This is a genomic window from Halopseudomonas maritima (genome assembly GCF_021545785.1).
Classification (GTDB): domain Bacteria; phylum Pseudomonadota; class Gammaproteobacteria; order Pseudomonadales; family Pseudomonadaceae; genus Halopseudomonas; species Halopseudomonas maritima.
Map to the genome: position 1 here is coordinate 2229199 of NZ_CP079801.1, position 56705 is coordinate 2285903.

The 56705-nt window shown below is 63.0% G+C and carries 53 protein-coding genes (2 of these 53 only partly in view); 22 read left to right on the top strand and 31 right to left on the bottom strand.

Annotation, left to right across the window (positions count from 1 at the left end; translation table 11 throughout):
- Window positions 1-365: the 5' portion of an efflux RND transporter permease subunit gene (locus tag HV822_RS10260; protein WP_238869895.1), read on the bottom strand. The gene continues 2749 nt to the left of window position 1, outside the view; 365 of the gene's 3114 nt are visible here — the first part of the coding sequence; it begins with the start codon at window positions 363-365; its stop codon lies beyond the left edge, outside the window.
- Window positions 362-1600 carry an efflux RND transporter periplasmic adaptor subunit gene (locus tag HV822_RS10265; RefSeq protein ID WP_238869896.1) on the bottom strand — a complete coding sequence of 413 codons (1239 nt, stop codon included), beginning with the start codon at window positions 1598-1600 and terminating at the stop codon, window positions 362-364. The genes HV822_RS10260 and HV822_RS10265 overlap by 4 nt, the downstream gene beginning before the upstream one ends.
- A 231-nt stretch (window positions 1601-1831) precedes the next feature.
- Here HV822_RS10265 and HV822_RS10270 point away from each other — a divergent pair, with 231 nt between their 5' ends.
- A complete protein-coding gene (locus HV822_RS10270; protein WP_238869897.1) occupies window positions 1832-3538 on the top strand; it encodes a long-chain-fatty-acid--CoA ligase in 1707 nt (568 codons plus the stop codon).
- A gap of 19 nt (window positions 3539-3557) precedes the next feature.
- Here HV822_RS10270 and HV822_RS10275 read toward each other — a convergent pair whose 3' ends face one another.
- On the bottom strand, window positions 3558-5180 hold the full coding sequence (locus HV822_RS10275) for a methyl-accepting chemotaxis protein (RefSeq protein WP_238869898.1): 1623 nt from the start codon (window positions 5178-5180) through the stop codon (window positions 3558-3560).
- A 254-nt stretch (window positions 5181-5434) separates the two neighbouring features.
- Between HV822_RS10275 and HV822_RS10280 the strand changes: the two genes are divergently transcribed.
- Window positions 5435-6406: a calcium/sodium antiporter gene (locus tag HV822_RS10280; protein ID WP_238869899.1), complete on the top strand. Its 972-nt coding sequence runs from the start codon at window positions 5435-5437 to the stop codon at window positions 6404-6406.
- 95 nt (window positions 6407-6501) lie between these two features.
- Window positions 6502-7215 carry a VC0807 family protein gene (locus HV822_RS10285; RefSeq protein WP_238869900.1) on the top strand — a complete coding sequence of 238 codons (714 nt, stop codon included), beginning with the start codon at window positions 6502-6504 and terminating at the stop codon, window positions 7213-7215.
- Between the two features lie 241 nt (window positions 7216-7456).
- On the opposite strand, the gene HV822_RS10290 is transcribed toward HV822_RS10285, so the two are convergent.
- From HV822_RS10290 to HV822_RS10340, 11 genes are all read right to left on the bottom strand, one after another.
- Window positions 7457-8581 carry an aminotransferase class V-fold PLP-dependent enzyme gene (locus HV822_RS10290; RefSeq protein ID WP_238869901.1) on the bottom strand — a complete coding sequence of 375 codons (1125 nt, stop codon included), beginning with the start codon at window positions 8579-8581 and terminating at the stop codon, window positions 7457-7459.
- A 151-nt stretch (window positions 8582-8732) separates the two neighbouring features.
- The gene (locus HV822_RS10295; protein WP_238869902.1) at window positions 8733-9239 is read right to left on the bottom strand and encodes a DUF4334 domain-containing protein; all 507 of its coding nucleotides are present in this window, start codon (window positions 9237-9239) and stop codon (window positions 8733-8735) included.
- Between the two features lie 44 nt (window positions 9240-9283).
- Window positions 9284-9889, bottom strand: coding sequence for a TetR/AcrR family transcriptional regulator (locus HV822_RS10300; protein WP_238869903.1), 606 nt, complete (start codon window positions 9887-9889; stop codon window positions 9284-9286).
- A 172-nt stretch (window positions 9890-10061) separates the two neighbouring features.
- Entirely contained in the window at window positions 10062-10928 is an 867-nt protein-coding gene (locus HV822_RS10305; protein WP_238869904.1) for an ABC transporter permease subunit, read from the bottom strand.
- On the bottom strand, window positions 10925-11824 hold the full coding sequence (locus HV822_RS10310) for an ABC transporter permease subunit (protein WP_238869905.1): 900 nt from the start codon (window positions 11822-11824) through the stop codon (window positions 10925-10927). The genes HV822_RS10305 and HV822_RS10310 overlap by 4 nt, the downstream gene beginning before the upstream one ends.
- Window positions 11821-12957, bottom strand: a complete 1137-nt coding sequence (locus HV822_RS10315; protein WP_238869906.1) for an ABC transporter ATP-binding protein — start codon at window positions 12955-12957, stop codon at window positions 11821-11823. Before HV822_RS10315 ends, HV822_RS10310 begins: the two co-directional genes overlap by 4 nt.
- Before the next feature lie 131 nt (window positions 12958-13088).
- Window positions 13089-14192 carry a polyamine ABC transporter substrate-binding protein gene (locus tag HV822_RS10320; protein WP_238869907.1) on the bottom strand — a complete coding sequence of 368 codons (1104 nt, stop codon included), beginning with the start codon at window positions 14190-14192 and terminating at the stop codon, window positions 13089-13091.
- 102 nt (window positions 14193-14294) lie between these two features.
- Window positions 14295-15389, bottom strand: coding sequence for an extracellular solute-binding protein (locus HV822_RS10325; RefSeq protein WP_396265156.1), 1095 nt, complete (start codon window positions 15387-15389; stop codon window positions 14295-14297).
- Window positions 15390-15500: 111 nt separating this feature from the next.
- Window positions 15501-16865 (bottom strand): aspartate aminotransferase family protein, encoded by a 1365-nt coding sequence (locus HV822_RS10330; RefSeq protein WP_238869909.1) that lies wholly within the window; start codon window positions 16863-16865, stop codon window positions 15501-15503.
- A 59-nt stretch (window positions 16866-16924) separates the two neighbouring features.
- The gene (locus HV822_RS10335; protein ID WP_238869910.1) at window positions 16925-18271 is read right to left on the bottom strand and encodes a glutamine synthetase family protein; all 1347 of its coding nucleotides are present in this window, start codon (window positions 18269-18271) and stop codon (window positions 16925-16927) included.
- 7 nt (window positions 18272-18278) lie between these two features.
- Window positions 18279-19034, bottom strand: coding sequence for a gamma-glutamyl-gamma-aminobutyrate hydrolase family protein (locus HV822_RS10340; protein WP_238873585.1), 756 nt, complete (start codon window positions 19032-19034; stop codon window positions 18279-18281).
- A 285-nt stretch (window positions 19035-19319) separates the two neighbouring features.
- Here HV822_RS10340 and HV822_RS10345 point away from each other — a divergent pair, with 285 nt between their 5' ends.
- The 7 genes from HV822_RS10345 to HV822_RS10375 all read left to right on the top strand — a co-directional run bounded on the left by HV822_RS10345 (window position 19320) and on the right by HV822_RS10375 (window position 27079).
- Window positions 19320-20741 (top strand): glutamine synthetase family protein, encoded by a 1422-nt coding sequence (locus tag HV822_RS10345; protein WP_238869911.1) that lies wholly within the window; start codon window positions 19320-19322, stop codon window positions 20739-20741.
- Between the two features lie 65 nt (window positions 20742-20806).
- Window positions 20807-22069, top strand: coding sequence for an NAD(P)/FAD-dependent oxidoreductase (locus tag HV822_RS10350; RefSeq protein WP_238869912.1), 1263 nt, complete (start codon window positions 20807-20809; stop codon window positions 22067-22069).
- A gap of 10 nt (window positions 22070-22079) precedes the next feature.
- Window positions 22080-22706, top strand: a complete 627-nt coding sequence (locus HV822_RS10355; RefSeq protein ID WP_238869913.1) for a TetR/AcrR family transcriptional regulator — start codon at window positions 22080-22082, stop codon at window positions 22704-22706.
- Between the two features lies 1 nt (window position 22707).
- The gene (locus HV822_RS10360) at window positions 22708-23487 is read left to right on the top strand and encodes a M90 family metallopeptidase (RefSeq protein ID WP_238869914.1); all 780 of its coding nucleotides are present in this window, start codon (window positions 22708-22710) and stop codon (window positions 23485-23487) included.
- Between the two features lie 118 nt (window positions 23488-23605).
- Window positions 23606-24484, top strand: coding sequence for an N-carbamoylputrescine amidase (gene aguB, locus HV822_RS10365; RefSeq protein ID WP_238869915.1), 879 nt, complete (start codon window positions 23606-23608; stop codon window positions 24482-24484).
- Window positions 24485-24488: 4 nt separating this feature from the next.
- Window positions 24489-25586, top strand: a complete 1098-nt coding sequence (gene aguA, locus HV822_RS10370) for an agmatine deiminase (protein ID WP_238869916.1) — start codon at window positions 24489-24491, stop codon at window positions 25584-25586.
- Between the two features lie 143 nt (window positions 25587-25729).
- Window positions 25730-27079 carry a hypothetical protein gene (locus HV822_RS10375; RefSeq protein WP_238869917.1) on the top strand — a complete coding sequence of 450 codons (1350 nt, stop codon included), beginning with the start codon at window positions 25730-25732 and terminating at the stop codon, window positions 27077-27079.
- Between the two features lie 40 nt (window positions 27080-27119).
- On the opposite strand, the gene argH is transcribed toward HV822_RS10375, so the two are convergent.
- Window positions 27120-28511 carry an argininosuccinate lyase gene (argH, locus tag HV822_RS10380; protein WP_238869918.1) on the bottom strand — a complete coding sequence of 464 codons (1392 nt, stop codon included), beginning with the start codon at window positions 28509-28511 and terminating at the stop codon, window positions 27120-27122.
- Window positions 28512-28598: 87 nt separating this feature from the next.
- Here argH and HV822_RS10385 point away from each other — a divergent pair, with 87 nt between their 5' ends.
- The 6 genes from HV822_RS10385 (at window position 28599) to HV822_RS10410 (ending at window position 34583) form a co-directional block, all read left to right on the top strand.
- A complete protein-coding gene (locus HV822_RS10385; RefSeq protein ID WP_238869919.1) occupies window positions 28599-29702 on the top strand; it encodes a sensor histidine kinase in 1104 nt (367 codons plus the stop codon).
- Window positions 29683-30432 (top strand): LytR/AlgR family response regulator transcription factor, encoded by a 750-nt coding sequence (locus tag HV822_RS10390; protein ID WP_238869920.1) that lies wholly within the window; start codon window positions 29683-29685, stop codon window positions 30430-30432. The genes HV822_RS10385 and HV822_RS10390 overlap by 20 nt, the downstream gene beginning before the upstream one ends.
- A 78-nt stretch (window positions 30433-30510) precedes the next feature.
- Window positions 30511-31449 (top strand): hydroxymethylbilane synthase, encoded by a 939-nt coding sequence (gene hemC / locus HV822_RS10395; protein ID WP_238869921.1) that lies wholly within the window; start codon window positions 30511-30513, stop codon window positions 31447-31449.
- On the top strand, window positions 31446-32201 hold the full coding sequence (locus HV822_RS10400) for a uroporphyrinogen-III synthase (protein ID WP_238869922.1): 756 nt from the start codon (window positions 31446-31448) through the stop codon (window positions 32199-32201). Before hemC ends, HV822_RS10400 begins: the two co-directional genes overlap by 4 nt.
- A 14-nt stretch (window positions 32202-32215) precedes the next feature.
- Window positions 32216-33361: a uroporphyrinogen-III C-methyltransferase gene (locus HV822_RS10405; protein ID WP_238869923.1), complete on the top strand. Its 1146-nt coding sequence runs from the start codon at window positions 32216-32218 to the stop codon at window positions 33359-33361.
- Window positions 33354-34583: a heme biosynthesis HemY N-terminal domain-containing protein gene (locus tag HV822_RS10410; RefSeq protein ID WP_238869924.1), complete on the top strand. Its 1230-nt coding sequence runs from the start codon at window positions 33354-33356 to the stop codon at window positions 34581-34583. The genes HV822_RS10405 and HV822_RS10410 overlap by 8 nt, the downstream gene beginning before the upstream one ends.
- Before the next feature lie 9 nt (window positions 34584-34592).
- On the opposite strand, the gene HV822_RS10415 is transcribed toward HV822_RS10410, so the two are convergent.
- The 5 genes from HV822_RS10415 to trxA form a co-directional block, all read right to left on the bottom strand.
- Window positions 34593-35294, bottom strand: a complete 702-nt coding sequence (locus tag HV822_RS10415; RefSeq protein ID WP_238869925.1) for a substrate-binding periplasmic protein — start codon at window positions 35292-35294, stop codon at window positions 34593-34595.
- Between the two features lie 94 nt (window positions 35295-35388).
- The gene (locus HV822_RS10420; RefSeq protein ID WP_238869926.1) at window positions 35389-36360 is read right to left on the bottom strand and encodes a 2Fe-2S iron-sulfur cluster-binding protein; all 972 of its coding nucleotides are present in this window, start codon (window positions 36358-36360) and stop codon (window positions 35389-35391) included.
- Window positions 36361-37827 (bottom strand): 4-hydroxy-3-polyprenylbenzoate decarboxylase, encoded by a 1467-nt coding sequence (ubiD, locus tag HV822_RS10425; protein ID WP_238869927.1) that lies wholly within the window; start codon window positions 37825-37827, stop codon window positions 36361-36363.
- Window positions 37828-37992: 165 nt separating this feature from the next.
- Entirely contained in the window at window positions 37993-39258 is a 1266-nt protein-coding gene (gene rho / locus HV822_RS10430; RefSeq protein WP_083728235.1) for a transcription termination factor Rho, read from the bottom strand.
- 212 nt (window positions 39259-39470) lie between these two features.
- On the bottom strand, window positions 39471-39797 hold the full coding sequence (gene trxA, locus HV822_RS10435; protein ID WP_238869928.1) for a thioredoxin TrxA: 327 nt from the start codon (window positions 39795-39797) through the stop codon (window positions 39471-39473).
- Window positions 39798-40003: 206 nt separating this feature from the next.
- On the opposite strand from trxA, the gene ppx reads away from it, so the two are divergent.
- The gene (ppx, locus tag HV822_RS10440; RefSeq protein WP_238869929.1) at window positions 40004-41509 is read left to right on the top strand and encodes an exopolyphosphatase; all 1506 of its coding nucleotides are present in this window, start codon (window positions 40004-40006) and stop codon (window positions 41507-41509) included.
- Here ppx and ppk1 read toward each other — a convergent pair.
- The 3 genes from ppk1 to HV822_RS10455 all read right to left on the bottom strand — a co-directional run bounded on the left by ppk1 (window position 41488) and on the right by HV822_RS10455 (window position 46008).
- A complete protein-coding gene (gene ppk1 / locus HV822_RS10445) occupies window positions 41488-43701 on the bottom strand; it encodes a polyphosphate kinase 1 (protein WP_396264844.1) in 2214 nt (737 codons plus the stop codon). The genes ppx and ppk1 overlap by 22 nt on opposite strands.
- Window positions 43702-43717: 16 nt before the next feature.
- Window positions 43718-44680, bottom strand: a complete 963-nt coding sequence (gene hemB, locus HV822_RS10450; protein WP_396265158.1) for a porphobilinogen synthase — start codon at window positions 44678-44680, stop codon at window positions 43718-43720.
- Window positions 44681-44775: 95 nt separating this feature from the next.
- A complete protein-coding gene (locus HV822_RS10455) occupies window positions 44776-46008 on the bottom strand; it encodes a GGDEF domain-containing protein (protein ID WP_238869931.1) in 1233 nt (410 codons plus the stop codon).
- 220 nt (window positions 46009-46228) lie between these two features.
- Here HV822_RS10455 and HV822_RS10460 point away from each other — a divergent pair, with 220 nt between their 5' ends.
- Window positions 46229-46777 (top strand): DUF6436 domain-containing protein, encoded by a 549-nt coding sequence (locus HV822_RS10460; RefSeq protein ID WP_238869932.1) that lies wholly within the window; start codon window positions 46229-46231, stop codon window positions 46775-46777.
- Between the two features lie 16 nt (window positions 46778-46793).
- Window positions 46794-48302 (top strand): methyl-accepting chemotaxis protein, encoded by a 1509-nt coding sequence (locus HV822_RS10465; protein ID WP_238869933.1) that lies wholly within the window; start codon window positions 46794-46796, stop codon window positions 48300-48302.
- A gap of 7 nt (window positions 48303-48309) precedes the next feature.
- Here HV822_RS10465 and HV822_RS10470 read toward each other — a convergent pair whose 3' ends face one another.
- Window positions 48310-48759, bottom strand: a complete 450-nt coding sequence (locus tag HV822_RS10470) for a YaiI/YqxD family protein (RefSeq protein ID WP_238869934.1) — start codon at window positions 48757-48759, stop codon at window positions 48310-48312.
- Window positions 48760-48773: 14 nt separating this feature from the next.
- Window positions 48774-50687: an ATP-binding cassette domain-containing protein gene (locus HV822_RS10475; protein ID WP_238869935.1), complete on the bottom strand. Its 1914-nt coding sequence runs from the start codon at window positions 50685-50687 to the stop codon at window positions 48774-48776.
- Between the two features lie 41 nt (window positions 50688-50728).
- Between HV822_RS10475 and HV822_RS10480 the strand changes: the two genes are divergently transcribed.
- Window positions 50729-51187, top strand: coding sequence for a TIGR02444 family protein (locus HV822_RS10480; RefSeq protein ID WP_238869936.1), 459 nt, complete (start codon window positions 50729-50731; stop codon window positions 51185-51187).
- Here HV822_RS10480 and HV822_RS10485 read toward each other — a convergent pair.
- From HV822_RS10485 to HV822_RS10510, 6 genes are all read right to left on the bottom strand, one after another.
- Complete coding sequence (locus HV822_RS10485; protein ID WP_238869937.1) at window positions 51174-51692, bottom strand: hypothetical protein; 519 nt, start codon at window positions 51690-51692, stop codon at window positions 51174-51176. The two genes, HV822_RS10480 and HV822_RS10485, sit on opposite strands and share 14 nt — an antisense overlap.
- Before the next feature lie 25 nt (window positions 51693-51717).
- Window positions 51718-52191 carry a sigma D regulator gene (gene rsd, locus HV822_RS10490; RefSeq protein WP_238869938.1) on the bottom strand — a complete coding sequence of 158 codons (474 nt, stop codon included), beginning with the start codon at window positions 52189-52191 and terminating at the stop codon, window positions 51718-51720.
- A gap of 123 nt (window positions 52192-52314) precedes the next feature.
- Window positions 52315-52824: a disulfide bond formation protein B gene (locus tag HV822_RS10495; RefSeq protein ID WP_238869939.1), complete on the bottom strand. Its 510-nt coding sequence runs from the start codon at window positions 52822-52824 to the stop codon at window positions 52315-52317.
- Window positions 52825-52959: 135 nt separating this feature from the next.
- Window positions 52960-53448, bottom strand: a complete 489-nt coding sequence (secB, locus tag HV822_RS10500) for a protein-export chaperone SecB (RefSeq protein WP_238869940.1) — start codon at window positions 53446-53448, stop codon at window positions 52960-52962.
- A 50-nt stretch (window positions 53449-53498) separates the two neighbouring features.
- Window positions 53499-53756 carry a glutaredoxin 3 gene (gene grxC / locus HV822_RS10505; RefSeq protein WP_238869941.1) on the bottom strand — a complete coding sequence of 86 codons (258 nt, stop codon included), beginning with the start codon at window positions 53754-53756 and terminating at the stop codon, window positions 53499-53501.
- Window position 53757: 1 nt separating this feature from the next.
- Window positions 53758-54180, bottom strand: a complete 423-nt coding sequence (locus HV822_RS10510; RefSeq protein ID WP_238869942.1) for a rhodanese-like domain-containing protein — start codon at window positions 54178-54180, stop codon at window positions 53758-53760.
- A gap of 172 nt (window positions 54181-54352) precedes the next feature.
- Here HV822_RS10510 and gpmI point away from each other — a divergent pair, with 172 nt between their 5' ends.
- A complete protein-coding gene (gene gpmI, locus HV822_RS10515; protein ID WP_238869943.1) occupies window positions 54353-55891 on the top strand; it encodes a 2,3-bisphosphoglycerate-independent phosphoglycerate mutase in 1539 nt (512 codons plus the stop codon).
- Between the two features lie 5 nt (window positions 55892-55896).
- Window positions 55897-56705, top strand: the 5' portion of a protein-coding gene (locus HV822_RS10520) for a murein hydrolase activator EnvC family protein (protein ID WP_238869944.1). It continues 370 nt past the right edge of the window; the window shows 809 of its 1179 coding nt (coding positions 1-809); it begins with the start codon at window positions 55897-55899; its stop codon lies off the right edge, out of view.

Sequence of the window (56705 nt, forward strand, 5' to 3'; positions counted from 1 at the left end):
GCAGGCAGGTTACGGAATTCGTCCACCTGCTGGCGCGCATCGTCCAGCGCGATGATCGGGTCGGTGCCCTCGCGGAATTCCAGGGTGATACTGGAGACGCCCTGGGCCGAGGTGGAGGTCATGCTTTTGAGGTTTTGCAGGCTGCGCAGGCGCTGTTCCAGCGGAATGGTGATGGCCTGCTCCACGTCCTCGGCGGCTGCACCGTTCCAGATCACCCGCACGGTCACAAAGTCGAGAGCAAAGGTCGGAAAGAACTGGATGTTCATGCGCGACAGACCCAGCACGCCGCCCATCAGCATGACCAGCATCAGCAGGTTGGCGGCAACCTTGTGGCGAACAAAAAAGCCCAGCGGCCCACTGTTCATTGCGCCGGCTCCGGCTCAGTGCTGTCGACCTTGAGGCCGGAGATGGCATTGGGCAGGTGCGTTATCACGATGGGCATGCCGCTTTGCAGCTGGCTGGAGCGCACCAGCACTCGGCGTTGCCCGCTGGCGTCGCGGGTTTCACCAACCTGCTCTACGGCAATAGCCTGCAGCCGGCCGTCGTTCAGGGTGTACACCGTGTTGTTGCCATAGAGCGCGCTGTAGGGCAGGGCGACGCTGTCGTCGCGGCTTGGCCGCGCGACGCTGATGGCCATGAGGTTGCCCAGGCGCAGGTCGACACGGGGGTTCTCGACCCGGAACAGCGCCTCGATACCGCTGGCGTCGGCCTGCCCGGCGATGCGCGTCAGGGTCAGCTCAAGGGGTGGCTGCACATCCAGGCTGCGGGCTTCGAGCTGCTGGCCTTCGTTCAGCGCGTTGATAAAGTCCTGGCTGTGAATCTGCGGTACCAGCGCGCGCAGCTCCATGCCGTCCAGCGGATAGAAGTCCAGCAGCGACGCATTGGCGCCTACCTGGTCGCCGACCGCTACCTGAACACTGCCGACTACGCCATCAAAGGGGGCGACAAAGCGGCTGCGCTCGGCGTCGCGCAGGGTGCTGTCGAGTGCCGCTTCGGCGCGCTCCACGCGTGCCTGCTGGGCGGCCAGGCGGGAGGGGTGAACGGTCAGGCTGCGCTTGCGGTTGGCGACGGTCAGCGCGGCGCGGTCGAGCACGTCCTGGGCATTGTCCAGCTCCACCGCAGGCACCATCTGTCGCTCGACCAGCTGCTGCATGCGCTCCAGCGCCTTGCGCGCGTTCTCTTCCAGGCGCTGTTCCATGCGCAGCGCCTGCTGGTCGGCGTCGTTGGCCAGCTTTTCACTCTCCAGCTGCGCCTTGGCATCGGCCAGCTCGGCGCGTGCCTGGGCGATCCGCGGTTGAATGTCGGCGTCATCCAGGGCAATCAGCAGCTCGCCCTGTTTGACGCTGGCGCCGTCGTTCGCCGGCAGGGCGGCAATGCGCCCGGCCAGCGGGGCGACCACGGTGAAGCGGCGTGGCGATTCGAGCTGGCCGTACAGCGTCAGCCGAGGCTGGAAGGCATCCGGACTGATGGTCTCGGTGGCGACACGCCAGGCACGCTCCTGTGAGCCAACCGGCTCGGGCTGGTCGCGGGTAACACGCAGGATAATGAAGATGACAATCCCGACCAGAACGATCACTGCGGGCGTAAGACGTTTGCGCATGGCTGGTTCTCAGTTTCCGAGCCTGTATGGGTTGGCTTGCCTGTATAGCCTGTGCTGCGAACAGCCGCAATAGCTGCCTGTGCCTGAGCGCTGACTCTGGGGCAGGTTTGTCTCTATGGTGAACCATATACGCAATGGATAGGCGTTTTCCTTCGCGCGCTTTCCGGCTACCGTCAGCGGACAACAACAATTCGTCCCGGAGAGCGCCGGGGCGCGGTTTGGAGGCGTGCTGTGACTACTCAACGGCGTTGGCTGAAGTCGTACCCAGAGGACATCAACTGGGAGCTGGACCACACTGCCGAGGCGGTGCCGGCTCTGCTGGACGCAGCGGTGGCGGAGTTTCCGGATAACCCGGCCATCGACTTTTTCGGTAACAAAATGCGTTATCGCGAGCTGGGCGAGAAAGTTGCCCAGTTTGCCCGCGGCCTGCAGCAGATTGGCGTAGGCCCCGGTGTGCACGTGGGGTTGTACCTGCCCAACTGCCCGCATTACTTCATTGCGTTTCTCGGTGTGTTGCGCGCCGGCGGTGTGGTGGTCAACTACTCGCCGCTGGATGCCGAACGCACCCTGGAGCACAAGATCGAGGACAGCCAGACCGACGTCATGGTCACCCTCGGCCTTGAAGCCTTCTATCCGCGCATGGTCAGTCTGATGGCGCGCACGCGCCTGCGTCACCTGGTCATCGGCGAGCTGACCGAGTTTTGTCAGCAGCCCAGTGATGAGCAGCGTCAGCTGCTGGGGCCGCAGGCCCAGGTCAACTGGGGGGCGGACTGCAGCCGCTTTGCTGAGCTGCTGGACAACGATGGCGACTATCAGCGTCACCCGCTCGATAACCCGGCGGACGCGCTGGCAGTGCTGCAATACACCGGCGGCACCACCGGCGTGCCCAAGGGTGCGATTCTGACCCACGGCAATATCACAGCGTCCTGCGCGCAGCTGCGGGAGGTGCTCAATTCGGCCATCGTGCCGGGCCAGGAGCGCGTGCTGGCGGTGCTGCCGCCGTTCCATATCTATGCGTTGATGGTCAACATGATTTTCGGTCTGCGCGCCGCTGCCGAGCTGTACCTGCATCCGCGCTTTGATGTGCCGACGGTGCTGCGCGAGATCAGCCAGAGCCGGATTACCACCTTCCCGGGCGTGCCGACCATGTTCATCGGTCTGCTGGCCCATCCGCAGACCGCCGAACACGACCTGACCTCGCTGAAAATGTGTAACTCCGGCGGTGCCCCGTTGCCGGTGGAGGTCCAGCAGCAATACATGGCGCGCTCTGGCTGTGCGTTGCGTGAAGGCTGGGGCATGACCGAGACCACCACCAGCGGCACCTTTAACCCGCGTGATGCCGCGCCTCGTCCGGGCTCCTGCGGTATCCCCGTACCCGGCGCGGAGATCCGCATTCTGCCGCTGGATGGCAGCGAAACCGAGCTGCCGGCCGGTGAACGTGGCGAGGTGTGCATCAAGGGGCCCAATATCACGGCGGGCTACTGGAAGCGGCCTGACGCCACGGCCGAGGCGATGACCAGCGAGGGTTTCCTGCGCACCGGGGATATCGGCTACATGGACGAGGATGGCTATGTTTTCATCGTCGATCGCACCAAGGACATGATCTTGTGCAGCGGTTACAACGTGTACCCGCGCACCATTGAAGAGGCGATCTACGAGTACCCGGGGGTCGAGGAGGTGTCTGTGATCGGCGTGGCCGATGCCTACCGCGGGCAGGCGCCCAAGGCCTTTATCAAGCTGAAGGCGGGTGCCGAGACGTTTGACTTCGAGACCTTGCAGGCCTTCTTGTCGTCACGGCTGGGTAAGCACGAGCGACTGGCCGCGATGGAGATTCGCCCTGAGTTGCCCAAGACGCCGGTCGGCAAGCTGTCCAAGAAGGAGCTTTACGAGGAAGAGCGTCAGCGCCAGGCGAGCGCCGCGAGTGCGGCGACCGCCTGAGCTGAGACAGACGCGCTGATCAGGCCGACAGACGCCCGGTCAGCGTACCCAGCTCGCCAGACAGCTCGTGCAGTGTCTGGCTGGCGCGGGAGGTGCTGTCGACTTCTTTCTGGTTGGCCGCAGCAATATCGGTGATTTCGGTAATGTTGCGGCTGATGTCCTCGGCCACGCTGGTCTGCTCGTCGGCGGCGGTAGAAATCTGCCGGTTCATGTCGCGTACCGCCTCGATGGCCTGGGTGATCTGCTGCAGACGCTCGCCGGCCTGGTTGACCTGCTGCATGCTGTTTTCGCTTTGCGCCTGACCGCTGGCGATGGCCTTGACCGCTTCGCCGGCGCCGGTCTGCACATCGTTGATGATCTGCTGGATTTCCGAGGTCGACTCGGCGGTGCGCTGGGCCAGGGTGCGTACCTCGTCGGCCACCACGGCAAAGCCCCGGCCTGCCTCGCCTGCGCGGGCGGCTTCAATGGCCGCATTGAGGGCCAGCAGGTTGGTCTGCTCGGCAATCCCCTGAATCACATCCAGCACCTTGCCAATACGCGTACTGTCGCCTTCCAGGCGCTGAATCACGTCGGTGGTGTGGTTGATCTGTTGCAGCATTGCCTGCATGGCCGCAATGGTCTGCTGCATCACGGCGGCGCTCTGCTGGGCGTTGTTGTCGGCGTCGTCGGCGGCATGGGCCGCTTCGGCGGCGTGCTGCGCGACCTGTACGGCGGACGCTGACATTTCCTGCATCGCGGTGGCCACCTGGTCGGTGCGCGAGAACTGGTCGCGGCTGCCCTGGGCCATACGGGTGGCAATGGTGTTCAGCTCGCCGCTGGCGCGATCCAGCTCGCCGGTACTGCGCTTGAGCTGGCCAAAGGTGCTCTCAAGAAAGTCGCGTAGCTGGTTGGCGGCGCGGGCCAGGGTGCCCAGCTCGTCGTGGCGGTGGCTGTTGACCGGCTGGCCGAGGCGGCCCTGGCTCAGTTGCTCAATCTGCCGTATCAGGTGGGTGATCGGGTTGACCAGGCGACGCTCCACCAGCCACTGGCTCAGTACGCCGATCAGGACGGCGGCGACACAGAGGCTGACCAGCCCGATCCACATGGCGCTGTTAGCGGCCTGGTGAATCTGTGTGCTTTGTGCCTGCGCCTGCTGATTGAGGCGCACGGCAAGATCACTCAGGTGCTCGCTGAAGTCCCGGTCAATGCCGCGCGCGGCCTGATCGCCCGCAGTGGGGTCCATGCCGGCAGATTCAAAGGCTCGCAGGCTAGTGCGGTAGGCGGTGCCAAGCGCCTGGTGCTCCTGCACCAGCTGACGGGCCTCGGCCTGCTGGGCGCTGTCGATGTCCAGTGCGGCGATGGCCTGCAGGGTGGTCTGCACGTCTGCCTCGGCCTGTTTAAACTGGTTCCAGTACTTGCTGCGATCGGCGTTGTCGCTGCCGCGCAACAGCACGTTCTTCCATTCCTGCACCTGGGTCTTGAACTCCAGGTTGGCGCGGTTGATCAGGCTCGCGCTGGCTAGCGGACGGTCCAGCAGCCCCTGATAATTACGGACGCTGCCGGCCAGCGTCAGGGTGATGATGAGGGCAACCAGCAGCATCAGAGCGAGGCTGCCGAGCATGAGCGCCAGTGTTTGCTGGCGCAGGGAGCGGTTGATGGCCATGTTCGTACCTTTGGGGGTGCGTACCGGATGGTCCTTCATGCCGGAGGGTGAGGGGTGTTGGCAGCGGCACCGGGCGGGTGGCGAGTCTGAATGCTCGCCCGTCGCGCCAGGGTGCGTTGAGCTGTGCCGGTATTATCGGCTTTGCGCGGAAAATCTGAATCTTTTTGTCACGACTGCGTATGGGCGATGCTGTCACCGTGCGGGCCTTTCATTGATAATGGGCGCCGTTTTTCATTTTGCACAGGAATCTGAACATGCTGTTGGCACTTGCCGCCGTTATTGCCGGTTTGGCTCTGTTGGTGTGGAGCGCAGATCGCTTCGTGGATGGCGCGTCAGCGACGGCGACCCACGCCGGCATGCCGCCGCTGCTGATCGGTATGCTGATCATCGGCTTTGGCACCTCCGCGCCGGAAATGGTGGTCTCGGCGCTGGCCGCCGGGCAGGGCAATCCGGGGCTCGCGCTGGGCAACGCCTATGGTTCGAACATCACCAATATCGCATTGATCATCGGTCTGGTGGCGATCATCAGCCCGATCAAGGTGCACTCCCAGGTGCTGCGCAAGGAGTTGCCGATTCTGCTGGGCGTGACCCTGCTGGCCGGCTATCAGTTGCTGGACGGCAGCCTGTCGCGCAACGATGCCTGGGTGTTGCTGGGGGCGTTCTTCCTGCTGATGGGCTGGTCCATCGTTGAGGGTATGCGCAGCAAGGACGATGCCCTTTCCGGAGAGTACGCCGAGGAAGTGGCCAGCCACGCCATGCCACTGAACAAGGCGCTGTTCTGGCTGATTTTGGGGCTGGTGCTGCTGATTGCCAGCTCGCGTCTGCTGGTCTGGGGCGCTGTCTATATCGCCGAAGGGCTGGGTGTCAGTGACCTGATCATCGGTTTGACTATTGTGGCGATTGGCACCTCGCTGCCGGAGCTGGCCTCATCGCTGGCCGCGATTCGCCGCAACGAGCACGATCTGGCGCTGGGTAACGTGATTGGCTCGGGCCTGTTCAACACCCTCGCGGTGGTGGGTATCGCCGCCGGTATCGCGCCGCTGGCGGTGGAGCCGGTGGTGCTGTATCGCGACTGGGTGGTGATGTTTGCTCTGACCTTCGTGCTGCTGGTCATGGGTATTGGGCGCATGGGCAAGCAGGGCACCATCTCCCGTTTCAACGGCGTGCTGCTGCTGGCAACCTACGTCGGCTATACCGCTTATCTGGTTAGCACCATGCTGACCTGAGCTGTCAGTGCATGGTCGCTGGCGCACCGCTGGGAGCGGAGCGCCAGCCTGTGTATGATGGCCCTTTCCCGTCGCCAGAGACCCTTTGCCCCGCCATGTCTGATGCCCATCCTGCTCCTGCGCAGCACAAGCCGCGTCCGTTGATCGACCTGCTGGTCAGCATCATCATCCCGTCGATCATTCTGATGAAACTCAGCGGTGAAGCGCAGCTGGGCGCCGCCAATGCGCTGATCCTGGCGCTGGCGCTGCCGGTTGGCTGGGGCCTGTTCGAGCTGGTGCAGTACCGCAAGTTCAACTTTATCGCGGCGCTGGGCGTGGTCAGCGTGCTGCTGACCGGCGGGATTGGCCTGCTGCAGCTGGATAACAAGTGGCTGGCCATCAAGGAGGCTGCGGTGCCGGGGGTGCTCGGGCTGGCGGTACTGATCTCCACCCGTACCCGCTATCCGCTGATTCGCACCATGCTCTACAACGAAAAGGTGATCAATGTCGCCCTGGTGCAGGAGCGCCTGCAGCAACGGGGGCAGGTGGACATATTCAACCTGCGGCTGTTGCGTGCCACCTACTTTCTGGCCGGCACCTTCTTCTTTTCCTCGGCAATGAACTACATCCTGGCCAAGTGGATTGTCACCAGTCCGGCCGGCACCGAAGCGTTCAACGAGCAGCTGGGCCAGCTGACCCTGGTCAGCTACCCGATGATCGCCATTCCCTCAATGGTGATGATGATGGGCATCCTCTTCTACCTCTGGCGCACCATCCACGGCCTCACCGGGTTGGGGATGGAGGAGATTATGGCGCAGCAGAAGGGCTAGCGACGCTAGCCAGCCGCAAGCCGCAAGCCGCAAGCTTCAAGCAAAACCCGCACGGTGTTCAGTCGTGCGGGTTTTCTTTTGGCTGCATGGGGGGGCACGCAGTGGTAGATGGCGTCAGCAGAACTGCATGCTGCGCGGCAGCCAATCCCGGCGCACAAACAAAACCCGGCATCGAGACCGGGTTTGCTTGTAGCTTGCCGCTTGTGGCTTGTCGCTGCTTTTACCGCTGCGTTTACCGCGCCTACAGCGCAGCAAAAGCCTCTCTCAGCGTGGCGACGGTGCGCTCGGGGTTGTGCAGCTTGTCTAGGCCGAACAGGCCCAGGCGGAAGGTTTTGAAGCCTTCTGGCTCGTCACACATCAGCGGTACGCCGGCGGCGGTCTGCAGGCCGAGGGGGGCGAAGGCCTTGCCGCTCTGGATGGCGTCGTTATCGGTATAGCTGACCACCACGCCCGGCGCGCCAAACCCGTCGGCGGCAACGCTTTTGTAGCCCAGCTCCTGCATCAGGCCGCGTACTGCAGTACCGAGGGCCAGCTGCTCCTGCTTGACCTTGTCGAAGCCGTAGTCGCGGGTTTCCAGCATGGTGTCGCGGAACGCCTTGAGGGCGTCGGTGGGCATGGTGGCGTGGTAAGCGTGACCACCATTTTCGTAGGCCTGCATGATTTGCCGCCATTTCTTCAGGTCGGCGGCAAAGCTGTTGCTGGTGGTTTGCTCCAACACCTGCTCGGCACGCTCGCTGAACATCACCAGTGCGCTGCACGGCGAGGCGCTCCAGCCCTTCTGCGGCGCGCTGATCAGCACGTCGATACCGCAGGCCTGCATGTCGACCCAGACCGTGCCGGAGGCAATGCAGTCCAGCACGAACAGGCCGCCAACCTCGTGCACGGCATCAGCTACGGCGCGCAGGTAGTCGTCGGGCAGGATGATGCCGGCAGCGGTTTCAACGTGCGGGGCGAACACCAGGTCGGGCTTGCTGGCGCGGATCTCGGCAACCACCTGGTCGATCGGCGCGGGTGAAAAGGCCGGTTGCTGGCTGTTGTCAGACTTGGCAGCCTTGAGCACCACTTCGTTGGCCGGGATGCGGCCCATCTCGAAGATCTGGCTCCAACGGTAGCTGAACCAGCCGTTGCGGATGACCAGACACTGCTTGTCCTGGGCGAACTGACGGGCAACTGCCTCCATGCCGTAGGTGCCGCCGCCGGGAACCACCGCAACCGCGTGGGCGTTGTAAACGCTCTTGAGCGTTGTGGAAATGTCGCGCATGACCTGCTGGAAGGTCTGGGACATGTGATTGAGCGAGCGGTCGGTGAAGACAACTGAGTATTCGAGCAGGCCTTCAGGGTCGATGGCAGGGACCAGTTTGGACACGGGGTTTCTCCAGACAGGTGACAGGAAAACGCCGGCAAAGCCGGCGTTGATGTGCCGCCCATGCTACCCCGATTCAGAGCCGCGCGCAGTGCAGAAAAGCGGCGAATTGTTAAGGAGGCGCGGATTCATTCCGCCTGCGCCGGCACTATTGTTATTGCGCGTCGCGCGTCAGGTGAAAGAAAAACTCCAGCGGCTTGCCCTTGATGTCGCCCAGGCCGATGACCAGGTCATCGTTGACCTTGCGGAAGTAGTCGATAATCGGCTGCTGGTCATAGATCAGCGCCGCCGATACCCTGCCGCCAAAGACCATCTCGCGGATCTGCGCGCGGCCAAGCTTGTCGTAGTTTTGCAGGGCGCCGTCCGGGCCGGGATAGAGGATGGGCTCAACGTCGTTGACGCTGGTGAAGCGCTTGCCGTACCAGTTCAGCGGGTCCGGCTCGGCACCGCCGTCAAACTTGCCGCCGCGCCAGGTGCCCAGCATGAGCTCCAGGCTGACCGGCTCCAGTTGTTTGAACAGCGGCATCAGGGTCTCGGCCGGGTAGGCTTCGCCGCTGTTGATCATCTGCACAAAGCGCTCTTCGGCCTCGCCGGCCAGCGCGCCGGTGCTGAGCGCTGCGTCCAGGCCCGGCGCACTCAGGGTTGGTGCTGTCTTGTTCATCGTTGCTGCCTCGTCGTGTCAGTGACGCAGCAGGACGTTCGAGGTCAGCCGGTCAGCATCGACCAGCACGTGGTGCAGGCGGCATCCAGATCGGCCTGTTCCAGCGTCAACAGGCCCTCGCGCTCGCACTTGATCAGGTTGGCAAAGCAACCCCAGACCATGGCCATCAGTACCTCGGCGCGCAGGTCGCTGCGATACACCCCTTGAGCCTGATAATCCCGGTATTGGCTGACCAATGGCGCAAAAAACCGCTGCTCCAGTTGCCGGCTTTCGCTGTCCAGGTAGGGGCGATGGTCCTGCATTTCCAGAAACCGGTAGGTATCCGGGTGTTCGCGGCTGTAGCGGATCATCCGTTGCCAGACCAGGCGAAACTGCGCCTCGGCATCCAGGGTGCGATCCAGCCCATCGAACAGCAGGTCACGCTTGAACTGCCGCTGCTCGCGGAACAGCTGGTTGACCAGAACGTCCTTGCTGCTGAAGTAGCGATAGATGGTGCCGGTACCCACGCCGGCCTTGTTGGCCAGCGCAGGCATGGGAACACCGTTGACGCCACCCTCGGCAAACACCGCCAGGGCAGCACGCAGAATGGCCGACCGCTTGTCCTTGATGCGTGGACGGGCGTTGGGCTTGGGGCGTGTCGGAGTTGTCATCTGCGCATTCTAGTCACTATCGCCGAAGGCTGAACAGTGCCCGTGAGGATGCTGCGCAACCATGCAGAATGAATGTTCATTCTGTATGGTTAGCCTAACCTGCGCCGCAGGGTGTTGCCAAGAGGGGGGGGGAGCGGGCAGCTGGGCAGGCCGTGAGGCCTGCCCAGTGTTTTCAGTTACGACGGCTGTCGATGACGGCCTGCCAGGTGATGGCCTCTTCCTCGGCAGGTGGTTGGCTGCGGCGCTTTTCGGCGCTGCGAGCGATCAACCAGCCGATCAGGGTAAAGACCGACACCGCCAGCAGAATCAGACTGGCAACCGCGTTGATTTCGGGCTTCACGCCAAGGCGCACGGCGGAGAAGACTTCCATCGGCAGGGTGGTGGAGCCGGGGCCGGAGACGAAACTGGCCAGTACCAGGTCGTCCAGCGACAGGGTAAAGGACAGCAGCCAGCCCGCCGCGATCGAGGGGGCAATCATCGGCACGGTGATCAGCAGGAAGGTTTTCCACGGCCGCGCACCGAGATCCATCGCCGCTTCTTCAACCGACTGATCCAGCTCGCCCAGACGGCCGCTGACCACCACCGCGACGTAGGCAGTACAGAAGGTCACGTGGGCGATCCAGATGGTGACCATGCCGCGCTCAGCGGGCCAGCCGACCAACTGCGCCATGGCTACAAACAGCAGCAGCAGCGACAGACCGGTGATCACTTCCGGCATGACCAGCGGCGCAGTCACCAGCCCGGAGAACAGGGTGCGGCCACGGAAGCGCTTGATGCGGGTCATCACAAAGGCGGCCAGGGTGCCCAGCGCCACCGCCGCGGTGGCGGTGAAGAAGGCGATCTGCAGACTGCGTTTGACCGAGTTCATCAACTGGGTGTTGTCCAGCAGGCCAACGTACCAGTGCACCGACCAGCCGCCCCAGACGGTAACCAGGCGCGAGGCGTTGAACGAGTAGATGACCAGAATAATCATCGGCAGATAGATGAAGATCAGGCCCAGCCAGAGCATGACGGTGGAGAAGGAGGGACGCTTGCTCATGACTTCTTCTCCATTTCCTTGGCTTGGTTGTAGTGGAACAGCGCCAGCGGCACGATCAGGATCACCAGCATGACAATCGCCAGCGCCGAGGCTACCGGCCAGTCGCGGTTATTGAAGAATTCCTGCCACAGCACCTTGCCGATCATCAGGGTTTCCGGGCCGCCCAGCAGTTCGGGAATCACGAACTCGCCGACCACCGGGATAAACACCAGCATGGAGCCAGCGATGATGCCGGTTTTGGACAATGGCACGGTGATGCTCCAGAACGCCTTGATCTTGCCGGCGCCCAAATCCATGGCGGCTTCCAACAGGCTGTGGTCGTGCTTGACCAGGTTGGCGTACAACGGCAGCACCATGAACGGCAGGTAGGCGTAGACCACGCCGATGTAGACCGCAGTGTTGGTGTTGAGAATCTGCAGTGGTTCGCTGATCAGGCCGAGGCCCATGAGCACCGAGTTGAGCAGGCCGTTGTTGCTGAGAATGCCCATCCAGGCGTAGACGCGGATGAGGATGGCGGTCCAGGTCGGCATCATCACCAGCAGCAGGTAGACCAGCTGCTTTTCCTTGGGCGCACGGGCGATGGCGTAGGCCATCGGGTAGCCCAGCAGCAGACAGATCAGGGTCGAGAAGAAGGCGATCTTCAGCGAGCCCAGATAGGCCGACAGGTAGAGGCCGTCCTGGCTGAGGAAAATGTAGTTGCCGAGGTTCAGCGCGACATTGAGTTTCTGCTCGACGTACTGAAAGATCGGCTGATAGGGAGGAATGGCGATCGCGGCTTCCGAGAAGCTGATCTTCAGCACGATGGCGAAGGGCAGCAGGAAGAACAGGAACAGCCACAGGTACGGGACGCTGATGACCCAGAAGCGCCCGGGCGGTGTCAGGCGTGGCATTTTCATGAGTGTAGAATGACCCCGCTGTCGTCATCCCAGCTGATGTACACCTCGTCGTCCCAGGTGGGACGGGGCAGCCGGCGTTCGGAGTTGGCAAAGAAGGCCTGCACCAGCTTGCCGCTGTCGAGCTTGATGTAATACACCGAGTGGCCGCCCAGGTAGGCGATATCGTGTACCACACCGTGGGAACTGTTGTGCTCGCCCTCGGGCTTCTCGGCGCTGACCCAAACCTTTTCCGGGCGCAGGGCGTAGATGATGTTCTTGTCCTGGGCGCGGGTGGTGATGCCGTGGCCGACGTAAATCGGTTTGTCCAGGCAGTCACACTGAATGATCGCGTGGTCTTCCATGTCGGCGGTGATCTCGCCTTCAAAGATATTCACGCTGCCGATGAACTCGGCAACATGACGGCTGACCGGGCTCTCGTAGATATCCATCGGTGTGCCGACCTGGGCAATCCAGCCCTGATGCATGATGGCGATGCGCTGGGCCATGGTCATGGCCTCTTCCTGGTCGTGGGTCACCATGATGCAGGTCACGCCAACCCGCTCGATGATTTCGACCAGTTCCAGCTGCATCTGGGTACGCAGTTTCTTGTCCAGCGCGCCCATGGGTTCGTCCAGCAACAGTACTTTGGGGCGTTTGGCCAGCGAGCGGGCCAGGGCAACGCGCTGACGCTGGCCGCCGGACAGTTGATCCGGCTTGCGGCGAGCGTACTCGGTCATGTGTACCAGCTTGAGCATTTCCTTCACGCGCGCATCAATCTCGGCCTTGGGCAGCTTGTCCTGCTTGAGGCCAAAGGCGATGTTCTGCTCGACCGTCATGTGCGGAAACAGCGCGTAGGACTGGAACATCATGTTGATCGGGCGCTCATACGGCGGCAGGTCAGTTATGTCCTGGCCGTCCAGCAGCACGCGGCCCTCGCTGGGGCGTTCAAAGCCGGCAAGAATGCGCAGCAGCGTTGATTTGCCTGAGCCCGAGCCGCCAAGCAGGGCGAAGATTTCGCCACGGTTGATGCTCAGGCTGACGTCATCGACTGCCAGCGCCTCGTCGAAGCGCTTGCTGATGCGCTCAATCTTCACAAAATCATTGGGCTCGGCCTTGGCCATCGCCTGTTTCATGGCTCCTGCTGCACCAACCATAGGTCTCTCCGAATATCATTCCACCGCTGCGGTCTTGGCCGCATGCTTGCATTGGGACAGGTGCCGGGCACCCGTCGGATTGGCTACTGCCGATTCAACAAGGGGCTGTCCGCAGACAGCCCCTTGGGGTATTACCGACCGGACTTGATGCGGCTCCAGGTGCGGGTCATCAGGCGCTGCGCCGACATGGGGCGCGGCACGTTGACGTACAGACGCTCAAGCACTTCGTCAGTCGGGTAGATAGCCGGGTCGTTGCGGATTTCCGGGTCAACCAGTTCGTCAGACGCCTTGTTCGGGTTGGCGTAGGCGACGTAGTCGGTAATCGGTGCAATCACGTCCGGACGCATGATGTAGTTGATGAAGGCGTGGGCGTTGTCGGCGTTCGGCGCATCCTTGGGAATGGCCATCATGTCGAACCACAGGGCGGTGCCTTCTTTCGGAATGATGTAGTTGATGTCGACACCGTTCTCGGCTTCCTCGGCGCGATAGGCTGCCTGGAAAACATCGCCGGAGTAGCCGGCGGCTACGCAGATGTCGCCGTTAGCCAGATCGGAGATGTAGCGCGAGGAGTGGAAATAGGTAATGTGCGGGCGCACGGCCAGCAGCAGTTCTTCAGCCTTTTTCAGGTCGTCGGCGTTGGTGCTGTTCGGGTCCAGGCCCAGATAGCTGAGCGCGGAGGGCAGCATCTCGTCGGCGGAGTCGAGCATGGTCAGGCCGCAGCTGCTTAGCTTGCTGGCGTACTGCGGATCGAAGATCAGGGCCCAGGAGTCCAGCGGGGCGTCGTCACCCAGCACTTCCTTCACCTTGTCGACGTTGTAGCCAATGCCGTTGGTGCCCCACAGGTAGGGGATGGAGTGCTTGCTGCCCGGGTCGATGCTTTCCATCTGCTTCATCAACTCGGGGTTGAGGTTGCTCATGTTCGGCAGCTTGCTGTGGTCCAGCTCCATGTAAACGCCGGCCTGCACCTGCTTGGTCAGGAAGTTGTTGGTGGGCACCACGATGTCGAAGCCGGAATTGCCGGTCAGCAGCTTGGCGTCGACCACCTCGTTGGCGTCGTACACGTCGTAGGTGACCTTGATGCCGGTTTCCTGCTCGAAGTTGGCAATGGTGTCTTCGGCGATATAGTCCGACCAGTTATAGATATTCAGCTTGCCCTCGGCTTGCGCAGTCACGGCGCTACCCAGCAGGGTGGCCGTGGTCAGGGCGAGCAGTGACCGGTGCATGGATTGCTTCATGGTGTCTCCTAAAGGCAGAGGTGCCTGAGGTAAGTAGTGCTGTTGATCTGGCCGGCGCAGGGGGACTGCGGCCGGCCGTTTGTTATTACCGTCTTGTCTGCGTTACTGGCCGGATTTCACGCGCGTCCAGACGCGGGTCCGGGTGCGCTCGATGTTGGCCGGCAGCTCCGCCAGAGTAAAGAGTTTGGCCAGGGTCTCGTCGCTGGGATAAACGCCCGGGTCGGTGAGCACGCTTTCGTCAATCATCGGCTTGGACGCCTGGTTGCCGTTGGCGTAGGCCACGTAGTTGGAGATCTCGGCGATCACCTCGGGGCGCAGAATATAATCCATAAACGCATAGGCGTTATCGACATTTTTAGCGTCCTTGGGAATGGCCATCATATCGAACCACATGGCGGCGCCTTCCTTGGGAATCACGTACTTTACTTCGACCCCGTTGTCCGCTTCGTCGGCGCGCGCGGCGGCCTGCAGAATGTCGCCGGACCAGCCCACTGCGACGCAGATATCGCCGTTAGCCAGGTCGGTGATGAACTTGGAAGAATGGAAGTAGGTGATGTGCGGACGTACGCTCATCAGCAGCTCCTGCGCCTTGGGATAGTCCTCCGCGCTGCCGCTGTTAGGGTCCAGGCCCAAATAGAAGAGGGCAGAGGGGATGATCTCGGCCGGCGCATCCAGGAAGGCGACGCCGCAGGAGGCCAGCTTCTCCATATTCTCCGGTTTGAACACCAGGTCCCAGGAGTTGACCGGCGCATCGTCACCCAGCACGGCCTTGACCTTCTCCGGGTTGTAACCGATGCCGGTGGTGCCCCACAGGTAGGGGAAGGCGTACTGGTTGCCCGGGTCGTTGGTTTCCAGTGCGCGTAGCAGGGTCGGGTCCAGGTGTTGCCAGTTTGGCAGCTTGCTGCGGTCCAGTGGCATGAAAGCGCCGGCCTTGATCTGCTTGCCCAGGAACTGGTTGGAGGGCACCACAATGTCGAATCCGGAACTGCCCGAAAGCAGCTTGGCTTCCAGTACCTCGTTGCTGTCGAACACGTCATAGATCGGGCGAATGCCGGTAGCCTCCTGGAAGTTGGCCAGGGTGTCCTCGGCAATGTAGTCCGACCAGTTGTAGACGTTAACCACCTCTTCTGCCTGCGCCGCTGCGCTGATAGATACAGCCGTCGCAGTCGCCAGCAGTGTCTTGCCCAGATGCTTCATCATCGTTTCAACTCTCCATCCATTGTTTGGAAACGCGGTGGTGGGGCGCGGGTGGCGCCCCGACGCAGTCAAGCGCCTTATGGCCAGCATAGCCGCTGGCCACAAGGCGTGTCAGACGCCCAGTTGCTCGGCCACCTGATCCAGCACTGTCCAGGCCTTGTCGACCAGTTCGTCGATCTCGCTGCGGCTGATGACCAGCGGCGGCGACATGATCATGGTGTCACCCACCGCGCGCATCACCAGACCGTTGGCGACACAGAGATCGCGACACAAGGTGCCGACGCTGCCCTTGTCCGGGAAGCGTTCCCGGGTGGCCTTGTCTTTGACCAGCTCGATGGCGCCGAGCAGGCCTACACCGCGTACTTCACCGACCAGGCGATGCTCTGCCAGGCCGGCGATTTTCTCTTGCAAATACGGTGCCGCTTCTTCGCGAACATACTCGACGATCTTTTCGTCGCGCATGATGCGCAGGTTTTCCAGGCCAACGGCAGCCGAGGCCGGGTGCCCGGAATAGGTGTAGCCGTGATAGAACTCGCCGCCGTGCTCGACCATGGTCTCGACCACGCGATCACTGACAATCACGCCGCCCATCGGCAGGTAGCCGGAGGTCATGCCCTTGGCGATCGGCATCAGGTCGGGCTTGAGATCGTAGTGCTGGCTGGCGAACCACTGGCCGGTGCGACCGAAGCCGCAGATCACTTCATCGATCACCAGCAGGATCTCGTACTTGGCCAGGATGCGCTTGATCTCCGGCCAGTAGGTGTCCGGCGGAATGATCACGCCGCCAGCGCCCTGGATCGGCTCGGCAATAAAGGCGCCGACCTGGTCGATGCCCAGCTCCTGGATCTTGGCTTCGAGCTGCTGCGCGGCCCAGATGCCGAACTCGTCCGGCGACATGTCACCGCCCTCGCCGTACCAGTACGGCTGCGGGATGTGCACGATGCCAGGAATCGGCAGGTCACCCTGCTCATGCATCGCCGACATGCCGCCGAGGCTGGCACCGGCTACGGTAGAACCGTGGTAACCGTTGACGCGGCCGATGATGGTTTTCTTGCCGGGCTTGCCCTTGAGATCCCAGTAACGGCGCACCATGCGCAGCACGGTGTCGTTGGACTCGGAGCCCGAGCCGGTGAAGAACACATGGTTCATGTGCTCGGGGGCGACCTCGGCAATCGCCTTGGCCAGCTCGATGGCCGGCGGGTTGGTGCACTGAAAGAAGCTGTTGTAGTAGGGCAGCTTGAGCATCTGCTGGTACGCCGCCTCGGCCAGCTCGGTGCGGCCGTAGCCGATATTCACACACCACAGGCCAGCCATGCCGTCGAGCACCTTGTTGCCCTCACTGTCCCACAGGTAGACCCCCTCGGCGCGCTCGATGATGCGCGTGCCACGCTCGCCCAGCTCCTTGTGGTCGGTAAAGGGGTGCAGGTAATGGGCGGCGTCCATGGCTTGCAGGGCGGCGGTATTATGTGTGCTCATGCGGTACTCCGATATCCGTAAGGTCCTGCCGGGGCAGCGACAATGGTTGGGGCTGGGTGTCAGACCGACAACAGCAGGAACTCGCGTTCCCAGGAGCTGATCACCCGTTTGTAGTTTTCGTGCTCGGCGCGTTTGACGGCGACATAGCCGCGGCAGAACTTGCTGCCCAGCACCGCTTCCACATCGCGACACTGCTCCATGCGTTCCAGCGCCGACTCGATGGTCAGCGGCAGGCGCAGGTTGCGGCGCTCATAGGCGCGACCCTTGACGGGCGCCGAGGGAGAAATCTGGTTTTCCATGCCCAGGTAGCCGCACAGCAGACTGGCGGCGATGGCGATGTAGGGGTTGGCATCGGCGCCCGGCAGGCGGTTCTCCACGCGCCGGTTCTGCGGGCTGGAGTCCGGCACGCGCAGGCCGGCGGTGCGGTTCTCTTCGCCCCATTCCACGTTCACCGGGGCCGAGGTATCCGGCAGGAAGCGGCGGAACGAGTTGACGTTGGGCGCGAACAGCGGCAACACCTCGGGGATGTAGCGCTGCAGGCCGCCGATGTGCTGCAGGAACAGCTCGCTCATGCTGCCGTCTTCATTGGAGAAGATGTTCTTGCCGGTCTTGGTATCAACGATGCTCTGGTGCAGGTGCATGGCGCTGCCCGGCTCGTTGGTGATCGGCTTGGCCATAAAGGTGGCGGTCATGTCGTGCTTGAGCGCTGCCTCGCGCATGGTGCGCTTGAACACCTGGATCTGGTCGGCCAGGTGCAAGGGGTCGCCATGACGGAAGTTGATTTCCATCTGCGCGGTGCCTTCTTCGTGGATCAGCGTGTCCAGATCCAGGCCCTGGGCCTCGCACCAGTCATACATATCCTCGAACAGCGGGTCGAACTCGTTGGCGGCGTCAATGGAGAACGACTGACGGCCGGTTTCCTGGCGGCCGGAACGGCCAATCGGCGGCTGCAGCGGCAGGTCCGGGTCTTCGTTGCGGCGGGTCAGGTAAAACTCCATTTCCGGCGCAACAATCGGTTTCCAGCCTTTCTTCTGGTACAGCTTGAGGACGGTCTTCAGCACGTTGCGTGGCGACATCTCGATGGGGTTGCCCATCTTGTCGAAGCAATCGTGGATGATCTGTGCGGTCGGCTCCAGCGCCCACGGCACGGTGAACATGGCGGTTTCGTCCGGCTTGCAGATCATGTCGATGTCCGCCGGGTCGAGCAGGTCGTAATAGATGTCGTCTTCTACATAGTCGCCGGTCACCGACTGCAACAGAATGCTCTCGGGCAGGCGCATGCCTTTTTCCGAGATGAATTTCATGGTCGGTGCGATCTTGCCGCGAGCGATGCCGGTCAGGTCGCTGACCATGCATTCCACTTCGGTAATCTTGTTTTCTTTCAGCCAGCTTTCAATCTTGTTCATAACCGCCTCAGGGTTGCCGCGACGCACGGGCCCGGCAGGCGTTGCCGAACGCCTGGAAAATCGACAGGTAGAGCGCGTTGCTACGGACCTGCCATTCGGGGTGCCACTGTACGCCGAGTGCGAATTGGGTTGCCTGGCTGACCGAGAAGGCCTCGATCAGTCCATCGGGTGCTGTCGCTTCAGGCTGCAGACCGGCTGCCAGTGTAGCTACTCCCTGGGTATGCAGGGAATTGACCTGGGCCGAACTGCAGCCTGCGATCTGGTGAAGCAACCCCCCGGGCTCAAAGCGAACCTCATGGGCCGGGCCGTACTGAACCTCGACCGGCTGTGTCTTGTCTTCGCGGTGTTCGATATATCCGCCCACCTCATACAGGCGCTGGTGCAGGGTGCCGCCGAAGGCCACGTTCATTTCCTGAAAGCCGCGGCAGATGCCAAGCACCGGCACACCCTGATCGATTGCCTGACGGATCAGCGGCAGGGTGGTGGCGTCGCGCTTGGGGTCATGTTTGGTGCCGTCGGCGCTCGCCGGGCCCTGGTAATGGTGAGGCTCTACGTTGGAGGGTGAGCCGGTGAACAGAATGCCGTCCAGCATCGTCAGCAGCTGTGCGCTGTCCAGGCGCTCGCCCAGGGCTGGAATCAACAGCGGCAAACCATCTGCGCCGTCAACGACGCCGAGAATGTACTTCTCGCCAACAATGTTGAATGGGTGGAGACCGAGCTGCTCGGAGCAGCAGACGATACCGATGACGGGCTTGCGAGCGATGGACATTGACTGTCTTCCAGATGATCCAGTTCGAATGGCGGGTGACCGCATTGTTGTTCGTTTTTTCGTACAATAGCAATAAAAAATATTTAACACAAAGACCGTAAATCCTGAACGGTCGCTCGGGCCTCTGGCGCACCGATAGGCCCGGAACGACCTTAATTGGTGCGCCTTGCACCGACTTTGTGCGATGCCTGCTCTATTGACTCCAACGAGCCTTTCGGATTAACTCAGGGCTGGCACGTTTTGTGATTGATATATTTTACAAATAACAGGTGAAATCCCATGCAGCCCCAAGCCGGAGCGGATGCTTTAACAGCCGTAGCCACCGAGATCGGTGCGCAGGTCGGCATCCAGGAAGCGGAGGCCTTTCTGGCCGCGCATCCGGAAATCCACTTTATTGACCTTCTTATTGCCGACATGAACGGCATTGTGCGCGGCAAGCGCATTGATCGTTCAGCACTGGCCAAAGCGTTTGAGAAAGGTATCGCATTGCCGGCGTCGGTCTTTGCGCTCAACATTCAAGGTACGACCGTCGAGGAGACGGGTCTGGGATTGGAGATTGGCGATGCGGACCGCATCTGTCTGCCGATTCCTGGCACGCTGACGGTGGAGCCCTGGCAGAAGCGTCCAACCGGACAGCTGCTGATGACCATGTATGAGCTGGACCGCAAGACCCCCTTCTTCGCTGACCCCCGCTATGTTCTGCAACGCATCGTAGAGCGTTTCAAAGATCTCAAGCTGACCCCGGTATCTGCCTTTGAGCTGGAGTTCTACCTGATTGACCAGGAGAACATCACCGGTCGCCCGCAGCCGCCGCGCTCACCCATGTCGGGCAAACGCCCGAACTCGGTTCAGGTCTACTCCATGGATGATCTGGACGAGTACGCCGAATTCCTTGAGGACGTCATCGAAGCTGCCCACGAGCAGGGCATCCCCGCTGACGCCATCGTGGCCGAGTCCGCGCCGGGCCAGTTTGAGGTCAACCTGCACCACGTTGATGATCCGGTGAAAGCCTGTGACTTCAACGTGCTGCTCAAGCGGGTGATCAAGAACGTGGCCTATGACCATGAAATGGACACCACCTTCATGGCCAAGCCCTATTACGACCAGGCCGGCAACGGCATGCACGTGCATATCAGTCTGATGGATGAGAATGGCCGCAACATCTTTGCGCCCAATCCGGACGGTAGCCTGAGCGACACCCTGCGCTGGGCGATTGGCGGCTTGCTGGAAACGCTGCCGCAGTACATGGCCTTCCTGTGCCCCAACGTCAACTCCTACCGCCGCTTCAGCCCGAGCTTCTTCGTGCCCTGTGCGCCGACCTGGGGTATCGACAACCGTACGGTCGCGGTGCGGGTGCCGGGCGGCGAGCCCGAGGCGATGCGTATCGAGCATCGTCTGGCGGGCGCCGATGCCAACCCGTATCTGCTGATGGCAGCACTGCTCTCGGCGATCCACTACGGCATCAGCAACAAGGTCGAGCCGCCGGAGATGACCGAAGGCAATGCCTACGATCAGCACGAAGCCTCCCTGCCGACCAACCTGCGTGATGCCCTGCGCGAGCTGGAGGCCTCCGAGGTGATGAAGGAATACATCGGCGAGGAGTACCTGGACGTGTTTGTGCTCTGTAAGGAAAGCGAGATGGAAGAGTTTGAAAAGACCATCTCCGACCTTGAGTACATGTGGTACCTGCACACCGTTTGACCGCAGGCAGCCCCCTCTCAATCCCGCCATCTGGCGGGATTGTTCGTTATGCGAGAGCCTTTGAGATGAATAATTCCTGGTATCGGGCCAGCGTACCTGTGGTGGCGCCTCGGGCGCAGCTGGCGGGTGCGCTGGATACGGACGTGTGCATCGTCGGCGCGGGCTTTACCGGGCTGTCGGCGGCACTGGAGCTGGCCGAGGCCGGGCGCAGCGTGATTGTGCTGGAAGCAGAAGACGTCGGCTGGGGCTGCTCCGGCCGTAACGGCGGGCAGATCAACCCCGGGGTGGCCTGTGACCATTCACGGGTAGTGCGCGAGCTGGGTGACGCCGATGCCCGCCGCGTCTGGCAGCTGGGCGTGGCTGGGGTGGGTCTGCTGCGTGAACGGGTCGAGCGGCACGGCATCGATTGCGACCTGAAATGGGGCATTTTGCTGGTGGCCAACAAGGCGCGTCAGGTGCCGGAGCTGCATGCCTGGCAGCAAGAGCTGGCTGAGCTGGGCTACGATCGCCTTGAGTTTCATGACCGCGCTGCGCTGCAGGGGTTGTTGCGGGCCGACTATCACGCCGGCGTTATGGACTGGGGTGGTGGTGATCTGCACCCGCTTAAGTACGCCCAAGGTTTGGCCCGCGCGGCGGAGCAGGCGGGCGTGCGCATCTTCGAGCGCTCAGCGGTGCTGAATTATGTCGAGCAGGGTGGCGCTGTGGAGGTGCAGACCGCCGGCGGACGGGTGCGCGCAGGGCATCTGTTGTTGGCGGGCAACGCTTATCTGGGCAAGTTGTTGCCCTGGTATCGCAAGGGCTTTATGCCAATCGGCAGCTATATCGGTGCCACCCGGCCGCTGGGTGAGCTGGCCGCCGAGCTGATTCCCTCGCGCGCGGCGGTGTGCGACATGAACACCCTGATTGACTATTACCGGCTGACCCCGGACAACCGCTTGCTGTTCGGTGGGCGGGCCAGCGCCCGTGATGCGCGGCCGGATGCCTTGCGTCAGACCATGCGTGAACGAATGGCGCTGGTGTTTCCGCAGCTGGCAGATGAGGATTTTGAGTATCTGTGGGGCGGTCAGGTAGCCATGACCATGAGCAAGGCACCGGTGTTTGGCCGGCTGGGGCAGCGGGTGCTGTACACGCAAGGCTACTCCGGGCAGGGTGTGGCGCTGGCCGGGCTCGCCGGCAAACTGATGGCTGAAACCGTGCTGGGTGATGCGCGCAACTTTGACCTGATGGCGCGTTGGCGACATCTGCCAGTGCCGCCGGGCGCGCCTCTGCAGACCGCTATCAGAGCCTTGGCGCTGCTGTGGTATCGTCTGCAGGACAGTCGCCAGTAGAGAGCTATTCATGAGTCGAGCGGTTCCCAAGCGCCGCGCCAGCAGTCAGGAGCGGATTGACCGTATTCTTGAGGCCACCACCACGCTGCTTGATCAAGGCGGGCTCAGCGAGCTGTCGATCTATGCCATTGCCGAGCAGGCCGACATTCCCCCTTCGTCGGTCTATCACTTCTTCCCACAGATCAGTGACGTGCTGGCGGCGTTGGCCGAGCGGCTGTTTGCCGAGCTAGAGGCAGTGCTGCAGCAACCGCCGGCATCTTCACCTGTCAGCTGGATGGCCCTGGTGGGGGATATCGAACAGCGCTTTCAGCACTACTACCGCACCCACCCGGCAGCGCGTGCGCTGCTGCTGGGCGGACATGATCTGGCAGCTATCCGGCAGGCGGATCAGCAGCACGACCACCTGCTGGCTCAGCGCTTTCAGCGCAGCCTGGCGGAGCACTTTGTGTTGCCACCGCTGCCGCAGGACGTGGACGTCTTTGCCCTGGCCATGCAGGCCGCGGACAAGCTGCTGGCGGTGGGCTACCAGCAGTCCGGCGAGCTGTCTGAGCCGATATGCCGTGAGGCGACGCGGCTGATGACGGCCTATCTGGGGGTGTATCTGCCGCCGGTGCTGCCACCGGTCGAGGGCGGCTGACTTGGGTCTGTTCAGCTGGTGGCGTCAGCGCCGGGAGGCGCAGCAGTTGAGCGAGCTGCAACAACGGCTCGACCCACAGCTCTGGCAACAGGCGCTGGGTGATTGGCTGTTTTATCAGCGCATTGATGGCGCAACGCGCACGCGCCTGCACGAGCTGGCGCTGCGCCTGCTGCTGCGCAAGCACCTGCACGCGACTGACGGTGTCGAGCTGAACGATGCGCTGCGCCTGCGGGTAGCGGGCATGGCCGTGGTGCCGGTGCTGGAGCTGGGACTCGACTGGTACGCGGGCTGGCAGACACTGATCTTCTATGACGGCCCCTTTCGCGCGCGACACCAATGGCGCGACGAGGCCGGCGCGGTGCACGAGGGCGAGCGTGAGTTGAGCGGCGAAGCCTGGTTGCGCGGGCCGGTGGTGCTGTCGCTGGATGATGTCCGCCACTCCGGTCGGGCCGACGGTTTCAATGTGGTGATTCATGAGCTGGCGCATACATTGGATATGCGCTCGGCCAGTGCCAACGGCGCCCCGCCCCTGCATCGGGGCATGAGCCAGGCGGATTGGGCGCGTGACATGCAGGCAGCCTGGGAGGATCTGGGGCAGCGCTTTGAGCGCAACGAGCCCCTGCCGCTGGATGCTTACGCGCTCGAAGCGCCGGCTGAGTTCTTCGCGGTGCTGTCCGAGAGCTTCTTCGAGCGGCCAGCGGCGCTGCGCCAGGAGTGGCCTGCTGTCTATCAACACTTAGCCGATTTTTATCGGCAAGATCCGGCTGAGCTATTGGCTTAGTGGGTTTTAATTTCTACATATGCGGATAAATATCTGCATTATATCGACGCCATCGCTTGCCAAGTACGTGTTGGCCAGCTATAAATCGATTTTTATCCAACTCTAATCGGAGTGAGCCATGACCCGTACCGTGACCGTTGCCGCCACCCAGATGGGCTGCACTTGGGATAGCCAGGCCAACATTGCGCAGGCCGAGAAGCTGGTGCGCGAGGCCGCCGCCCAGGGCGCGCAGATCATCCTGATTCAGGAGTTGTTCGAAACCCCTTATTTCTGCCAGAAGCCCAACCCTGAGTATCTGCAGTTGGCCACTCGGGTCGAGGATAATCCGGCGATCAAGCACTTTCAGGCGCTGGCCAGAGAACTGGCAGTGGTGCTGCCGATCAGCTTCTTCGAGCTGAGTGGGCGCGCGCGTTTCAATTCCATTGCGATCATCGATGCCGATGGCAGTAACCTGGGTATCTATCGCAAGAGCCATATCCCCGATGGCCCCGGTTACCACGAGAAGTACTACTTCAATCCCGGCGACACCGGCTTCAAGGTCTGGCAAACGCGCTACGCCAAGATTGGCGTCGGTATCTGCTGGGATCAGTGGTTCCCCGAGTGTGCACGCAGCATGGCGCTGATGGGCGCCGAGTTGCTGTTCTACCCGACCGCCATTGGCAGCGAGCCGCACGACCACAGCATCAACTCCCGCGATCACTGGCAGCGGGTGCAGCAGGGCCACGCCGGTGCCAACCTGATGCCGCTGATCGCCAGCAACCGCATCGGCCGCGAAGAGCAGGACGGTTACGACATTACCTTCTACGGCTCGTCGTTTATTGCCAACCAGTTTGGCGAGAAGGTACAGGAGCTGAACGAGACGGAAACCGGCGTGCTGGTGCAGTCCTTCGACCTGGACGAGCTGGAGCATATTCGCAGCGCCTGGGGCGTGTTCCGCGACCGCCGTCCGAACCTGTACGGCCCGGTCAAGACCCTGGATGGCGAGCTGGAGTCCTGAGCCCATGTTCAACCTGCACAGCACGCCGCAGCACGACGGTTATTTCATGCCCGCCGAATGGGCGCCGCACAGTCAGACCTGGATGATCTGGCCGGAGCGTCCGGATAACTGGCGACAGCAGGCGCTGCCGGCGCAGACCGCGTTTGCCGCGGTGGCGCAGGCGATTGCCGGGTTTGAGCCGGTGACCGTCGGCGTCTCGGCGGCGCAATACGCCAACGCCTGTGCGCAGCTGGATCACCCGGCGATTCGGGTGGTGGAGCTGAGCAGCAATGATGCCTGGGTACGTGATACCGGGCCGACCTTTGTGGTCAACGGCCAAGGCGGCCTGCGCGGTGTGGACTGGGCCTTCAACGCCTGGGGTGGCGAGCTGGGCGGCCTGTATGCCGACTGGGCGCTGGACGATCAGGTAGCCAGCAAGATCCTGTCGATGGAGCGCTGCCCGCGCTACCGCACCGAGGGCTTTGTGCTCGAAGGTGGCTCGATCCACGTGGACGGCGAAGGCACGCTGATCACCACCGAGGAGTGTCTGCTCAACCCAAACCGCAACCCGCATCTGCAACGTGTAGAGATTGAACAGCAACTGGCGGCGCAGCTGGGTATCAGCAAGGTGATCTGGTTGCCCGACGGCCTGTACAACGACGAGACCGATGGGCACGTCGACAATTTCTGTTGCTTCATTCGGCCGGGCGAGGTGCTGCTGGCCTGGACCGATGACCCGCAGGACCCGAATTATCCTCGCTGTCAGGCGGCCGCCGCCGTGCTGGCCGAGGCGCGGGATGCACAGGGGCGGGTGTTATTGGTCCACCACATACCCATTCCCGGGCCGCTGCATGCCACGGCCGAGGAGTGTGCCGATGTGCAGGTGGTGGAGGGCAGTCAGAGCCGTGACCCAGCCATTCGCCTGGCCGGCTCCTACGTCAACTTCCTGATCGTCAACGGCGGCGTGGTCGCGCCGAGCTTCGGTGATCCGCGTGATGAGGAGGCGCTGGCCATCCTGCAGCAGCTGTTCCCTGAGCGCCGGGTGGTGGCAGTGCCGGGGCGGGAAATCCTGCTGGGTGGCGGCAACATCCACTGTATCACGCAGCAACAGCCGGCAGCCTGATAGACAAATCGGACATGGTGCACATACCACGTTTCGGTACTGGAGCCGGGTGCGTCGGAACAGGCATAATCGCTGGGCAAGAATGCGGCGCCGAGCGCAAGCTCGGCGGTTTCAGGATGTTTTCCCGTCCAGAAGGAATTTACATGCAGTTCTCCTCATTGCTTCCCTCTCCCCTGTGTCGCACCGCGCTGGCGGTCAGCATGGCTGCCACCCTGGTCGGTTGTGCCAGCATTCAGAGCAGCGTGACTGATGTCAGTGGCGCTTCGCGTCTGCAGGGCGAGCTGACCAGCAGCAGCCCGGTCAACCTTAACGATGGCTCCCAGTACCAGGTGTTCAGCCTCAAGCTCAAGCAAGGCGAGTTGGTACGGGTTCAGCAGAGCGGCGCGCTTGAAGGTGCCGTGCTGACGCTGTTGGACTCACGCAATCAACTGGTCAGCGGCCCGCGTCAGGGCTCGCTGCACCTGACCCCGCAGGCTGATGGTACCTACCGCCTGGGCGTCAGTGGCAGCAGTGCCTCGGCCTACGGCCCCTTTGAGCTGTCGCTGGAGAAAGTGACGCCACGCAACAGCGGCGCGCTGGTGCTGGATGAGTCGCTGTTCGGTCTGTTGAGCCTGGCCAGCAGCGCCAACACCTACAGCCTGACCGTCAGTGAGGCGGGGTTGTACGATATTGTCATGACCTCTGAAGAGCTGGACACCGTGCTCAAGCTGAGCGGTGGTGGCCTGTCGCTGGAAGATGACGACGGCGGCGGCGGCACCAACTCGCGCCTGACAGCGATGCTGGAGCCCGGCACTTACCAGGTCACAGCCACCGCGCTGGACACGCCGGCTGAGGGTGCCTATGACCTGACGCTCAGCACTCGCGCGCTGCCTGAGGGAGTAGAGCTGACCAATGGTGGTGAGCTGACGCTGGGCGGCAGTATCAGTGGCCTGGCTGACAGCGAGGACAAGGTGTACAGCCTGACCGTACCGGAACGCTCGCTGCTGCGTCTTACCATGAGCTCGACCGAGGTTGACAGTTATCTGACCCTGCGCGGCCCTGGTGTAGATGCCAGCGATGACGACGGCGCTGGTCAGAACCTGGATGCAGCCATTACCACCCTGGCGAACCCCGGCACCTACCGTATTAGCGCTTCAACCGCTGATGGCAGCGCTGGTCTGTTCACCCTGAGCAACTCGGTGCAGCCGGTCAATGGCAGCGGCGCGCAGTTGCGTCCGGGTGAGGCGGTGTCGGGTAGTCTGTCTGGCGCGAGTGTCGACAAGACGCTGGTGATCAGTGAGGCTGGTCAGTATCAGGTTGACCTGTATGCGACCGAGTTTGACGCCATGTTGCGCCTGAGCGGTAACGGTGTGGAGCTGGAGGATGATGACGGGGCCGGTGGCACTAACTCTCGCATCAGCACCTACCTTGAGTCTGGGCGTTACACCCTGAGCGCGAGCAGCTACGACAACAGCGGTCGTGGCACTTTCGTGATCAGCGCCCAGCGCGAGTAAGCGGGAAGCCGGCAGCCCTGCGGGGCTGCCGGTTATCCACTCAGTTGGCCAGTAGTTCGCGGCCGCGCTGAACGGCTGCCAGCACCTGCGCCGGTGCTGTACCGCCGATATGGTCACGGGCGTTGACCGAGCCTTCCAGCGTCAGTACCTCAAACACGTCCTGCTCAATCTGATCGCTGAAGCGGCGCAGCTCCTCCAGCGACATCTCCGCCAGATCCTTGCCTGAATCCACACCGTACTTCACCGCGTGCCCGACGATCTCGTGGCAGTCGCGGAAGGGGATGCCCTTGCGTACCAGGTAATCCGCCAGGTCGGTTGCAGTGGAAAAGCCGCGCAGGGCTGCTTCGCGCATTGCCTCGACCTTGGGCTCGATCGCCGGGATCATGTCGGCAAAGGCGCGCAGGCTGTCGCGCAGGGTGTCGACCGCGTCGAACAGCGGTTCCTTGTCTTCCTGGTTGTCCTTGTTGTAGGCCAGCGGCTGGCTCTTCATCAGGGTCAGCAGGCCCATCAGGTGGCCGTACACGCGGCCGGACTTGCCGCGTACCAGCTCGGGTACGTCCGGGTTCTTCTTCTGCGGCATGATCGAGGAGCCGGTGCAGAAGCGGTCGGGCAGGGCGATGAAATTGAACTGCGCGCTGGTCCACAGCACCAGCTCTTCGGAGAAGCGCGACAGGTGCATCATCGCCAGCGCGGCGGCGGCGCAGAATTCGATTGCGAAGTCGCGGTCGGACACGCCGTCCAGCGAGTTGCCGGATACCGCTTCAAAACCCAGCAGCTCGCAGGTGATGCTGCGGTCGATCGGGTAGGTGGTGCCGGCCAGTGCGGCCGAGCCCAGCGGCATGCGGTTGACCCGCTTACGGCAGTCGATCAGGCGCTCGCGGTCGCGCTGCAGCATCTCGAACCAGGCCAGCAGGTGATGGCCGAAGGTCACCGGTTGGGCGGTCTGCAGGTGGGTAAAGCCGGGCATGATCACCGCGTTGTGGCGCTCGGCCTGCTCCAGCAGGCCGGTTTGCAGACGCACCAGCTCGCCGAGGATGACGTCGATTTCCTCGCGTAGCCACAAGCGTATATCGGTGGCGACCTGGTCGTTGCGTGAACGGCCGGTGTGCAGTTTCTTGCCGGTGATGCCGATGGCTTCGGTCAGCTTGGCCTCAATGTTCATGTGCACGTCTTCGAGGTCAACGCGCCAGTCAAACTGGCCAGCTTCGATGTCGCTGCGAATGGTGTTCAGCCCCTCGATGATGGCGTCGCGCTCTGCCTCGGTCAGTACGCCGACCTTGGCCAGCATGGTGGCGTGGGCGATCGAGCCCTGGATGTCATGCTTGTACAGGCGCTGGTCGAAATCCACCGAGGCGGTGAAACGGGCAACGAAGGCGTCGACCGGTTCGCTGAACCGGCCACCCCAGGATTGGTTTGTCTTGTCTTGGCTCATGTCTCGGATGGGTCCGCTGCGTGAAGAGGCGCATAGCATAGCATTTCACGCTTGCGCGATGGCGGCCGGCTGGCAGACACTGGGGCAATGAAGAACGGATTCTGGTCCCTGCTCAAGCGCCCCTATGAGGGAGAGGATTTTTTTCTCCCTGATCTGTGCTCGTCCGTGGCTGTTTTTACCCTGGTGGTGCTGGCTCAGTTGATGGTGCTGGTATGGGTGCTGGCGCAGCCGGCCGAGGGCGGGTTTGACTGGTTGCAGCTGGCCATGGCCTCGCTTTTTGTGCAGTGGATTGTATTGCTGTCTGCTGCGCTGCTGTGTCGCCTGCGCAGCTGGATGCGCAGACGGCCGCTGGGGCTGGCCGTCGCCGCCTGCCACGCGGTGGTTATTGGCCTTACCCTGATCTTCACGGTGCTGGGGGATTGGGTGGTATACCGCGGCATGAGCGGCGCTTTGCAATGGGAAGCCGGACAACTGCTGCGTCACGGCCTGATCGCACTGATCATGACCAGTTTGCTGCTGCGCTACTTCTATCTGCAGCAGCAGTGGCAGCATCAGCAGCAGGCCGAGCTGCGTTCGCGCCTGCAGGCGTTGCAGTCACGCATTCGCCCGCATTTTCTATTCAACAGCCTGAACAGCATTGCCAGCCTGATCGAGGTGGCGCCGGCCAAGGCCGAGCAGGCGGTGTTGGATCTCTCCGACCTGTTCCGCGCCAACCTGTCCAGCAGCGAGACCTTGTCCTGTTGGGGTGAGGAGCGACGTTTGTGCGAGGGCTACCTGCGTATCGAACAGTACCGGCTGGGCGAACGCATGCGCGTGCAGTGGGATGTCGAGGCGCTGACCGAGGATCTGCCAATGCCGCTGCTGACCCTGCAGCCGTTGCTGGAGAACGCCATCCTGCATGGCCTGCAGCCCCTTATCAACGGCGGCGATATAGTGATTCAGGGGCGCTTGGAGGGCGGGGTGGTTGAACTTATGGTGAGCAACACCTGTCCTCAGCAAGACGATTCGCACCAGGGGGCACGCATGGCCATGGCCAACATCCGGGCGCGGTTGCAGGCGCTGTTCGGTGACGGCGCTGAGCTGAGTGGCTGGCGGCAGGGAGAGTGCTTCTTCAGCAGGCTGGTCTATCCTGTTACACAAGATTCAACAACGGCAGAGAAGTCATTATCGAATGAAAGTACTGATCGCTGATGATGAGCCGCTGGCCCGCGAGCGGCTGGCGCGACTGGTTGGTTCGCTGCCGGGGTACAGGGCGTTGCCCGAGATGGCCAGCAATGGGCATGAGGCTTTACAACTGGTCGAGGCGCATCATCCCGATATCCTGCTGCTGGACATTCGCATGCCTGGGCTGGACGGCCTGCAAACCGCCGCCAAGCTGTGCGAGAACGCCGAGTCGCCGGCGGTGGTTTTTTGTACTGCGCACGGTGAATACGCGCTTGACGCCTTCGCGGTCAGCGCCGTGGGTTACCTGCTCAAACCCGTGCGCAGCGAGGCTCTGGCCGCTGCCCTGGCCAAGGCGCAGAAGCCCAATCGCATGCAGCTGGCCAACCTGGGCAAGGCCGCGGCGCAGCCAGGGGGTGCTGAGGCTCGCAGTCACATCAGTGCACGTACGCGCAAGGGCATCGAGCTGATCCCGGTCGAGGACGTTTTGTATTTCATCGCCGACCATAAATACGTCACGCTGCGTCATCTGCACGGCGAAGTGTTGCTGGATGAACCGCTGAAGGCGCTGGAAGAAGAGTTCGGCGAGCAGTTTGTCCGCATCCATCGTAACGCTCTGGTGGCACGCAGCCGGATTGAGTGCCTGCAACGGACCGCCATGGGGCATTTTGAACTGTGCCTCAAGGGGTTGGACGACGAGTCGCTGACCGTCAGCCGGCGCCACGTACCGGGTGTGCGGCGCCTGATGGAGCGGCTGTGACGGGGCTGCGACACCGTCCCGCGTGGATGCCTGTCTGACCATGGCGTATGATGCGACCTGGTTTGAAGCGAGAGTCCCATGAGTCGACATCTGCGAATTGCCACCCGCAAGAGCGCCTTGGCCCTGTGGCAGGCCGAATACGTAAAGGCGCGTCTCGAACAGCTGGACCCGAGTGTCATTGTTTCCCTGGTCCCCATGGTCAGCCGTGGTGATCAATTGCTGGATTCACCGCTGGCCAAGATTGGCGGCAAAGGACTGTTCGTCAAGGAGCTGGAAACCGCCATGCTCAATGACGAGGCCGACCTGGCCGTGCATTCCATGAAAGACGTGCCGATGCAGTTCCCGGACGGTCTGGGCCTGTACGCCATCTGTGAGCGCGAAGACCCGCGCGACGCCTTTGTCTCCAATCACCATGCTGATCTGGACGCGCTGCCGGCCGGCAGTGTGGTCGGCACTTCCAGCCTGCGTCGTCAGGCGCAGATCATGGCTCGGCGTCCGGATCTGCAGATCCGCTTCCTGCGCGGTAACGTCAACACCCGTCTGGCCAAGCTCGATGCGGGCGAGTACGACGCGATCGTGCTGGCGACGGCCGGGCTGCTGCGTTTGGGCTTCGATGAGCGCATTCGTTACCCGATGCCGCCCGAGGTCAGCCTGCCTGCTGGCGGGCAGGGCGCGGTCGGCATTGAGTGCCGCAGTTCGGATACCGAGTTGCAGGCGCTGCTGGTGCAGCTGAACGACGAGGACAGCGCGCTGCGCGTGCGCGCCGAGCGTGCGCTTAACACGCGCCTTAATGGTGGTTGTCAGGTGCCGATTGCCTGTTACGCCGAGCGCGAAAACGGCGAATTGTGGCTGCGGGGGCTGGTCGGCGACCCGGATGGCCAGCGCATGTTGCGCGCTGAAGCGCGCGGGCCGGAGTCCGCACCAGAGGCGCTGGGCATAGCGGTTGCTGAGGAGTTGCTGGCGCAGGGGGCACAGGCAATCCTGGATGCCGTGTACGAGGAGGCGCCGCCGCGGTGAGCCGCTGCCTGCTGCTGACCCGCCAGCCGGCGGAGAACCAGCGACTGGCTGCGCGACTGGCCGCGCACGGCGTGAGAACCAGCAGCCTGCCGCTGCTGACGCTCGAGCCCTGTGCCGAAGGGCCGCCAGAGCGTCAGCGCATGCTTGATCTGGATCTGTACCAGGCGGTAGTAGTGGTTAGCCCGGTAGCGGCGCGTCTGGGGTTGGAGCGGCTTGACTACTATTGGCCGCAGCCGCCGGTGGGAATCGAATGGCTGGCGGTGGGCGCGGGGACGGCGCAGGTGCTGCGCGAGTATGGTTTGCCCGCCCGCTGTCCGCAGCAGGGCCAGGACAGCGAGGCGCTGCTGGCAATGCCGCTGTGGCAGCCGCTGTTGGCGCGTGCGGATCTGCGCGTGCTGATCTGGCGCGGCGAAGATGGGCGCGAGCATCTGGCAGAGCAGCTGCGGCAGTCCGGTGCGCGGGTCGATTATCTGCCGCTCTATGCGCGCCGTATGCCGGACGAGCTGGAGCGGCAGCTGTTGGCGCTGGCGCCGCAGGTTGATCGTATTGTGCTGCTCAGCGTGCAAGCGCTGCGGCATTGGCGCGAGGCTGCTGACCGACAGTGGGAGGTACAGCGGCACTGGCGCTGTTTTGTGGCAAGTGAGCGTATTGCGGCGCAGGCCCGCGAGTGGGGCTGCACGGATGTAGTAACCTGTCGGGGTGCAGATGACGCGGCCGTTGAGGCGGCCGTGTTGGCAGATTCGTCGGGATGACAAAGGGGAAGCGCGTGGAACCGAGCGAAGCGAACAACAAGACGGAGCCAAAGCCAGCGGTCGAGGCAACTCAAGACAAGCCGGCCAACACCACCAGCAATGCGGCTGGAGCGAGCAAGCCGAAGGTCGCGGCCAAGTCGACCAAGGGCGGTGGCGGACGTGGCATCAGCCTGTTGGCCTTGATACTGGCGTTGCTCGCCCTGGCAGCCTCGGGCTGGCAGTGGTGGCAAGCGCATAGCGTGCAGCAAGCGCAGCGCGATGCGCTGGCGCAACAGCAACGCGAGCTGGAGAATGCCGGCGGCCGCCTGAGCCAGAGACTGGAGGGCCTCCCCCGCGCCGACGACTGGCAGGCGGCCAAACAGCTGATTGCTGAGATGCAGCGCAGTCAGCAGGCGCTGGCCGAACGTCTTGAGGTGCTGCAGGGCGACGGCCGCGAGGAATGGAAACTGGCAGAAGCGCAGTACCTGTTGCGGCTCGCCGCGCTGCGCTTGCAGGCAGTGCAGGACGTGCCGGCTGCCCGCGAGTTGCTGGAAACCGTCGACGGCATTCTCAAATCCATGCCCGACAGCGGCCTGTACGGCGTACGCGAGCAGCTGGCGGGCTACCAGACCGAGCTGGAAAGCCTGCCCGAACTGGACCGTGCCGGGGTGTTCCTGCGTCTTGGCGCCTTGCGCGATCAGGTCAATCGTCTGGTTGCCCTGCCGGTGCCGGAGTTTGATCCGACCGAAGTTACCCCCGAAGAAGAGTACGCCGACCGGCTTCAGCGCCGCGACCGCTGGGATCGTGTGCTGATGCGCCTGGAGCGTTACGTGCGTGTCGACTTCCAGCGCGGCAAGGTCATCACTCCGCTGCTCGACGAAGCCGAAATGCAGCGCGTTCGGCGCACCCTGCAGCTGACGCTGGAGCAGGCCCAGTGGGCGGCTTTGCGTGGTGAAGAAACGGTGTATCAGGCCAGCCTGGAGCGTGCCGAACAGATTCTGGGGCAGTATTTTGAGCTGGAAAATCCCAAGGTGCAGGCCATGCAAAGCCAGTTGCAGGGGTTGCATGAGCGAGCGGTGAGCCTGTCAGTGCCGGACCTTGCGCCGCTGCAACAGAGCCTGGTCAACTACCTGCAGAGCCGCCGCAGCAATGCACCGGCCGAGGAGGCGACGGATGAGTAAAAGTTATGTCGCCATTCTGCTGGTGGTGTTGGTTGCCTCCCTGCTGGGCATGGCCATCGCCCAGGACCCCGGGTATCTGCTGATTGCCTGGCGGCACTTTTCTATTGAAACCAGCGTGTGGGTTGGTCTGGGCTTTCTGCTGGCGTTTTGGCTGCTGCTGCTGCTCACCCGCGCGCTGGTGCGGGCGCTGACCGCGTCTGGCCGACGTCTCAACCCCTGGTCCACCCGCAACCTGCAAAATCGTGCGAATCTGCTGGCAACGCGCGGCCTGTTGGAGTTTGCCGAGGGGCACTGGCAGCAAGCGCTTAGACTGCTCAAGCGCTCGGCGCCGCATGCCGAGTTGCCGTTGATTAACTATCTGGCAGCCGCCCGTGCGGCCAACGAGCTGGAAGACTACCCCGAGTGCGACGCGCTGCTGCGCGAGGCGCATGAAACGACGCCCAAGGCGGACGTTGCCATTGCCGTTACCCAGGCGCAGCTGCAGATTGCCCGCGGCCAGCTGGAGCAGGCCCTCGCCACCCTGACCCGTCTGCGCAAGGAGCACCCCAAGCACCTGTACGCCCTCAAGTTGTTGAGTCAGGTGCATGTGCGCTTGGAGGACTGGCACAGCCTGCTCGACCTGCTGCCTGAGCTGCGCCGCCACAAGGTGTTGCGCGAAGATGAACAGCAGGCACTGGAACGCCAGGTGCATGTAGCCCTGCTGGTCCAGGCCGGTCAGCGCACCGCGTCCGTAGACAGCGATCCGGCAAGCCTGGTGATCGCCGCCTGGGAACGCATGCCCAAGCGGCTGCGTGAAGAGCCTGAACTGGTTGAAGCCTACGCCCTGCAGTTGCGCGCCCGTGGCCGTGACGAGCTGGCCGAGGAGGCGCTGCGTCAGGCTGTGCAGCACCAGTTCAACGAACGCCTGGTCAATCTCTACGGGTTGCTCAAAGGCAAGGACGTGGCGCGTCAGCTGGCCACCGCCGAGCAATGGCTGACACAGCATCCGCACAACGCGAGTCTGCTGCTGGCCGCCGGGCGTCTGGCCCAGCGCAACAGCCTGTGGGGTAAGGCACGCGACTACCTGGAGGCAAGTTTCTCCAGTCGCCGGGATATCCAGACCTGTGCAGAACTGGCGCGTCTGCAAGAGCGCATGGGCGATACGGGCGCCGCCGAGCGAACCTTGCGTGACGGCTTTGAGATGATCGAAGACCAGTTGCCGGCGCTGCCGCTGCCCGAATGAGCGGCGCGCTTAGCGCCGGAATTCGCGCAGCGCCTGGTTGAGCTGACGCCGGGCCTGCTCGGCGTCAGGACCCGCGACGAAGCAGACATGCAGGGTCAGCTCACCGAGTAGCCTGGGCGCAAATGCCAACTGCTCGGCGCTGCTGCTCAGCTCCTCTGAGGTATCCAGCCAGTACTGCATGACAGCCTGATCAATCACCACCAGATCCAGTCGGCCATACAGCAGTTTCAGCAGGTTGAGCTGATCGCTGGTGGCCTCCTCTACCTGCAAGGCGCCGTCTGCGACGGCCTGATCAAAGGCCGGCGTGTTGCGGTAGCCGCTAACCACGCCAATACGATAGCGCGCCAGATCGGACAGTTGCTGCCAGTTCAGCGGTTCACTGCTGCGGTGAGCCAGGCCCAGACGGCTGGTGCCCAGGCTGTCTGAATACTCACAGGGCAAGTCCGGTGCGCGGTACTCGGGAAAGTAGCCAAGGGTTTCGGGTTCACTGATGGCCGTTTTGATGGCTCGATTCCACGGCAAAAAGCGGATCTTCAGGGGGATGTTCTGCTGCGCCAGCGCACCGCGCAGCAGGCTGGGCACCTGCCCTTGCGCCGGGAGTGCTTCGCTGGTGTAGGGCGGCCACTCAAGGGTGTTCAGCTCAAAGGCGCTGATAGGGCTGGCGCAGAGGCAAAGCCCAAGCAACCAGTTTGAGTACGGCAGTGCTCGCATGTCGCGTGCCCCCAATAGCGGCGAATCCGCCTGCCCAGCCGAACCGGTCGGGCTGCGCAGATTTTCGTCAGTATAGGGAGGCTGACGGGTGCTGTCAGCGCGGCGCGTAGGCGAAGGCGTCAGCCTGCATCTGTTGCTCCGGCATGCCGGCCGCGACCAGTGCATCCAGGGTGGCGTACACCATGTTGGGTGAGCCGCTGACCACAAAACGGTAGTCGGCCAGGTCGGCGATGTCTTCACAGACGGCTTGATGCAGCAGACCCTGGCGGCCGCTCCACTCAGCCTGGTCGCTGACGACGCGGTGCAGATACAGGTTGGAAGCCTGCTCCCAGCGCTGCCAGTGCGGTGCGTTGTACAGATCGTCGCTGTGGCGTACGCCCCAGTACAGGTGGATCGGCTGGGTAACGCCCTGCTGCAGGCAGTCCTCGATGATGCTCTGCATTTGCGCCAGGCCGGTGCCAGCGGCAATCAGCACCAGCGGCTGGGTGGGCGGGGCGGTGAGGCAGGCGTCACCGAACGGCACCTGCACGCGCGCGATGCGGTGGTGCTGCAGGTAGTCGATGACGGCCTGGGTCAGCGGGTCACGGGTGAGAATGTGCAGCTCAACCATGCGCTCCTCACCCGGCGCCGAGGCGATAGAGAAGGCCGCCGGTTCGGCGCCCTCACGCTCCAGCAGCAGATACTGGCCAGGGTAGTAGCGCAGCGGCTTGCCAGCTGGCGTGCGCAGACGCACGCGCCAGACATCGCCCCCCATCTGGCTGCACTCAACTACTTGGCAGGCCAGCGAGCGCACCGGCAGCTGCCCCGGCGCCAAGACGCCTTCCCAGTGCAGGGTACAATCCTCCAGCGGCGTGGCGACGCAGGTATAAATCTCGTCGCCGGCCTGGCCTTCACGGTCGCCTGGCAGGCGGACGCGCCCTTTCAGCAGTACCGCCGTGCAGACGTGGCAGTTGCCGGTGCGACAGCTGTTGGGGGCATCAAAGCCCTGGCGGCGTGCGGCGGCAAGAATGCTCTCGCCGGCTTCGGTCTCCAAGCTCAGGTCGCCCGGCTCCAGTATTACTCTCATTCAGTCGATACCCAGTTCTGCCCAGATCGCATCCACGCGCTGACGCACGGCCGCGTCCTGCTCAATGGCAACGCCCCATTCCCGACTGGTTTCGCCCGGCCACTTGTTGGTGGCATCCAGCCCCATCTTGCTGCCCAGCCCGGAGACGGGCGAGGCAAAGTCGAGGTAGTCGATCGGGGTGTTGTCGATCATCACGGTGTCACGCTTGGGGTCCATGCGCGTGGTGATGGCCCAGATGATGTCGTGCCAGTCGCGGATGTTGATGTCCTCGTCCACCACGATCACGTACTTGGTGTACATGAACTGGCGCAAAAAGCTCCAGACCCCCAGCATCACGCGTTTGGCGTGGCCCGGGTACTGCTTTTTCATCGACACTACCGCCATGCGGTAGGAGCAGCCTTCGGGTGGCAGGTAGAAATCGGTAATCTCGGGAAACTGCTTCTGCAGCAGCGGCACAAAGACTTCGTTCAGCGCCACACCCAGCACCGCAGGCTCATCCGGCGGGCGGCCGGTGTAGGTGCTGTGGTAAATCGGCTTCTCGCGCTGGGTGATGCGCTCGATGGTAAAGACCGGGAAGCGATCAACCTCGTTGTAGTAGCCGGTGTGGTCGCCAAACGGGCCTTCCTCGGCCATCTCGCCTGGGTGGATAACCCCTTCGAGTACGATTTCAGCGCTGGAGGGTACTTGCAGGTTGGAGCCGCGGCACTTGATCAGCTCGGTGCGCTGACCGCGCAGCAGGCCGGCGAAGGCGTATTCGGACAGGCTGTCCGGCACCGGGGTTACCGCGCCCAGAATGGTGGCCGGGTCGGCGCCCAGCACCACCGCCACCGGGAAAGGTTCGCCCGGGTGCGCCTTTTGCCATTCATGGAAGTCCAGGGCGCCACCGCGATGGCTGAGCCAGCGCATGATCACCTTGTTGCGGCCGATAACCTGTTGGCGGTAGATGCCGAGGTTTTGCCGTTCCTTGTGCGGGCCGCGGGTCACTACCAGCCCCCAGGTGATCAGCGGGCCGGCGTCGCCCGGCCAGCAGGTCTGCACCGGAATGCGTGCAAGGTCGACATCGTCGCCTTCAAATACCTGAGCCTGACACGGCGCGTCCTTTACCACCTTGGGCGCCATGTTGATGACTTTTTTGAATATCGGCAGCTTGCTCCAGGCATCCTTCAGCCCCTTGGGCGGATCGGGTTCCTTGAGAAAGGCCAGCAACTTGCCGATTTCGCGCAGCTCGCTGATGCTCTCGGCGCCCATGCCCATGGCAACACGCTCAGGCGTGCCAAACAGGTTGCCCAGTACGGGCATGTCGAAACCGGTGGGGTTTTCGAATAACAGGGCGGGGCCACCCTTGCGCAGGGTGCGGTCGCAGACTTCTGTCATCTCCAGCACGGGAGAGACGGGCGTCTGGATGCGCTTGAGTTCGCCGCGCTGTTCCAGGCCCTTGATGAAATCGCGTAGATCGGAGTATTGCATCTAGCTTCAAGCCTCAAGCTGCAAGCGGCAAGCTGGATGAGGCATGCATGCCACTTGGGAGTTTGATCCGCCCGCCGGGCTGGCAGCGGGGCGGCAGGCCCGGCGCTCGGCAGCAAGCCCGCGCGGACAGCTTGCCGCTTGAGGCTTGCAGCTTGTGGCCGGGTTTTAGTTTTTGCTGCGCTTCATCGACTGGAAGAATTCGTCGTTGGTCTTGGTGTCTTTCAGGCGATCAAGCAGGAATTCGATGGCAGCGATCTCGTCCATCGAGTGCAGGATCTTGCGCAGAATCCACATGCGTTGCAGCTCGTCTTCGCTGGTCAGCAGTTCTTCGCGGCGGGTACCGGAGCGGTTGATGTTGATCGCCGGGAAGGTGCGCTTCTCGGCAATCTTGCGATCCAGGTGGATCTCCATGTTGCCGGTGCCCTTGAATTCTTCGTAGATCACCTCGTCCATCTTTGAGCCGGTGTCGACCAGCGCGGTGGCGATGATGGTCAGGCTGCCGCCTTCCTCGATGTTGCGCGCGGCGCCGAAGAAACGCTTGGGCTTTTCCAGTGCGTGGGCGTCAACACCACCGGTCAGTACCTTGCCGGAGCTGGGAATGACGGTGTTGTAGGCGCGGGCCAGACGGGTGATGGAGTCGAGCAGGATGATGACGTCTTTCTTGTGCTCAACCAGGCGCTTGGCCTTCTCGATCACCATTTCAGCGACCTGTACGTGGCGCGCCGGCGGCTCGTCGAAGGTCGAGGCAACCACTTCGCCGCGCACGGTGCGCTGCATCTCGGTGACTTCTTCCGGGCGCTCGTCGATCAGCAGAACGATCAGGTGGCACTCGGGGTTGTTGCGGGCGATGTTCGAGGCGATGTTCTGCAGCATCAGCGTCTTACCGGCCTTGGGCGGCGCAACCAGCAGGCCGCGCTGGCCTTTGCCGATCGGCGCGCAAAGGTCGATGATGCGGGCCATCAGGTCTTCGGTGGCGCCGTTGCCGGCTTCCATCACCAGGCGCTGATCAGGGAACAGCGGCGTCAAGTTCTCGAACAGGATCTTGTTCTTGGTGTTTTCCGGCTTGTCGAAGTTGATCGAGTCAACTTTCAGCAGGGCAAAGTAGCGCTCGCCGTCTTTGGGCGGGCGAATCTTGCCGGAAATGGTGTCGCCGGTCCGCAGGTTGAAGCGACGGATCTGGCTGGGCGACACATAGATGTCATCCGGGCCGGCCAGGTAGGACGAATCGGCCGAGCGCAGGAAGCCGAACCCATCCTGAAGGATCTCGAGTACGCCGTCACCGAGGATGTCTTCGCCGCCTTTGGCATGTTTTTTCAGGATGCCGAAAATCACATCCTGCTTGCGCGATCGGCCCATGTTTTCCAGGCCCATCTGGTTGGCGATTTCCAACAGTTCGGTAATAGGTTTTTGTTTGAGGTCGGTCAGGTTCATAGGGGTCGGTGAGTGATGTCAGAGTGTCGGCAGGAAAGATGTGTTTCGGCCACCATGGAGCATGGGGCGATCAGCTTGGCTGCGGGTTTGGGAAGCCGCTGCGCAGGGTGCGTCAGGGCGTTGGTCAGCAAATCTAGCACCGCAGGAGGGTGACGTCCAGCGTTGCGGCCGCAAAAACAGCCGCCCCGGCACGGAGGCCGGGGCGTGATACATCAGATGTTGCTGTCAAGGAAGGCTGCCAGCTGCGACTTGGACAGCGCGCCGACCTTGGTGGCTTCAACGTTGCCACCCTTGAACAGCATCAGGGTCGGGATGCCGCGCACGCCGTACTTGGGCGGGGTGTCTGCGTTGTCGTCGATGTTCAGCTTGCAAATCTTCAGTTTGCCGCTGTAATCCTTGGCAATCTCGTCCAGAACCGGGGCAATCATCTTGCAGGGGCCGCACCATTCAGCCCAGTAATCGACCAGGACGGGGGTATCGGACTTGAGCACTTCGTCGTCGAAGCTGCCGTCAGTGACGTGCACAATCAGATCGCTCATGTGTTTCTCCAGAGGGATAAAAAGGCGGAATGGGCGCATCATAGCACCACCGAATGCGGCTGCGAAAGGCGCTGCGTCTTTGCCCCTGCCGACACGCCGGCAGCCCCGACACCCGGCCCAAGGTGCGCCGGGCGTGCCTGTATGCGGGCAAATGTCATCGAGCCGGTGCTAGAATCGGGTCAATCGAGAACCCACGGGAAGAGCGCATGGCAGAGGCAGAAGCGAATGATTTTTCACTGGTGGCCGCAATCGATCTGGGCTCCAACAGCTTCCATATGGTGCTGGCGCGAGTAGAGCAGGGCGAGATTCGGATTCTCGAACGGCTGGGCGAAAAGGTGCAGCTGGCCGCCGGGCTGGACGACGACAATATGCTCAGCGAAGAGGCTATGCAGCGCGGGCTTGATTGCCTGCGGCGGTTTGCCCAGCTGATCAATGGACTGCCGCCCGGGGCGGTGAGGATTGTTGCCACCAGTGCGCTGCGCGAGGCACGCAATCGTGGTCAGTTTATCCGTCAGGTGCAGCAGGTGCTGGGCCATCGGGTAGAAGTGATTTCCGGTCGCGAAGAAGCGCGGCTGATCTATTTGGGGGTTTCCCACACGCTGGCCGACGACGAAGGCAAGCGTCTGGTGGTGGACATCGGCGGTGGTAGTACCGAGTTCATCGTTGGCGAGCGCTTCGAGTCGTTGCTGCGTGAAAGCCTGAATGTCGGCTGCGTAGCCTTTAGCCGGCAGTTTTTTCCGGATGGTCGCATCACCGCTGCGCGCTACAGTCAGGCATACACAGCCGCGCGTCTGGAGCTGATGAATATCGAACAGGCCATTCAGCGCCTGGGCTGGAGTGAGGCCGTGGGCGCCTCGGGCACCATACGTTCGGTCGGACAGTGCATTCAGGCCGGCGGGCGCGGGCAGGGCGAGGTCAATCGCGAGGGTCTGCAGTGGCTCAAGCGCAAGGTGCTCAAGGCCGCTCACGTCGACAAGCTGGACATTCAGGGGCTCAAGCCCGACCGTCAGCCGATCCTGCCGGCGGGTCTGGCGATTCTTGAGGCGCTGTTCGACGCTCTGGGCGTGGAGGTTATGCCGCACTCCGAAGGCGCGTTACGTGAGGGGGTGCTGTATGACCTGCTCGGGCGCTACTCCCATGAAGACGTGCGCGAGCGCACCCTGAGCGCGCTGATGGAGCGCTATCACGTCGATCTGGATCAGGCGGCGCGGGTAGAGAATAAGGCGCTGCGGTTGTTACAGAAGGTTGAACCGGCCTGGCAACTGGCGCAGAGCAAGCTGGCACCAATGCTGGTGTGGGCGGCGCGGGTACATGAGATTGGCCTGGACATTGCCCACAACCAGTTCCACAAGCACGGCGCCTATCTGATTGAACACTCGGATCTGCCCGGCTTCTCCCGGCCGGACCAGCAAACCTTGGCGTTGCTGGTGCGCGGTCACCGTCGCAATCTGCCGAACAGTGACCGGCTGAGTGAGTTTGGTGATGAGGCGGTAACCTTGCTGCGCCTGTGCATGGTGCTGCGCCTGGCCATCCTCTACCACCACATCCGCGGCTTTCAGGACATGCCGGAAATGGCCGTCGAGGCAGCGGAGGACGCGCTGGCGGTTACCTTCCCGGCTGGCTGGCTCGAAGACAACCCGCTGACGCAGGCTGACTTCGAGCGCGAGGCCCAGTACTGGGGCAAGGCCGGTTACAGGTTGACAGTACGCTGAGGCGAGGCCAGTTTCTCCAGCAGCGTCGCCTGGGCGCTGCGAGGGATCTGGTTGCCGCTTGGTGAGCTAAGCAGGTAGGTGCCGTCGGGCTGCAGAATCCAGCTGCGGGTGTTGTCGGTGAGAAACACCAGCAGCTCCTGCTTGGCGCGGGTAATCAGCTTTTTGCCCTCCAGCGGGAAGCAGGTCTCGACACGCTTGTCGAGATTGCGCTCCATCATGTCCGCACTGGACATCCACACCTGTTCCTGACCGTCGTTGAGGAAGTAATAGACCCGGCTGTGCTCCAGGAAGCGGCCGATGATCGAGCGCACCGTGATGTTGTGCGAGACGCCCGGAATTCCAGGGCGCAGGCAGCACATGCCGCGCACGATCAGGTCGATCTTCACGCCACACTGCGAGGCCTTGTATAGCGCCTTGATGATCTTGGCGTCGGTCAGCGAATTGGCCTTGGCGATAATGTGCGCCGGCTTGCCCGCCTGGGCATTCAGGGTTTCGCGGTTGATCAGTTCAAGCAGGCGCTTTTTCAGGGTGAAGGGCGCCTGCAGCAGTTTTTTCATACGCTGGGTCTTGCCCATGCCGATCAACTGGTTGAACAGCTTGTGCACGTCTTCGGTCAGCGCCACGTCCGAGGTCAGGATGCTGTAGTCGGTGTACAGGCGGGCGTTGCCGGCGTGGTAGTTACCGGTGCCCAGGTGCACGTAGCGCTTCAGGTTCTTCTCTTCGCGGCGCAGGATCAGCATCATCTTGGCGTGGGTCTTGAAGCCAACCACACCGTAGATCACCACGGCGCCAGCCTGCTGCAGGCGGCTGGCCAGCTGCAGGTTGGACTCCTCGTCAAAGCGTGCGCGCAGCTCAATCACCACGGTCACTTCCTTGCCGTTTCGTGCGGCTTCGACCAGCGCGTTGACGATCTCGGAGTTGGCGCCGGTGCGGTACAGCGTCTGCTTGATCGCCAGCACGTTCGGGTCCTGCGCCGCCTGGCGCAGCAAGTCGACCACCGGGCTGAAAGACTCGTAGGGGTGCTGCAGCAGGATGTCCTGCTTGCTGATTGCCTGAAACAGGTTGTCGGCGCTCGACAGCACACGGGGCAGCCCCGGGCTGAAGGGTGGAAATTGCAGTTGCGGGTGGTTTTCCAGGCCGGTAATGGAAAACAGCCGCGTCAGGTTGACCGGGCCGTTGACCTCGTACAGCTCCGCCTCAGTCAGGCCAAACTGCTTGAGCAAAAAGTCGGTCAGCGGTTTCGGGCAGTTGTCGGCGACCTCCAGGCGCACCGCGTCGCCGTAGCGGCGGGACAGCAGCTCGCCGCGTAGCGCGCGCGCCAGGTCGTCAACCTCGTCCGGGTCGACGAACAGGTCGGCGTTGCGGGTCAGGCGGAACTGGTAGCAGCCAAGCACCTTCATGCCCGGGAACAGCTCGTCGGCATGGGCGTGAATCATTGACGACAGGAACACGAAGTTGTCACCGCCGTCACACAGCTCATCGGGTAGACGAATCAGGCGCGGCAACGAGCGCGGCGCCGGAATGATCGCCAAGCCAGAGTCGCGGCCGAAGGAGTCGATGCCGTCGAGCTGAACGATAAAGTTCAGGCTCTTGTTCACCAGCAGCGGGAAGGGGTGGGTTGGGTCCAGTCCGATCGGGCTGATGATCGGCGCGACCTGCTGGCGGAAGAAGCGGCGAATCCACAGGGTCTGCTTGTGCGTCCACTGATGGCGGCGCAGAAAGCGGATGCCCTTGTCGTTCAGTTGGGGCAGCAGAATGTCGTTGAGAATGCTGTACTGGCGGCTGACCTGATAGTGCGCGGTCTCGCTGATCTTGCTCAGCACCTGCTGCGGCTGCAGCCCGTCCGGCCCGGTTTGCTCGCGCGCGAAGGTGATCTGCTTTTTCAGGCCGGCAACGCGAATTTCAAAGAACTCGTCGAGGTTGCTGGAGAAGATCAGCAGAAACTTCAGGCGCTCAAGCAGCGGGTAGGACTCATCCAGCGCCTGCTCCAGCACGCGGATGTTGAACTGCAGCTGCGACAGCTCGCGGTGAATGTAGAGCTCGGGCGCACCCAAATCCGGAACCGGTGCCGGTTCGGTGATCTTCTCGCTGATCTGGGCCGGTCGGGTGACCAGGTCGGTGCGCGGACTGGCCTCGGGTGCCGGTGCTGCGCTGTCCTTGGTGGTGTCTCGGGTGCTGTTGAGCTCTGCCATGATCTCCTCGATACGACTACTGGCGACTGCGTAACTGGCGCGCGGCCGTCTTGGCAAAATAAGTCAGGATGCCGTCGGCTCCTGCGCGTTTGAAAGCGGTCAGCGACTCAAGAATCACCGCCTCGCTGAGCCAGCCATTGTTGATGGCGGCGCAGTGCATGGCGTATTCGCCACTGACCTGATAAACAAAGGTGGGCACCTTGAAGGTGTCTTTGGCCCGGTGCAGCACATCCAGGTAAGGCATGCCGGGTTTGACCATCACCATATCGGCCCCTTCTGACAGATCCATGGCGATTTCGTGCAGTGCTTCGTCGCTGTTGGCCGGATCCATCTGGTAGGTGGCCTTGTTGCCCTTGCCGAGGTTGCCGGCCGAGCCGACCGCGTCGCGGAACGGGCCGTAGTAGGCGCTGGCGTACTTGGCAGAGTAGGCAAGAATACGGGTATGAATGTGGCCGTTGGCTTCCAGCGCTGCGCGCATGGCCGCCACCCGGCCGTCCATCATGTCAGAGGGCGCAACGATGTCGGCGCCGGCGTCGGCGTGCGACAGGGTCTGCTTGACCAGCGCCTCGACGGTGATGTCGTTCATCACGTAGCCGTCGTCATCGATGATGCCGTCTTGGCCGTGGGTGGTGAAGGGGTCCAGGGCGACATCGGTAATCACCCCCAGGTCGGGGAAGCGGGCCTTCAGGGCGCGGGTGGCGCGTTGCGCCAGGCCATCCGGGTTCCAGGCCTCGGCGGCGTCCAGCGACTTTTTCTCCAGCGGGGTAACCGGGAACAGGGCGATAGCTGGAATGCCCAGGTCTACCAGTTCAGCGGCCTCCTCCAGCAGCAGGTCGATCGACAGCCGCTCAACGCCGGGCATGGAGGCGATGGCTTCGCGTTGTTGCTCGCCTTCAAGGACAAATACGGGGTAGATCAGGTCGTCGGCGGTCAGGGTGTTTTCACGCATCATACGGCGGGAAAAGTCATCCTTGCGCATGCGACGGGGACGGCTGGCGGAAAAGGGGCGCGGAACAGGGGAATAGCTCACGGGGACTCCATGGGTGCGGGTCGCAGTGCACCTGTCTGCTGACGTTATACGTCAAGATTGTGACTGAATTGTGACAAGAGGCGCAGGGCGACCTGCTCCTGATCGGGCTGGCCGGGGGCGGGGGCCAGTTCTGTGCGGTTGCGGCCGAGCGTCTTGGCACGGTAAAGCGCTGCATCGGCGGCGCCGAGCAACGTGTTGAAATCATAACCGTGATGCTCTGAGCAGGCTACTCCGAGGCTGGCAGTGAGACCTATTGTCTCACCCGCCAGCTGCCATGGCGTCTGGCTGATACCTTGGCGAATGCGCTCGGCGACCGGTCGCGCCTGCTCGCTGTTCAAGCCGGGCAGCAGCAGGGTGAATTCTTCGCCGCCAAAGCGGCCAAGCAGGTCGCGGTTACGCAGATGCAGACTGATACGGTTGACCAGATGGCAGAGCACGGCATCGCCGGTCTGATGGCCAAACTGGTCGTTGATGCGTTTGAAATGGTCGGCATCGAGCATGATCAGCGTGACCGCCTCGCCGCTGTGCCGGGTGCGCGCGAGCAGGGCGCTGGCCTGCTGATGCAGGCTGCGGCGATTCAGGGTGTTGGTCAGGCCGTCGCGTTCGGACAGGCGATGCAGGGCTTCCAGGTTGCGATAGTGGGTCATCAGGATGAAGCCGGTGGCCATGCCTATCTGCGCGGCCATGGCGCCAAGCAGGGTGACCAGCTGCAAGGGGCCGCCGAGCAGGCTGGCAGCGCCGTTCCAGCCGGCCAGCGAGGCGACCGGTCGGGCCAGCAATACCAGCCCGTAGAGCAGCGCAATGGCGCCGCTGAACCAGCAGGCGGTGCGCAATGGTGGTTGCGCTGGGCGCAGCAGCTCGCTGGCACACAGCAGGCACAGCCCGCCAAGAATCACCGAGCTGATGGCGTAGCGCACAGTGGCGCTGTCGAGCTGAAAGCGGAACACGCCCAGCAACACGATGATCAGCAGGGTAGCCAGCAGCGGCACGAGCTGCGGCTGGGGGCGCTCAAAGAAGGCGCGAATGCCAAGCCAGACCAGCCCTAGGCCCAGTGTCATCAGGCCGTTTGCCAGCAAGATGGATAGCGTATGGTGCAGTTGCTCCTGGTTGACGTTGAGCATCAGGCCGAACATCAGCGCCAGGTTGCCCAGCGCCCAGTGGCGCAGGCCACGCTCGGTGCCGGCGTGCCAGGCGGCCAGGCCCAGCAGCAGCGTCATCATCAGGGTGACCAGACTGAGCGATAGCGTCAGGGTCTTGAGGTCAAGGTCGGCAAGCATGCGCAGCAATATCCCTGGCCGTCGCAGCAGCCGTTTGTGCGGGTTCGTCCATGGCATTGGTGCTGCCAGGGAGGCAGTCTGCCAGCATCGGGACGGTAAACCAGGGGTGAGACATAACCAACTGCGCTGGTCTCAGGTTGTGGAGGGGTTTGCACAATTGGGCTGTCTACGACTGTGGCACAATGGTCGGCTATCTATTTGTGTGGCAGGCGGTGGGGCAATGAATATCTGGGTACGCAGGTCGCTGGTCAGTCTGGCGCTGCTGGTGTGGGCTACCGGGCTTGGTTGGGCCTATTGGTGGTTCGAGGGGCGCTATATCAAGTCGTTCGAGCGGCCAGCGTTTTTTCAGGCCGAGCAGGTTGCGCCGCCCTTCGCTCCGGGGCAGGTCCAGGTGGTGCATGTGTGGCAGTCCAACTGCCCCTGCAGCGCCGGTCATGAAGCCTATGTTGATGAGATGACCGCGCGCTTTGGTGCGCGCGGTGTGCGCTTTGCCCGCGCCGGCCAGCGGCCGACAGACGGTATGCCGGCGGGCTTGAGTCAGTTGCCCTATTGGCCGATACCTGAGGTATGGGCTGATTGGCCCGGCGCGCCGTCGATTGCCATCTGGGCAGCGGACGGTGCTCTGGCGTATGTTGGCCCCTACAGCGATGGAGCGAATTGCAGCGCCGACAGCAGCTTTGTAGAGCCGGTTTTACAGGCTTTGCTGGATGGCCGCAGGGTGGATATCACCCGGCAGGATGCCGTGTCCTGTCTGTGTGACCTGCCTTAGCTGGAGACCGCTGCCAATGCCAACGTCCGTTCCCAAAAGTCTGACCCTTGAGGCCCATTACCTGCGCGCCGACCGCAGTATGCTTGGGGTGCTCTGGCTCTGTCTGCTAGGGGCCTTTGCCCTGGCCGCCTGGCATGGCACCTGGCTGCAGGCGCTGCTGGTAGGTGGCGGTACGCTGCTGCTGGTACACCTGCTTTACGCGCTGATTCGCGGTACCTCGCTGTTTCGCTGCGTGATTGGCGCTGCCTTTATGGTGATGGCCGCGCTGCATATCAATCAGGCGCAGGGCACGGTGGAGATGCACTTCTCCATTTTTGTGTTGCTGGCCTTTCTCATCATCTATCGAGACTGGGTGCCGATTGTGGTGGCCACGGTGGTGATTGCCGTGCATCACCTGGCGTTTTATGCCCTGCAGGTACGCGAGGCGGGGGTCTGGCTGGCGCAGGGGGTGACCTTTTGGTTGGTACTGGTGCACGCCGGCTATGTGGTGGTCGAGGCGGTGGTGCTGGTGTACCTGGCGCGCATGACCTTTAACGAGGCCCGCGAGGGTGAGGTGATGGGCGAGACCGTCTCCCAAATGATCGATCAGGGAGAGGGTGTTGACCTGGCTCGTCGGGCGCAGATGCGCACTCCCATGCTCAATGCATTCAACCAGCTGCTGGACACGCTTGAGCGGATGGTGGCGGACCTCAATGGCAGCTTGTTGCAGTTGGGACAGCTGGGCAGCGCGGTGACCAAGGGCGCCGCCGATTTGCGTCAGGGGGCCGAGCAGCAGCAGGGTGAAACTCACTATATGGTGCAGGCGATGCGCGAGCTGAGTCAGGCCACTGGCGAGGTGGCACGTAACGCCGCCGAGGCAGCCCAGGCCTCCGGTGACGCCGATCGGCATGCCCAGGATGGGCACGCGGCGATGCAGGACATCACGCGCGAGGTGCAATCGCTGGAGCATAACATCGCGCAGACCGGTGAAGCGGTAGAGGGGGCTGCGCAGCTGGCGATCGATATTGATCAGGTTGTCGATGTGATCAAGGGCGTCGCCGAACAGACCAATCTGCTGGCGTTGAACGCGGCTATCGAAGCGGCCAGGGCGGGTGATCAGGGGCGCGGTTTTGCGGTGGTGGCGGATGAGGTGCGCAACCTGTCTCAGCGCACCGCCCAGTCCACCGGTGAAATTCAGGACTTCATCCAGCGGCTGCAGCAGGCTTCGGCCTCGGCGCGCGAGGCCATGGCGCTCAGCCGTGGCTCAGTTGAGCGTTGCCTGCAGGTGACGCAAAACAGCGCGCAGGTACTGTCGGGTATCGTTGCCCAGATTGCCAGCATCGCTGCGCTGAATGGCCAGATCGCCGCGGCGACCGAGCAGCAGACTGCAGTAGGTGATGATGTGACGCGGCACCTGCGTGATGTGGAGCAGGTTGCTGTGGCCAACGCCGCCGAGGCGGCGGAGCTGGATCGGTTGGCCAGCGAGCTGGCCCAGGTGCGGGCGCGGCTGTCAGAGGATGCCGCGCAATTTCGCACCGGCCGCTAATATCGGCTTACTTCAGGCGTGCGATCAGGCGGTCCAGTGCATTGGCAAAGGCCTGCTTGTCCTTGTCGCTGTAGGGCGGCGGGCCACCACGGCCGGCCAGCCCTGCGCCGCGCAGTTCATCCATCAGATTACGCACCGCCAGGCGTTCGCCAATGCTGCCCTTGTCGTAGATCTGTCCGCGCGGGTTGATGGCGGTAACGCCACGGTCGACCAGGCCGGCGGCCAGCGGAATGTCGGCGGTGACGACCAGATCGCCCGGGCGGGCGTGTTCGATGATGTAGTGATCGGCGGCATCGGCGCCCGAGGCGACGATCACCTGGCGCACGCCGGGGCCGGGCGGCAACTGCTGCGCGCTGTTGGCCACCAGCACCAGCTCGATCTGCTTGCGGCGCGCGGCCTTTACCGTTACATCGCGCACCGGCCTTGGGCAGGCGTCGGCGTCAATCCATAGGGTCATGGGGGCTCCCGGCGTCAGTCGCCATTGAGTTCGCTCTGCAGCGCTTCGAGTTCATCCTGCGCCTGCAGCCAGTCTTCTTCCAGTTGGGCGATGCGCTGGCGGTAGTCGGTCTGCTGGGCCAGCAGGGTTTTCAACTGGTCCTTGTTGTCGGCCTCGTAGAGGCTGCTGTCGGCCAGGGCGTTCTCTACCTCGGCGTTCAGTTCGCTGACCTTGTTCAGCTCCTGCTCCAGCTTGTCGGCGGCCTTCTTTAGCGGGGCCAGCCGCTGGCGCTGCTCGGCGGCAGCGCGGCGCTGCACCTTGGCATCAACCTTGGGGGTGCCGCTGGTCGGCTCGGGTGCGTTGGCGGCCGCCTGCTGCTGGCGAAACTGCGCCAGCCAGCGGGTGTAGCTGTCGAGGTCTTCGCTGTAGGTCTGCACTCGGCCGTCGGCAACCAACCAGAGTTCATCGGTGGTATCGCGAATCAGCGCGCGGTCGTGCGAGACCAGCAGCATGGCGCCCTCAAAGGCCTGCAGGGCAACCGTCAGCGCGTGGCGCATCTCCATGTCCAGGTGGTTGGTCGGCTCGTCGAGCAGCAGCAGATTGGGGCGCTGCCAGGCAATCAGCGCCAGCGCCAGGCGCGCTTTTTCGCCGCCGGAGAAGTTCAGTACCGGCTCTTCGATGCGGTCGCCCTTGAAGTCGAAGCCGCCGAGGAAGTTGCGCAGCACCTGATCGCGCTCATCCGGTGCCAGGCGGGCCAGGTGTAGCAGTGGGCTGGCTTTCGGGTCCAGGCTGTCGAGTTGATGCTGTGCGAAGTAGCCGATGGCCAAGTGCTCACCGGTTTTCAGCTCGCCGCCAATCAGTGGCAGGCTGCCTGCCAGTGACTTGATCAGGGTCGACTTGCCGGCGCCGTTGGGCCCCAGCAGGCCGATGCGCGCGCCGGGTGCCAGCTGCAGTTTGACCTGCTCGAGAATGGCGTTGCCGTCGTAGCCAAGGGTGCCCTGATGCAGGTCCAGCAGTGGCATTGACTGGTTGGCTGCCTCGCGAAAGCTGAAGGAGAAGGGCGAGTCGATGTGCGCCGGGCTCAGTGCCTCCATGCGCTCCAGGGCTTTCAGGCGGCTCTGCGCCTGCTTGGCCTTGCTGGCCTTGGCGCGAAAGCGGGCGATATAGCTTTGCATGTGCTCGCGCTGGGCCTGCTGCTTCTCGAACGCCGACTGTTGCTGGGCCAGACGTTCGGCGCGGGTGCGCTCGAACTGGCTGAAACCGCCGCGGTACAGATGCAGCGCGCGGTTCTCGAAATGCACGATGTGTTCAACCACGGCATCCAGAAAGTCGCGGTCGTGGGAAATCAGCAGCAGGGTGCCGGGGTAGCTGCGTAGCCAGTCTTCCAGCCAGAGGATGGCGTCCAGATCCAGGTGGTTGGTTGGCTCGTCGAGCAGCAGCAGGTCGGACGGACACATCAGCGCCTGCGCCAGGTTCAGGCGCATGCGCCAGCCACCGGAGAAGTCGCCGACCCGGCGCTCGCACTGTTCGCTGCTGAAGCCCAGGCCGGCCAGCAGGGTGCGGGCCCGGCTATCGGCGCTGAAGCCGCCGTGGCTGTCCAGCTCGGCGTACAGGGCGCCCAGTGCTTCGGCCTGTTCCTGCTGCTCGGCAGTGGCCAGGCGTTGCTGGATGTCGCGCAGTCGCTGGTCGCCGTCGAGCACATAGTCCACCGCATTGCGCTCCAGCGCGCTGACTTCCTGTTGCATATGCGCGATGCGCCAGTCTGCCGGAATGCTGCAACTGCCGGCGTCGGGCTCGATTTGCCCGCGCAGCAGCGCGAACAGGCTGGATTTGCCGGCGCCATTGGTGCCCAGCAAGCCGACTTTCTGGCCGGCATGCAGGGTAAGATTGGCGTGTTCAAGCAGTCGCAGGGGGCCGCGCTGCAGGGTAAGGGAGTCGATGCTGATCATGGGGCGGGAGTATATCAGCGCCGCATGGCGGGAGAAGAGTGATGAATGAAAAGGGTCTGGCGCGCTGGAGTGAGCAGGTTTATGCCCGCGAGGGTGTTGCGCCGCTGCTGCTGGCGCTGCAGGACGAGGCGGGCGAGGACGTGTTGCTGCTGTTGCTGGCCGCCTGGTTGCAGCAGCAGGGGCGAGGCTTGTCAGTCGATGTGTGGCAGCAGGTGCATGCGCAGCAGGCGCAGTGGCGTGACGCCCTGATGCTGCCGCTGCGTCAGGCGCGTCGTGCGCTGGCGCAGCAGGCTGACTTGCAGGCGCAATATCAGCAGCTTAAGGCGATAGAGATTGAGGTGGAGCTGGCGCGCTTGAGCGAGCTGGAGCAGGTGCTGGCGCAAGGCACACCTGCGGATGAGCCGATGCAGGCAGCCTTGACTGCTGCCTGCTCGGGGGCGCGGACCGGGCGTCGTGAGCAGCTGCTGGCGGACCTTGCGCCGCAGCTTAGCTCTCGCTAGTTGCAGGGGCAGGCTTGGCGGCGGTTTTTGTCGCTGGTTTGCGGCGGGCCGGGGCGCGGCGGCTGCGCGGCTTGGCGGCCGGTTTGGGTGCATCGCGCTTTTCCAGTGCCTGACCGACCTGAGCGTCAATGCGCTCCAGGCCCTTGGCCAGGCGCAGGGTCTGGCGCACGTCCGCTTCAAGCTGCTTGATGTAGGTCTCGGCGTTGCTGCGCGCGGTTTTCAGTTCTTCCAGCGCGGCCTGCAGGTCGGCCAGTTTGCGGCGGGTCTTGCTGGCGGGCTTGTCCGGGTCTTCGGCGGTGCGGCTGGCCAGCTTTTCTTCGGCCTGGCGCAGTTTGAGCTCCAGCTTCTCCTGCTGACGCAGCAGCTTGTCGTGGGCCTTGCGGGCATCTTTCTCGGCCTTGCTGCACGCCTCGGCGAGGTGCTCGTTGAGGGTGCGGGTCAGGGTCTGCAGCAGGTGCAGTGGAGAGGAAACCTTGTCGCTGGAGCTGGGAGTGTCGGTGGTCACGCGTGATCTTCCTGTGCCTGACCGCTCAGACGGCGCTGAGCAGGTCTTTGTGAGCGGTATGGAGTACTTCGATCAGACAGTCTTCAAGCTCGAATCGTTCATGCAGCAGGGCGCCAAGTTGCTGGAGCTGCGTCTGCATGCTTGCCTCGTCATCGGCCCGTGCGCTTTGGCCGTACTGGTCGTTGAAGGCGACCGCCTGTAGCGTGATGGTTTCGATGCGGGGATAGACGCGGTGCGCCAGCTCAATGCCGCGCTGGTCGTCAAAGTCCTGGGCTTCGCGCAGCAGCTGCTCGTAGATTTCGAAGTGTCCGGCCGATACATAGTCGACCAGAATGTCGCAGAAGGCCGTCAGGTCGTCGTCCGTCTGCTCTGTGGGTGGGGTGCGCTCGCGCAGTTGGCGGTAGTTGAGGATCAACTGTTGACGCTCGGCCAGCCAGCGGTCGATCAACTGGTGGACGCCGCCCCAGCGTTCCTGGGAGTTGGTGCAACTGTCCAGCATCTTCCACCTCTTCTTCCGGTGTCGGCGAACCGACGTGCAGGGTGTATGGGTTCCGGGTTCAACAGAATAGGCCAGTGCGCATGGCGGCATCAAGACTTGCTTGCATGCCGTGCTGTCTGTGTCTCAGTCGACCTTGCGCAGCAGTTGCATGACACCGAACAGGGTAAAGCAGATAAAGGCGATCAAGGTGCCCTCTGCGATGCTCAGGCCGAGGAAGGTCCAGGTGACTTCAGCGCACTGCGCGGTGCCACTGAGCACCTGACTGAGCACGTCCCACAGGGGCAGGGTTTCGAGCATGTAGTCGAGCGGCAGAATGCACGAGGGAATCTGATCCGGTGGCAGGTGTTGCAGCCACACCTGGCGCGCCGCAGTGGCCGCGCCCAGCAGCGCAGCCAAGGTGAGCAGTGCGCCGTAGATGCGTGCGCCGGTACGCTTGCCGTTGCGTGGCTCGGGATTGTGCAGCACGGCAGCCAGGCAGATAACGCCAATGACCATGACGGCGATGCGCTGCAGAATGCACAGCGGGCAGGGTTCCAGCCCAACGCCATGTTCCAGGTACAGCGCCGCTGTCATGAGCAGTACGCAGACGATCAGGGCGAGCAGGTAGAGAGGGCGAGAGGCCGGCAGGGTCATGCGTGGTTCCGTCTGTTGGTGGCTGTGCGGACGCTTACCTTAGAGCATGCGCGGCCAGACGCACAAGACGAATTGATAGGGCGCGGCGGGGTGCCGCAGAAGGTGCCGGGCAGCTTGGCTGCCCGGCGACCGCAATCAGGCGTTGCCGGCGGCTTCGTTGGCGCGGCGCTGCTCGGATTGGGCGAACAGGGCGTCGAAGTTGACCGGGGACAGCATCAGGGGAGGGAAGCTGCCGCGCAGGACCAGGTTGTCGATCGCTTCGCGCGCGTAGGGGAACAGGATGTTCGGGCAGAAGGCGCCCAGGGTGTGGCGCAGCGCGGCGTCTTCCAGGCCGTTGATGGCGAAGATGCCGGCCTGCTGGACTTCGGCGATAAAGCAGGTTTCGTTCTCGCCGGTGGTGACGGTGGCGTTGACCGACAGTACGACTTCATAGATGCCCGGCTGCAGCTCGGTGTTGCGGGTGTTCAGGTCCAGGTTGACGTGGGGGTTCCACTGGGTCTGGAAAATGGCCGGGGCCTTCGGCGATTCAAAGGACAGGTCCTTGACGTAGATGCGCTGCAGGCTGAACTGCGGTTGGTTAGCCTCGGCGCCGTTGGCAGCCTGGTTGTTTTGTTCTTCGGCCATCGAAAAAATCCTTGCTGTGATGGTAAATGATGCGTGTTGGACAGAGCTGCTTACCCTGCCAGCAGCGCATCCAGTTGTCCAGCGCGTGCGCTGGCGTAGAGTTCGTCGCAGCCGCCCACGTGGGTGTCGCCGATCCAGATCTGCGGCACCGAGGTGCGCCCACCCGCCAGGCGCGTCATTTCTGCGCGTACCTTGGGCTGGCCGTCCACGCAGATTTCCTGAAACTCCACTCCCTTGCTGGCCAGCAGTTGCTTGGCGCGCATGCAGAAGGGGCAGTAGTCGCTGCTGTAGATCACCACGTTAGCCATGTCACTTCACCAGCGGCAGGTTGTCGGAGCGCCAGCTGGCAATGCCGCCGGACAGGCGCACTACGTTGTCGTGGCCCGCGGCCTTGAGCTGCTTGGCGCAGCCGCCCGCATGCTGGCCGGCAGCGCAGACCAGCAGCAGCGGCTTGTCCTTGTGCTTGTCCAGTTCGCTCAAGCGACTGGTCAGTGACTCGTAGGGGATGTTCAGCGAGTCGACAATATGGCCTGCGCTGAAATCTTTCTTCGGGCGCAGGTCAACCACGACGGCGTTCTCGCGGTTGATCAGGGTCGTTGCTTCACTGGTGCTGACGGCCTTGCCGCTCTTGCGACCCTCGGTGAACAGCAACAGAGCCAGCACGATCAGAAAGGCGCTGGTCAGCAGGTAGTGGTTGCCGATGAATTCGATCAGGTGTTGAAAAAACTGCATTGACGGGCTTCCGGGCGTTAAAAAGAGGGCGAGTATACACTTAAGCTCGGCTGATCCGCGACGGGATCGGCCAAGCATGACAGCCGGTGGGCTGGCAAGTAAACTGTGCGGCAAGTTTGCGGCGGCAGTGCCCGCGGTTCCCCTTGAACCCTTCCAACGAGAGCTTTGTGCAATGACAGCAGCCCCTAAACCGCTGGTCCTGATGATTCTGGATGGCTTCGGTCACAGCGAGATTCCTGACTCCAACGCCATCATGGCCGCCAAGACTCCGGTATGGGATGCCCTTTGGCAAAACGCACCGCACACGCTGGTGTCCGGCTCGGGTATGGATGTCGGTCTGCCGGATGGGCAGATGGGCAACTCGGAAGTGGGGCATATGAACCTCGGCGCCGGCCGGGTGGTGTACCAGGACTTTACGCGGGTCACCAAGTCTATTCAGGACGGCGAGTTCTTCTCCAACCAGGTGATCTGCGCGGCGGTCGACAAGGCCGTGTCTGCCGGACGCGCAGTGCATATCATGGGCCTGTTGTCCGATGGTGGCGTGCACAGTCATCAGGACCACCTCGCGGCGATGGTCGAGCTGGCCGCCAAGCGTGGCGCCGAGCAGATCTATGTGCATGGCTTTCTGGATGGCCGCGATACGCCGCCGCGCAGCGCCGCGCCCTCGCTGCAACTGATGGAAGACACCTACGCGCGCCTGGGTAAGGGCCGCACCGCCAGCCTGATCGGCCGTTATTTCGCCATGGACCGCGACAACCGCTGGGAGCGTGTTGAGGCCGCCTACAACCTGATTACCGAGGGTCGGGGTGAGTTTGCTGCCGAGAGCGCCGCCGATGCGCTGGCTGCCGCCTACGAGCGTGGCGAGAGCGACGAGTTCGTCAAGGCCACCACTGTGGGTGCGCCGGTGCGCGTGGAAGATGGCGATGCGGTGGTGTTCATGAACTTCCGCGCCGACCGCGCCCGCGAGCTGAGCCGGGCCTTTGTTGAGCCGCAGTTCAGCGGCTTTACCCGCAGCCGCGAGATCGCTCTGGCTGGCTATGTGATGCTGACCCAGTACGCCGCCGATATTCCGGCGCCCTGCGCCTTCCCGGCTGGCTCGCTGGTCAACGTGCTGGGTGAGTACCTGGCCAAGCAGGGCAAGACCCAGCTGCGCATCGCCGAAACTGAAAAGTACGCTCACGTCACCTTCTTCTTCTCCGGTGGTCGCGAGGAGCCCTTTGAGGGCGAAGAGCGCATTTTGATCCCTTCTCCGCAGGTTGCCACCTACGACCTGCAACCGGAGATGAGTGCGCCCGAGGTCACTGACCGCATCGTCGAGGCGATCGAGCAGCAGCGTTATGACGCCATCATTGTCAATTACGCCAACGGCGACATGGTCGGGCATACCGGGGTGTTTGAGGCCGCAGTGGCAGCGGTGGAGTGTCTCGACCGCTGCATTGCGCGCATTACCGCCGCGCTGGAGAAGGTCGGAGGCGAGGCGCTGATCACCGCCGACCACGGCAACGTCGAGCAGATGTCCGACGAGCACACCGGCCAGGCCCATACCGCGCACACCTGTGAGCCGGTGCCCTTTGTCTATGTCGGTCCGCGTCAGATCGAGATGCGCGATGGCGGCATTCTGTCCGATGTGGCGCCGACCATGCTGGCGCTGATGGGGCTGGAGCAGCCGGCAGAGATGACCGGGCGCAGCATCATCACTCGAGTGCAGTAAGCAGCATGCGCACGCACGGACGCGCAAGGCACTGGCTGGCAGCGGCGCTGCTGGTGATGGGCGGCGTCTGTGCGTCGCCGTTGCTGGCTGATCAGCCCGAAGACGCCCGCGCAGCGCGGGCCGAGCTGGAAAAGGCGCAGGCCGATATCGAACGGCTCAAGCAGGTGCTCAGCGAGCTGCGCCAGGAGGCGTCGGGGCTGGAGGCCGAGCTGAAGAAAAGTGAAACCGACATCGGCCGCCTGCAACGGGAAAGCGGTGAGCTGGAGCAGCAGATTCGCGAGGGCGAGAGTCGTCTGCAGGAGCTGCACCAGCAGGCCGAGCAATTGCAGGCCTCACTTGACGCGCAGCAGGAGCAGATTGCTCGTCAGGTGCGCGCCGCCTATATGGCGGGCCAGCAAGGCTACATGAAGCTGCTGCTCAATCAGGATGATCCGGGCCGCATGGCGCGCATGCTGCGCTACTACGAATACGTGGGGCGTGCGCGAGTTGAGGAAATCAGCCGTTTCAACGACACCATCGCTCAGGTGCAGCAGGCCTCGGCTGCTGCCGCCGCCCAGCAGACCGAACTGCAACAGCAGCGCGAAGGGCTGGCCAGTCGAGCCGAAGCCCTGCGCGCCGAGCAGCGCAAGCGCACACAAGTGCTGGCCTCGCTGCAGGGCCAGCAACGTTCGCAGAACGAGCAGCTGCGCAGTCGCGAAGCAGAGCGTGCGGAACTCAATCGGGTTATCAAGCGTCTTGAAGAGGCGGTGGTCAGTATCCCCACGCCGGCCGGTAACCAGCCGTTCGCCCAGGCACGCGGCAAGTTGCCGTTGCC

Coding starts and splice junctions, on each gene's coding strand:
- rho (WP_083728235.1), bottom strand. CDS start 39,258: ATGAACCTGACCGACCTCAAACAAAAACCTATTACCGAACTGTTGGAA.
- HV822_RS10465 (WP_238869933.1), top strand. CDS start 46,794: ATGCCAACGTCCGTTCCCAAAAGTCTGACCCTTGAGGCCCATTACCTG.
- HV822_RS10320 (WP_238869907.1), bottom strand. CDS start 14,192: ATGAAGCAATCCATGCACCGGTCACTGCTCGCCCTGACCACGGCCACC.
- HV822_RS10335 (WP_238869910.1), bottom strand. CDS start 18,271: ATGAACAAGATTGAAAGCTGGCTGAAAGAAAACAAGATTACCGAAGTG.
- ppx (WP_238869929.1), top strand. CDS start 40,004: ATGGCAGAGGCAGAAGCGAATGATTTTTCACTGGTGGCCGCAATCGAT.
- HV822_RS10325 (WP_396265156.1), bottom strand. CDS start 15,389: ATGAAGCATCTGGGCAAGACACTGCTGGCGACTGCGACGGCTGTATCT.
- HV822_RS10510 (WP_238869942.1), bottom strand. CDS start 54,180: ATGCAGTTTTTTCAACACCTGATCGAATTCATCGGCAACCACTACCTG.
- gpmI (WP_238869943.1), top strand. CDS start 54,353: ATGACAGCAGCCCCTAAACCGCTGGTCCTGATGATTCTGGATGGCTTC.
- HV822_RS10455 (WP_238869931.1), bottom strand. CDS start 46,008: ATGCTTGCCGACCTTGACCTCAAGACCCTGACGCTATCGCTCAGTCTG.
- HV822_RS10410 (WP_238869924.1), top strand. CDS start 33,354: ATGAGTAAAAGTTATGTCGCCATTCTGCTGGTGGTGTTGGTTGCCTCC.
- HV822_RS10280 (WP_238869899.1), top strand. CDS start 5,435: ATGCTGTTGGCACTTGCCGCCGTTATTGCCGGTTTGGCTCTGTTGGTG.
- HV822_RS10470 (WP_238869934.1), bottom strand. CDS start 48,759: ATGACCCTATGGATTGACGCCGACGCCTGCCCAAGGCCGGTGCGCGAT.
- secB (WP_238869940.1), bottom strand. CDS start 53,448: ATGGCCGAAGAACAAAACAACCAGGCTGCCAACGGCGCCGAGGCTAAC.
- HV822_RS10295 (WP_238869902.1), bottom strand. CDS start 9,239: ATGAACAAGACAGCACCAACCCTGAGTGCGCCGGGCCTGGACGCAGCG.
- HV822_RS10285 (WP_238869900.1), top strand. CDS start 6,502: ATGTCTGATGCCCATCCTGCTCCTGCGCAGCACAAGCCGCGTCCGTTG.
- HV822_RS10350 (WP_238869912.1), top strand. CDS start 20,807: ATGAATAATTCCTGGTATCGGGCCAGCGTACCTGTGGTGGCGCCTCGG.
- HV822_RS10275 (WP_238869898.1), bottom strand. CDS start 5,180: ATGGCCATCAACCGCTCCCTGCGCCAGCAAACACTGGCGCTCATGCTC.
- aguB (WP_238869915.1), top strand. CDS start 23,606: ATGACCCGTACCGTGACCGTTGCCGCCACCCAGATGGGCTGCACTTGG.
- HV822_RS10420 (WP_238869926.1), bottom strand. CDS start 36,360: ATGAGAGTAATACTGGAGCCGGGCGACCTGAGCTTGGAGACCGAAGCC.
- HV822_RS10415 (WP_238869925.1), bottom strand. CDS start 35,294: ATGCGAGCACTGCCGTACTCAAACTGGTTGCTTGGGCTTTGCCTCTGC.
- trxA (WP_238869928.1), bottom strand. CDS start 39,797: ATGAGCGATCTGATTGTGCACGTCACTGACGGCAGCTTCGACGACGAA.
- HV822_RS10480 (WP_238869936.1), top strand. CDS start 50,729: ATGAATGAAAAGGGTCTGGCGCGCTGGAGTGAGCAGGTTTATGCCCGC.
- HV822_RS10460 (WP_238869932.1), top strand. CDS start 46,229: ATGAATATCTGGGTACGCAGGTCGCTGGTCAGTCTGGCGCTGCTGGTG.
- HV822_RS10495 (WP_238869939.1), bottom strand. CDS start 52,824: ATGACCCTGCCGGCCTCTCGCCCTCTCTACCTGCTCGCCCTGATCGTC.
- HV822_RS10315 (WP_238869906.1), bottom strand. CDS start 12,957: ATGGTTGGTGCAGCAGGAGCCATGAAACAGGCGATGGCCAAGGCCGAG.
- HV822_RS10375 (WP_238869917.1), top strand. CDS start 25,730: ATGCAGTTCTCCTCATTGCTTCCCTCTCCCCTGTGTCGCACCGCGCTG.
- HV822_RS10345 (WP_238869911.1), top strand. CDS start 19,320: ATGCAGCCCCAAGCCGGAGCGGATGCTTTAACAGCCGTAGCCACCGAG.
- aguA (WP_238869916.1), top strand. CDS start 24,489: ATGTTCAACCTGCACAGCACGCCGCAGCACGACGGTTATTTCATGCCC.
- HV822_RS10310 (WP_238869905.1), bottom strand. CDS start 11,824: ATGAAAATGCCACGCCTGACACCGCCCGGGCGCTTCTGGGTCATCAGC.
- HV822_RS10265 (WP_238869896.1), bottom strand. CDS start 1,600: ATGCGCAAACGTCTTACGCCCGCAGTGATCGTTCTGGTCGGGATTGTC.
- hemB (WP_396265158.1), bottom strand. CDS start 44,680: ATGCGCAAGGATGACTTTTCCCGCCGTATGATGCGTGAAAACACCCTG.
- HV822_RS10355 (WP_238869913.1), top strand. CDS start 22,080: ATGAGTCGAGCGGTTCCCAAGCGCCGCGCCAGCAGTCAGGAGCGGATT.
- rsd (WP_238869938.1), bottom strand. CDS start 52,191: ATGCTGGACAGTTGCACCAACTCCCAGGAACGCTGGGGCGGCGTCCAC.
- HV822_RS10385 (WP_238869919.1), top strand. CDS start 28,599: ATGAAGAACGGATTCTGGTCCCTGCTCAAGCGCCCCTATGAGGGAGAG.
- ubiD (WP_238869927.1), bottom strand. CDS start 37,827: ATGCAATACTCCGATCTACGCGATTTCATCAAGGGCCTGGAACAGCGC.
- HV822_RS10300 (WP_238869903.1), bottom strand. CDS start 9,889: ATGACAACTCCGACACGCCCCAAGCCCAACGCCCGTCCACGCATCAAG.
- ppk1 (WP_396264844.1), bottom strand. CDS start 43,701: ATGGCAGAGCTCAACAGCACCCGAGACACCACCAAGGACAGCGCAGCA.
- argH (WP_238869918.1), bottom strand. CDS start 28,511: ATGAGCCAAGACAAGACAAACCAATCCTGGGGTGGCCGGTTCAGCGAA.
- HV822_RS10330 (WP_238869909.1), bottom strand. CDS start 16,865: ATGAGCACACATAATACCGCCGCCCTGCAAGCCATGGACGCCGCCCAT.
- HV822_RS10390 (WP_238869920.1), top strand. CDS start 29,683: ATGAAAGTACTGATCGCTGATGATGAGCCGCTGGCCCGCGAGCGGCTG.
- HV822_RS10305 (WP_238869904.1), bottom strand. CDS start 10,928: ATGAGCAAGCGTCCCTCCTTCTCCACCGTCATGCTCTGGCTGGGCCTG.
- grxC (WP_238869941.1), bottom strand. CDS start 53,756: ATGGCTAACGTGGTGATCTACAGCAGCGACTACTGCCCCTTCTGCATG.
- HV822_RS10475 (WP_238869935.1), bottom strand. CDS start 50,687: ATGATCAGCATCGACTCCCTTACCCTGCAGCGCGGCCCCCTGCGACTG.
- hemC (WP_238869921.1), top strand. CDS start 30,511: ATGAGTCGACATCTGCGAATTGCCACCCGCAAGAGCGCCTTGGCCCTG.